Origin of the sequence: Nodosilinea sp. E11, from assembly GCF_032813545.1 — a bacterium.
In the GTDB taxonomy this organism is placed as follows: Bacteria; Cyanobacteriota; Cyanobacteriia; order Phormidesmidales; family Phormidesmidaceae; genus Nodosilinea.
Genome location: NZ_CP136520.1, coordinates 698,625 through 756,295, shown reverse-complemented (window position 1 = coordinate 756,295; position 57,671 = coordinate 698,625). Strand labels below are relative to the sequence as shown.

The window sequence follows — 57,671 nt, the reverse complement described above, 5'->3', positions numbered from 1 at the left end:
TTGACAATCACCTGGCCGTTGCCTTCGGGGTCGGTAAAGCGGGCACGGGTGCGATCGGCGCTGATGCTGACGCGCTCGATCTGGTTGTTTTGCACCGCGTCTAGAAACTGGCTATACCGCATGGTCTGGGTTTCAGGACCAGAACCGTCAAAAATGGCCGTTGCTAGCGCAATCACTACAACGACCAGCAGGGCATACAAACCTGCATTTCTCCACCGTTTATTCACCGGGGTAATGCCTCCACTAACGTCTTGGGGTGAACTGTTTCGAGTAAATCGGTTTCTGGGGCTAAAGCTTAAACAAGCCTCAAATGATTAGAAGGTTATTAACTTATGTTAACGTCATCTGTCGGAAAGGGCTAATCGAATACAAAACTTAGGTGCTATTGGGTTCAAATGCAGCCCGTAAAGCCTCTAGGGCTGGGTGCTGCGGGTTAAGTTCCAGTCTACTGCGATCGCCCAAAACTGTGTGTATCGGTACCACCTGCACTGCTGAATTGCTATAGGCCAGAGCCTCAAACCGCCGAATTATTCCTGGTGGCCAGGGTGCTCGGTTGACGCGGTCTCCCTGGTGCTCTAGATGCTCTAGCAGCAGCTGACGCCCGATGCCCGCCAGCAGGCTCGTCCCGCCGGGGGTGTGCCAGTGGCCGTTGGCCCAGCCCCAGAGGTTGCCGGTGCTGGTTTCCAGCCATTGCCCTTGGGCATCGACCAGGATGGCTTCTCTGGCCCCGTGCTGGGCGGCGGCCTGGAGCGCGAGCCACGCTCCCAGGTAGTTACCGGTTTTGTAGGCGGGCAAGGGGCGTTGATAGCGATCCCCTCGGGCGACCCAGGCCACGATGCCCTGACTCTGCATCGTGGCTAAGTCTGCGGGCAGGTCGCGACCGGTCACTAGGGCGCGACCGTCGGGGAGGCAGGTGAGCCGCAAAACGGGATAGGTCTGTAATAGGGCTTCGGCCCCTTGCCGGAGGCCATTCCAGTCGAGGCAGGGCCAGCCAAAGACTTCAAGGGCCTGGGCTAGGCGCTGCTGATGGGCCTGCCACTGGGTCAGGGGATGATCGAGGCTCTGGCCGTAGATTCGCAGGGTGGTAAACACCGTGGCGCCGTAGAGCAAAGCCGGGTCATTCACCGTCAGGGCAATCTCACTGTCTTGGCAGAGCTGCCCGTTGAACCAGTAGGCCATGGCCCTACCCCCCCTGCTGGAGGTATTGCAAAATGCCGCGAGCGATCGCCTGGGCCATGGTTTCGCGCCAGGCAGGGTCGGCCAGACGAGGGGCATCTTGAGCACCGGTAACAAAGCCGACTTCGACTAGGGCGGCGGGCATGGTGCTGGCCCGCAGTACCAAAAAGCGGGCCTGCTTAACGCCGCGATCGCGCATCCCGGTCGCCGCCAGCATACTGGCCTGGAGAGTCGCCGCCAGCCGCCGCCCACTCTCAGCTGAGAAGTAGGTCTCAATGCCGTTGACATCGGGGCGGCTCATGCTGATGGCATTGGCGTGAATGCTGACAAACACATTGGCCTGGGCGCGGTTGGCAATGGCGGCGCGGGTCTGCAAATCTACCGCCACATCCTCGCGTCGGGTCATCACCACCATGACTCCCTGGCTTTCGAGCAGCTCAGCCACCCGCAGCGAAATCGGAAAAATCACCTGTTTTTCTTGCAGACCGCCAATACCTACTGCCCCAGGGTCACGGCCACCGTGGCCGGGATCGATGGCTACCACCACTCGCCCACTGGGGGCCGAAGGTAGCCGAGGCGGTTCGACAGACCGAGTGGGGGGTGGTGTGGGGTTAGTCGGTGGCGCTTGGGCCGGAGCAGGTTGAGCCGGTGCGGGCTGGGCTGGGGCTGGCTGGGCCGGAGCTGGCTGGCTGGGAGCCGCCGCCAGCGGCGGCGGTTCATCGGACACACTGCTGATTGGCACACCGCTGGGGGGCAGCAAAATAACGCCGCTGTTGTTGCGCAAGGCCCGCCAGTCAGGGCTGGTGGGCGCTAGCTTGAGGGTGATGCGGGTAGAGGGGGGGCTGGTAGGCTGCTGGGCGACATCCCAGGTGATGATGCTGTAGCGGTAGTTGGGCAGAGCGTTGGGGTTGAGGTCGGCGGCGACGGCGGTGTTGGGCAGGTCGACAATGGCAAAGCGATTATCGGCTCCGTCGGTGGTGAACTGCACGGTGGGGGTGGGCGCTTCACCACTGAGCCGCAGTAAAAAACCGTCGCCCGTGGTGACTACCCCATTGAGAGTGGCCTGGGCGCCAGTACCTGTGTTGCCCTGTACCTGGTTGGTCGTGGCCGAGGGGGCAGGGATTGCGCCCGTGGGAGGAGCCGCCGTTTGACTGAGGGCCGGCAACTGCACCGCCCATTGGTTCGGACGAATGCCCTGAACTCGCACATCTTGAGGGTTGAGACTGTAGCCCGACGAGAGTTCGATGACGATGCGGGCGGTTTGGCTGTCGAACTGGCCAGCCCGCACCTCGCGCACGGCCCCGCCGACGGTTTGGGGGGCGCTACGGCTGCCGAGCTGCGTATTGGGCAGATCGACCACAATCCGGGTGGGGTTGACCAGCAGCTGTGCCCGAGGTTGCACCTCGCTGTCGGTGGTAAACACCAGCTGATTAGTTTGGGCGTCGAAGGCCCAGTACTGTAGCGTGGCCGCCCGGGCAGGGGCAACGGCAACCAGGGCACCTAACGTGGCGATCGCCCCGGAGGTAAGTCCCAACGTCAGCCATCTCGACTCCATAAGCACAATCAAAACACAACCACGACATAAGCCAAACGACAGTATACCGATGGCAGCCCAAGTGGCATCCGTAGGGGGAGGATCCTGGCCAAAATTTTTAGCTTGGCCTCTGTAGGTGATAGTTGGCGATCGCCGCCGGAGACCCTAGATCAGGAGCCATAACGACCTGCCCATTGGCCCAGTGCATCACCTGCTTACCCCGGCGGTACCCAATGGCAAGGTCGTCTGGGTGGGCCCTAGCGTGAGAAAACCCAGCGGAACACCCCCGCTGGGCAGAGTCAGGACTATTGCTCCAGTGCTCATGCTGGGCGCGCTTACTGGGCGCGCTTACTGGGCGCGCTTACTGGGCGCGCTTACTGGGCGCGGTTGCCGATCAGCGCCTTCGACAGACCCGACGCCCTTTCCATGGCAATCATCAGCAGAGCAGTGAGAAAGATCAACACGCCGGAGATGGCCGCCGCTCGCACGTCTAGGTCGTTCTCAATCATTGACCACATGCGGATGGGCAGCATTTCTGTTCTGGCATCAGACAAAAACAGGGTTACTGCCACATTGTCGAAGGAGGTGAGAAAAGCCATAAATGCCCCAATCAGCACCCCCGGCTTGATCAGCGGCAGGGTCACCTTAAAGAAGGTGTAGGCGGGGTTGGCCCCCAGAGCCATGGAGGCCTCCTGGAGGGAGGAACCCAGCTGGGTGAGACTGGCCAGCACGTTGCGCACCACATAGGGAGTACAGATGACGATGTGACCCACAATCAGGGTAAACAGCGACAGGCGCACCCCTGTCATCGCAAAGAACGACATCATCCCCAGGCCCAGAGCCACCCCCGGCAGCGCCAGGGGCGACATCACCAGGGCATCCATCACTGTCACCCAGCGGCCCCGGCTGCTGATCATGGCCAGGCAGGCCGCCACCCCCAGCACCACGCAGACGATAGCGGTGATCAGCGCCACCTGAAAGCTATTGAGCGCCGCTGCCCGCAGCTCAGGGAAATTAAATAAGGCCAGGTACCACTGCAAGGAGAACCCCGGCGGTGGAAATTGCAGCGTGGCCGAGGAGCTAAACGACGCCAGCAACACGATGATCGTGGGGGCGGTCAAAATCAGCAGACCCAGCCAGGCCATGATCTGCATCACCAACTGAAATGAAACGCTGTCGAGCTGGCGCAGGGAGGCCGTAGAATCCTGGGCAGGCCGGACCTTGGGCTTAACAACTGTGGATGACATGACAACTCCTAACAACGGGGCCTAAGGACTAGCGAATGTAGCGGCGACTGCGTTTGCCCAGGGCACTCAGCAGCACCACCACCGCGATCACCATGATCAGCAGCAGGGTAGAAACCGCCGCCGCAAAGGGCTGGTTGAGCAGCACAATGCCCTGCTGGTAAATCAGCGTCGGTAGGTAGATCAACTGACCGCCACCGATGATCGAGGGGGTAACGAAGGAACTCACCGTTAGAGCAAACACCAGCAGCGCCCCGGAGATCATCCCCGGCAGGGTGAGGGGGAAGGTGATCTGCCAGAAGGTGCGCCAGGCCCCACCGCCTAGGCTTTTGGAGGCCGCCGCCAACCGCGAGTCGATTTGAGAGAGGGAGGCGACGATGGGCAGCACCATCATTGGCAGCCAGATCTGGGTCAGGGCGATGAGCACGCCGTTGTGGCTAAACAGCAGCCGAATCGGCGTTTCGATAATGCCTAGATTGAGCAGGGCGGTGTTGATTAACCCCTGGCGACCGAGGATGACCACCCAGCCAAAGGTGCGCACCACCGCGCTAGTCAGCAGCGGCAGCATGATGAGAAAGGTCAGAATCCCCTTCCAGGCCGCTGGGGCGTTGACGTAGAAGTAGGCCACCGGGTAGCCGATGATCAGGCAGGCGACGGTGACTTGAACACCGAGCAAAAAGGTATCGGTGAGGGCTTTGACGTTAACGCTGCTGCCAAAAAACTTGGAGTAATTATCAAAGGAGACAGCCCCGCCGTCGCCCTGAAAACTGGTGGCAATTAGGATCACCAGGGGCACCACGTAAAACAGCTGAAGGAAGATGGCCAACGGTAGGGCCAGTTGGCCCGGTTGGGGCTTCAAGAGTTGACTGATATTCATGGGTTCCGGAGGTCGGGGTGGAGATGGTGCAGTCAGTAAAACAGGCCAGACAGCGAGGCCTGACGGAGCGCAACTTAGATTTGAATGGCGCGATCGAAACGCTCGATCCATTCGGCCCGTTGGGGGTTAATTTGCGACCAGTCCAAAAACACCAAAGTGCTGAGGGCGTCGTCGAGAGTAGAGCCAAATTTCTCGGCTAAAACCCCCGATAGCTCGACGTTGCGGTTGACCGGCAGAAAATTGTAGGGGGCCTGAGCCATAGCCGTTTGCACTTCTAGACTTAGGCTGGCATCGATAAAGGCGGCAGCGCTAGCGAGGTCGGCGGTGGTGTTGGCCACAATTTGCTGGGAGGGCCGCATGGCGATCGCTCCCTCCTGGGGAGCCACCCACTCAATCTCTACCCCGCGCGCCTGGAGAGCCATCACGTTGTTGAGGTCATGGGGAGCCAGGGCAATTTCCCCCTGCTGAAAGAGGGTGGCCAACGCTCCCGAATTTGCCGCTAGCCCCGCCAAGTTGGGCCGCAGCTCTTGCTCTAGGGCTTGAAAGGCCGGTTCGATGTCAGACTCGCTGCCGCCCCGCAGTTTGGCTAGCTGCACCATCACAGAGGTGCCCTGGGTGGTCTGCATGCCCTGCATCGACACCCGGCCCCGGTACTGCGGGTCGTAGAGATCTTCCCAGGATGTGGGCGGGGTAGACACCTCGTTGGGGTTGTAGGCCAGCCCAATTACCTGAATGCCCGTGGTGGGTGCCCAACCGTCGGTGCTCTGGAGTTCTGGGGCCACTTGGTCGTAGTTGCTCAGCAGCTCTGAGGGCACGGGCACAAATAAATCCTTGGAGGCCGCATTGAAGGGGCCTTCGTCGATCAGGGCGATATCGAAGGGGGGGCTCTGGGGGGCTGCCGTTAGCTGGGCCACCTGCTCTAGAGAGACCATCGTCACCAGGTTGGCGCTGCCCCCCGCCGTCGCCTGGTAGGCCGGAACAATCACATCTCGGTAGAGCTGCTCCCAACTGCCAGCGAAGGTGGTCACCACCAGGTCGGATCGGCCACCGCCGCCACTCGTATCGTCACCACCCGCCCCACCGCCATTGGAGGCTGTGGGCGTAGCATCGCAGGCTTTAATCAGCAGACTGGTACCCGCAAAGAGACCGGCCCCCAGCAATGTACGGCGGCTGAGGTGGAAGGTCTGATGTTTGGCCATAGTATTCCTTCAACGACGGTAGATAGCTTGGATGGCGCTGATCTGAGCGGCCTAGGCTGGGAAAACGGCGCAGGCGCTGGGTGAAACTAGATCGAGGTGGATGCGATCGCCCGCTACCAGCGGCTGACTGCCCAGGGTACGGGTCTGGGTGAGTTTGATGTGTAGGTCATCCGCCAGGGTGACGTCGTAGGTCATCACCGCCCCCAGGGGCAGACACATAGCCACGGTGCCGGTGAGGGTGTGGCGGTGGGGCTGGGTCTGCACCCGCAGGTTTTCGGGCCGCACCGCGAGGGTGACTTTGCTGCGGGGGGCCAGGGGCTGGTCGGTGGTTACCTCTAGCTCACCGTCGAGAACCCGTACCAAGTAGCCCGCCTCAGAACGACCCAGCACCTCGCCGGGAAGGTGGTTGCAGACCCCCACAAAGGAGCTGACAAAGTGGGTGGCGGGGCGATCGTAAAGGTTAGTGGGGGTATCGAACTGGTGAATTTCGCCGCCGGAGAGCACCGCGATGCGATCGGACATGCTCATCGCCTCTTCCTGATCGTGGGTGACCAGAATAGCGGTAATGCCGCGATCGCCCAGGATGCGGCGAATCTCGATCTGCATGTCAAGGCGCAGGCTCTTGTCGAGGGCACTAAAGGGTTCATCGAGCAGCATGATGCGGGGTTCTACGGCCAGGGCGCGGGCGATCGCCACCCGCTGCTGCTGCCCGCCAGACAGTTCGCTGGGCACCCGCTTGGCCATCGGGCTCAACTGCACCATATCGAGCATTTCGCCCACCCGGTTGGCAATCTGGCCGCGCGATAGCTTGCCCCCGGCCCGCAGCCCGTAGGCGACGTTGTCCCACACAGTCATGTGGGGAAACAGGGCGTAGTTCTGAAACACAATGCCCGTGCCCCGCTGGCTGGGAGACAGTCCCCTCACCGACTGGCCATCGATCAGCACGTTGCCTGCGGTGGGGTCGAGAAAGCCCGAGATAATTCGCAGCAGGGTGGTTTTGCCGCAGCCGCTCGGCCCCAGCAGCGACACAAACTCCCCGGGCCGAATGGAGAGGTTAATGTCTTTGAGTGCCATAAAGGAGCCAAACTGGTGCATCACCTGGGAGAGGGAGAGGCTGTGTGAGTCGACCCCGACCTCTGGTGCGATCGCATCAGAGGCGGTAGTGTGGCTGGTTTGAACCGATTGCATTAGATCTCTCTCCAAAGGGAAATTTCATCATTCCGGCAAACAACGGCAGCAGGGTTAAACTGGCTTAACTCAGACCGTCAGATCCTGCTCTCAACAACCTGTGATCTCAACCTGTGATCTCAAAATTTTCATGCCAAGCTTTTAGGCGTTTGCAAACGAATTAATTCGCCAATTTTGGTGTATTCCACTGGCCCTCCCAACCGGGTCACCGGCTGCATCTGCACCGTATCCACTAACCCCAGATCGCTTCTGTATAAATCTTTGCGAATGTGAAACCGCAGCACCTCACCCAGCACCATCACATTGGTGGCCCCCACTACCGGCACAATTTGCGTCACCCGACATTCCATCGCTACCGATGCCGCTTCCAGTCGGGGGGGACGAACCTCGGTGGCGGGTACAGTTTTGAGCCCTACGGCATCAAATTCACTGGTGCCGTAGGGCAGATCCACGGCTGTTTTGACCATCGCCTCGGCCAGCGATTCATCGACCACGTGACACACAAACTCCCCAATTTCCTTAACGTTGATCAGCGTGTCTTTTTCTTTGGGTTCGCTGCGCCGGTAGGCCACCGAAAACATAATCGTGGGAGGAAACCCGGCCACCGCATTAAAAAATGAGTAGGGGGCCAAATTGGGCACCCCCGCCGCGCTGATGGTAGACACCCAGGCAATTGGCCGGGGAGCCACCACACTGGTGAGCAGGTGATAGGGAGCGGGGTTCTCCATCTCTGCCGTCACCAGGGTGAGCATGTCTGGGGTGCCTGAGATTACCATTGCTTTAGGCCTGCACGGTCTGGTTAAAGCGCTCGATCCAGTCGGCCCGCTGGGGGTTAATGGTGGCCCAGTCGAGGTTGTGGGCCAGGGAGATAAAGTCATCCACCGACGAAATCCCCATGGTCTCTGTGAGCTCGGGGGGAAAGGGCACCGTGGTGTTGGAGGGAATGTAGAAATAGGGTTCACCCACTACCTGAGACTGGGCCTCGGGGCTGAGCATGGCATTCACGTAGGCCACGGCTCGATCTAGCCCAGCAGACGGGTTTTTGACGATGTTGAGACTGTAGCGGGCGGCGGCGATGCCCGTTTCTAAGTTGGCGATCGCCAGGGGTATACCCCGCTCTATCAGATTGAGCACATCGTTGTGCCACATCGGCGCTACATCCACTTCGCCCTGCTGGAAGAGGGTCAGCAGCGCCCCTGGGTTGGCGGCTACTCCATTCACCCGAGGTAGCATTTCCGCTACCGCCTCAAAGGCGGGCTCAATGTTAGACTCGCTGCCCCCGCGCGCCTTGGCCATTTCCACCATGAAGGAGGTGCCCAAGATGCTATTGAGGCTGACTAAACCCAGTTGGGCATTGAGGTTGGGGTCAAGCATCACCTCCCAAGACGTGGGTGGGGTCTGTACCCGCTCGGTGTTGTAGGCCAGCACAATGCCCTGGGCATAGAAGATCGGGGCCAGGCCCTGATCGCTTAGAAAACCGGATGCTACATCACTGCTGTTGGGGCTTTGGTCGACGGGGAAGGGCTGAACTAGATCTTCCGCCAGGGCGATCGCATTCTGACCGTCATCCAAAATCAAGACATCAAAGGGAGGATTGTTGGGGGAGGCTTTAACCCGAGCGATCTGCTCAAAGGCCAAGAGGGGTTGGGCGCTGATTCTTACCCCGGTTTGGTCTGCAACTACGGGGGCTAAGCCCTCCCGAAACAGACTGTCGGTCGTCCCTGGAAAGGAGGCCACCACCAGTTCTCCGCCCACCGATTCGCCGCCATTGGCGTCTGTAGCGGCGGGGCCTTGGTTGACCGAAGCTTCACAGCCTTTTAGCGCCCAGCTGGCCCCTAAAAACAGTCCTGCCCCTAGCACAGACCGACGCGATACCCGATTGATCAAGCGTTGATTCACTCTGCCACCACTCCTAGAAGACTCGAAAAGCCGGACAATAGACAGCAAAAAGAACAGGGCCTAAGCAGTTGTGAAACCCTGCTACAACCTGGTTGACACCTGCAAACCACAGGTGAAACGTTTAGACCTAAATGACTGATGTAGTCCCATCTAAATCCGAATATGTATTCTGTATACAAAGAGTTTCGCTGGTCTTCTGTATATGAGATCACATTTCTAAGCAGGAAGGTCGTCAAAGTCTAGACGTTTGCTCATTGAGTGTTAATTCAAAGTGGACTTTAAGGGGCCTAAAGAGCCTCTTTTATAGAGATCTCTGGACCTTCTTTGATCTCTGGAAAAGCAGATGCCCCGATGCAGGGACGCGCTAGTGACAGACATTTCCCCAAGGTGATAAATCATGCAAACTAGGCATCGCCGTAAGTAAGCCGTTACACAGAATTTTAAAAGCCGCAGTTCTTTCAAGAACTGCGGCTTTGGAGTTACTGAGACAGGGATTGCTAGCCTATTGCTGGTGCATCGCTAACCCTCCGTAAACGATGGGTCAGCGTCGAGAATTAGCGCTGAGCATAGAGATGGTCGAGCCAGGTGCGCAGGGCTTGATCAGAGGCACCGCGAATGGTTTGCCCGGTGATCGGGTCAATGGCATGCCACTGGGGTTGCCCTTCAGGGTCAGAGGTGGCCCAGGCGTAGGGTTCGTTCGAAGCCCCTAGGCGACCGGCCACGGTGCGGTACAAGGTTTTAATGACTTCGCCCAGCGCTTGTAGAGTGTAGTCTGACCCGTTTGAGACATAGAAGCGAGGGTAGACTTGAGCGGTGTAGGTGGGCTTCATCGGTAAACTCCTGTTGTGGCTACACTGTCAGCCTAATTCTTCTGTATCTAAAACTACAAAGCATGATTTTCATGTAGCCATGAGCAGCTTCGATAGATAAGGCTGACTTACGGGGGTTGTCAGTTTGACAGAGTTGCGCCGTCGAGGATGCTAAGAAGGCAGCTTTAGCACCTAGAGGCACTGGATACCGATGAAAATTAGCGTGATCAACCCAAACACCACGGCGACCATGACCGAGAAGATTGGTGTGGCCGCTCGCCAGGTGGCCGCACCCACTACCGAAATTTTGGCCTGCAACCCGACCATGGGGCCGGTTTCGATTGAGGGGCACTACGATGAAGCCCTGAGTGTAATTGGCGTGCTCGATGAGATCCGGCGGGGGGAAGCGGCTGGCATGGATGGCTATGTGATTGCCTGTTTTGGCGATCCGGGGCTGGGGGCGGCCCGAGAGCTAGCTCGGGGACCGGTGATTGGCATTGCCGAGGCGGCGATGCATGTGGCTAGTCTGGTAGCCCCCCGGTTCTCGATTGTTACCACCCTGGGGCGCACCAAGGGCATTGCCCAGCACCTAGTCACGAGCTACGGTATGACCGCCCACTGCGCCGGCATTCGCGCTGCCGAGGTGGCGGTGCTGGCCCTAGAAGAGTCGGGCAGCACTGCCTACGACCAGATCTTGCAGGAGTGCCGCCTGGCTCTAGTTGAGGACGAAGCCGAGGCCATTGTGCTCGGCTGTGGTGGCATGGCGGACCTGGCCGCTGAGTTAGCCGCCAATTTGGGGGTGCCCGTGATTGAAGGGGTGACTGCCGGGGTAAAGCTGGTGGAGGCCGTGGTCGCGCTGGGGTTGGGCACCAGCAAGGTGCGCGACTACGCCTACCCGATCGCTAAGCCCTGTCTGGGTCTGCTAGACAAGTTTGCCCTGCCGTCTTAGCGCTGAGGTCTCTCTGCCGGCTTGGGTCTCATGCTGAATCCTATCGGGCTACGCCCCTACGGGGGGCCTGATTATGAACCGGGGTTTACCTCGGATGTGGTACCACCCCGGTTTCATCGCTGGATTTTGCTTTAGTATGGGTGTACCAAAGGAGTGCTGCCATGCTTGACCTGATGAAGCTGGCCCGGCAGATGCAGGGCATTAGCCAGCACCTGAGTCTGGAGGCGGCTGCCGCTCAGGATCGAGTGGTGGCGGCCCGAGGGCTGCTGACGATCGCATCCACTCGCCAAGCCGACCTAGTCTCTCAGGCAGAAACCTGGGGCGATCGCGCCCCTTTTACCGCCGCCCAGCCGACCGAACCCCTCACCACCCGCATTGCCGTCGCTGTCGCCCCCGAAGCCCACACGGTGATCGCCACCGATGGGTCGCAGATCTCCCCCAGCCACCACGAGATTGCCTACTGCTATTTGATCAACACCGGTCGAGTGGTGCTGCACTACGGCCAGGGCCGATTTCCATTGCTCGATAGCCTGCCTGAGGTGGTGTACCGGGCCGAAGACCTCTACCAGTCACGGCAGTGGGGCATCAGCACCGAAGAGTGGATGGGCCACCGCCGCACCGTCGCCGAAGCGGTGGTGCTGGCGGAGCTGGGAGAAGCGGTACAGTCAAGTTTGGGGGAAGACAGTTCCCTGGCTGATCGGGTGCCGGTGCTGGCCCTGGTGGATGGGTCGCTGATCTACTGGTTTCTGGAGGCGCTGCCGGGGGAAGCCCGCGATCGCATTCTGCCCCCCATCCTCGACGCCTGGGATCGGCTGCGACGGCAAAACATTCCCTTGGTGGGCTACCTCAGCGCCAGCCGCAGCGGTGAAGCAATGAACTTTTTGCGGTTTGCCGCCTGCCCGTTTCTGCAACCTGATTGCCAGACCCACTGTAGTGGCGACGGGGACAGCGACGGGGCCAACAGCGGCGGTAGCCGGGTCGACCGCGCCCCCTGCGGTCGGTTTTTGCCCCTGCGGGACGCCACCTTTTGGGCCACTGAGCTAGCCCCAGGCGAGCGCAGCCCCTTCTGGCGCAGCACCGCTAGCATTCTTGACCTCTACGGCAACCACCGGGTGTATTTTTGCTACCTCAACGTTGGCCCCGAGGTGGCGCGGGTGGAAGTGCCCCAGTGGGTGATGGCCGACGCCGCCCTGTGCGAGGTCGCCCTGAGCATGGTGCTGACCCAAGTGCAAAAAGGCTACGGCTATCCGGTGACGCTGGCCGAGGCCCACAACCAGGCGGTGGTCAAAGGGGGCGATCGCAGCCGGTTTTTTGCCTTACTAGAGCAAGAAATGATTCGGGCTGGGCTCAAGAATGTAGGCACCTCCTATAAAGAGGCCCGTAAACGGGGCAGCATTGCCTGAGATGGGCAGGGCAAGATTACATAAATTATCAAGGTATAGTCAACTTACCTATAACCTGGTAACCTGGCCGCCCCTCACATTTCGGAATAGGATGCTGGCAGGGTGTAGTGCACGGTGGATTGATCAGACTAGCCTCAGTTTGTCCAATTGACCGTGACCAACGACCGATAGTAGCCATGTCGATCCGTACCCTTACCATGCCCCCCGAATCTTTACCCCAGGGCGATCCGGCCGATGAGTCTTCTGCCTTTGAACTGGTGGATATGGCCACCGCCTCAACTCGGACTGCTGCTGCTAAACCCGCTGCCGACGCCAGTGCTCTATTCCGCCCGGCCCGGTGGGCCTGTGCCGCTGTGCTCACGGGCCACAGCAGCTGGGTGCGATCGGTGGCTGTCAGCGCCTGCGGCAACTTTATCATCAGCGGCAGTGGTGACAAAACCGTGCGGGTCTGGAATCTCTCGACGGGCCATACCATGCAGATTATCGAGGGGCATCGGGCCTGGGTACGGGCGGTAGCTGTCAGCCCCGATCGCACTTGCTGTGCCAGCGTCAGCAATGACAGCACCATTCAGCTGTGGGATTTCGCCACTGGTCGTGTCTTGGGGCAGCTCGGCGGCCACAGTAGCTGGGTGCGGGCGGTGGCCTTTAGCCCCAGCGGCAAGTACTTGTTTAGCGGTGGTCAAGACTACACCATCTGCGTCTGGCGGTTGAGTGATCAAACCCTGATTCATCAGTTTAATGGCCATACTCACTGGGTCCGTGCGATCGCGGTCAGCTATGACGGCACCACTTTGATCAGTGGTAGCCAAGACAAGACCATTCGGCTCTATCGCCTCAAGGGCCGGGGCAGCAATCATGTGCTGAGCGGTCACACTGGCGAGGTCTTGGCGGTAGATGCCAGCCCCAACAACTGGCTATTAGCCAGCTCTAGCGCCGACTGCACCGTGCGGTTTTGGAAGCTCAATAGCGGTCGCGAGACTACCTGCTTTAAAGCCCACTCGGCTCCGGTCAATGCCATCAAATTTAGCCCCGACGGCAAACTGCTGGCCACTGCTAGTAACGACAGCACCATTCGTCTGTGGGATATGGAGCAGGGTCGCCTGATCAACATTCTGCAGGGCCACGAAGGCTGGGTGTGGGGAGTCGATTTTGCCCCGGACGGGAAAACGCTGGTCAGTGCGGGCTGGGATGGCACCATTCGGATCTGGCGGGAGCAGTAGCGATCGCCCTTGCCTCAGCGGCCTGACCCGGCTGGCGTAAATGCTATAGCCCGGTCATCGCCCGCAGATATTCGCGGCGCATGGTGGCGATCGCATCGATCGAGATGCCCTTGGGGCACACCGCCTGACATTCGCCGTGGTTTGAGCAGTCGCCAAAGCCCTCCGCTGCCATTTGATCGCCCATAGCCAAGACCCGCCGCTGGCGTTCGGGGTGGCCCTGGGGCAGCAGGGCCAGGTGGGCTACTTTGGCTGCCGTAAACAGGCTGGCCGAAGCGTTGGGGCAGGCCGCTACGCAGGCCCCGCAGCCAATGCAGGCGGCATAGTCAAAGGCGGCATCGGCGTTGACCTTGGCGATGGGGATGGCGTTGGCCTCGGGGGCAGAGCCAGTTTTGACCGAAATATAGCCCCCGGCCATAATGATGCGATCGAACGCCGCTCGATCAACCACCAGATCTTTGATCACCGGAAACCCTTTGGCTCGCCAGGGCTCGATCGTAATTTCGTCGCCATCTTTGAAGTGGCGCAGGTAGAGCTGGCAGGTAGCGGTCTGGGGCAGCCCGCCGTGGGCCTTGCCGTTGATCATCACCCCGCAGGTGCCGCAGATACCCTCGCGACAGTCGTGGTCAAACTCTACCGGCTCAGCCCCCGCGTGAATCAGCTGCTCATTGAGCACATCCAGCAGCTCTAGAAACGACATATCGGGATGAGCATCGGCTACGGTATGGTTTTCAAACTGGCCGGGAGCATGGGCGTGGGCCTGTCGCCAGACCTTAAGGTGAAGTTGCATAGGGGTGGGTAGACGGGGGTGTATTTAGTGTAGCGAGTCCGGGGGGGGACACGGTGTCGGGTGTTGGGTGTCGGGTTTAAGCGTATGGATGGGAACTGCCGCCAACCTCGAAACTCGAAACTCGAACCTACCCCCCCCACCACACCTCAACCCGCCCCCCCGATCCTCGCCCCCATCCCAAATGCTATAAATGCAGGCAGTCTACTGAATGGCTATGGCTAAGGGTAAATCGAGTTCTAAGGGTAATGCTGGGGGTGGCGATGCTGGGGGAGCCTCCCAGAAGGGAGAACGCCACGTCTACCGTGAGTTTGGCTCTGCGGCTGACCCGATGGCACGGGGGGTGCCTGATCGCCCGCCGAATCAGCAAACTGTGCGGGTACAGGTGAGCCGTAAGGGGCGGGGTGGCAAAACCGTGACGGTGATCACGGGCTTTCAGCATACGCCCGCCTCGCTGACGGCCCTGGCTAAGCAGCTCAAGGCCCAGTGTGGTACAGGGGGCACGGCCAAAGACAATGTGATTGAAATTCAGGGCGACCATGCCCAAAAACTAGTCGAACTTCTGGTGGCCAAGGGCTACCAGGCTAAACGGAGCGGAGGTTGAGGCGGATGAAGGGAATGGCTAAACGGTTTCTGGGTAGATGGCCGGGTAAAGGGTGGCTGCGATCGCTGGTGTGTTTTGCCACGGCGCTGCTGCTGGCGCTGGCTGGGCCGGGAGTGCTGCCGCTGCTGGCGTTGACTCCCCCGGCCTTGGCCCCTGCCGCTCCCAAGCAGTTTCCGGCCCGTGAGCAGGAGGGGCCTGTTCTGCCGCTACCGGTCATTCCTACCGATATTCAAACCCATTGGGCCAAAGATTGCATTACTGCCCTGGCCCAGGCGCGAATGGTTACCCCCGATCGCAACGGGCTGTTTTACCCCAATGACCCCATTCTCTGGGGTGACTATGTGGCGTTGCTCAACCAAATTAGTCCTCCGGCCCAGCCGGGGAACTGGGCCAATCCGCTAGAGCGGGCGCTGGGCATCGCCACGGCCCCGTCGGTGGCGGCCCACTACCCCGACCAGTACTTTCAGCGCGATCGCCCCCTGGTGCGGGCCGAGGGCATTATGGCCCTGGCCACTAAGCTGGGCGGCACCTATCAAATTGCGGCTAACACCCTGATTAACGCCAGTTTAGAAGATGGTCGTCGGGTGCCTGAGTACGCCCGCGAGGGGGTAGCCGCTGCCCTGGCCCTGGGCGTGGTGGTCAACTATCCCCAGGCCAACCGCATTTACCCAACCCAGCGGCTGACGCGGGGAGAAGCGGCGGCGCTGGTGTGCCGGGCGGCCCCCAATCCAGCGTTGCGACGGTGGATCGATCCGGCCTGGGTGGCCGAGGCCCAGACCCCTGCCGTGGCATCGCCTCTCCGCGAAACTCGTGGCGTTTGGCTGACCAACATCGATAGCCAGGTGCTGTTTTCGACGGAGGCGCTGCAAACGGCGGTGAACCGTTTGGCCGACCTCAATTTCAACACCCTCTACCCCGTCGTGTGGAACTACGGTCACACCCTCTACCCCAGCGCCACCGCCAAGCGCGAACTGGGGGTGAGCCAGCACTTAATGGGCGACCTGCGTGCCCCTGGGCCAGCTTCCGAGAGCGATCGCGACATGATGCAGGAGGCAATCGAGTTTGGCCACGCCCGAGGCATGGCGGTGGTGCCCTGGTTTGAGTTTGGCTTTATGGCCCCAGCCAACTATGAGCTTTACCGTCGCCACCCCGACTGGTTTACCCAAAAACAGCTAGAACCTTTGACTCCCAGTCGATCTAGCCAACCAAAAGTCGGCCCCCAGCTAGCCGCTGCCCCCGATCTGACAAAAGCCAGCGATCTGGCGCGGGAAAAACACCGAGCCGAGCAGTGGGTCGCCCAGGCCGATCTGGAGTTTCCCCCTGGCGATTTCCCTGAGGATGTGCCGGTAACCGACCCCGGTATCTGGATGGAGGGCAACGTGATTCCGCGCCGCTGGATGAACCCCTTTCACCCCCAGGTACAGAAGTTTCAGCTGGAGCTGATCAACGATCTAGTCAGCAACTACGAGGTGGATGGCTTTCAGTTTGACGACCACCTGGGTCTGCCGGTGGACTTTGGCTACGATCCCTACACCATCAACCTCTATCGGGCCGAGCACGGTGGGCGTGCTCCCTCGAACAACCCCCAAGACCCTGAGTGGATGGCCTGGCGGGCCAACAAAATCTCTGACTTTCTCGATGAAGTCTATAAGCTGGTGAAGGCGCGGCGACCCAACGCAGTGGTGTCGATTTCGCCCAACCCCTACCCCTTTGCCTACACCAACTACCTGCAAGACTGGCCTACCTGGGTGAACCGAGGCCTGGTTGACGAGCTGATAGTGCAGGTCTATCGCAGTGACCAAAACCGCTTTATGTGGGAGATGAACAAGCCATCGATTCAGGCGGCGCGGCGCAGAATTCCGGTTAGCATCGGCATTCTCAGCGGGCTGCGGGCGGCTCCGGTGCGGATGGACTTCATTGCGGATCAGATGGCGGCGGTGCGCGATCGCGCCTACGCTGGCATGTCGTTCTTCTTCTACGAATCGCTGTGGATTGCACCACCGCCTGAGACCGCCAGCCAGCGGGTAGAAAAGCTTCAGCAGACCTTTGCCAGCCGGGCGGGCAGGCCTAGTCGTTAAGGTACGGTGGCTAAGCATCCCATGCTTCTGCTGGTTGGAGTCGTGGCGGGTCGCTGGGGGCTGGGCTGGTTCTCTGGCGTTGGCGGGCACCCTCGCTCGGGTAACAGCCTGTAGGATGACAGTATGTCGTCCTTGAATGCCTGCCCGCCCATGCCTCCCGACTATAGCCACCCCGACCAGCTGCCCGACCAGCCGCCGCCGGGCATGAACCCCGAAAAATATGCTCGCCTTAGGGCTGAGGCCAAAGCCCCCTACAAGGGGCTGCGCAAGTTTGTCTATGGGGCCGTGGGGGCCTCGGGGGCGATCGGTGCGTTTGTTTTTTTCACCCAGCTGCTGGCCGGGCGCGATGTCAGCGGGGCCTTACCTAACCTGGGTGTGCAGCTAGCGGTGATCGCCGTGGTGATTCTGTTATTTCGGCTAGAGAAAAAAGACTAAACCGCGACCCCCAGACTAGCCACACAGCTCTGGCACGCTGAGGCGATAGCCCATGCCGTAGACGGTTTCAATCCAGGTGTCGATGCCCAGGGTTTCGAGCCGCAACCGCAGCCGCCGCACCAGCTTGGAGAGGGCGTTGCTCTCGGGTTCGGTGCCTAGCGCCCAGAGCGCCTGCTCTAGCTGAGTGTGGGTCAGCACCTGGTGGGGATGGCGCAGCAGATAGTCTAAAAGCTGAAACTCCCGTTTTGAGAGCTTGACCCGTTTACCCGATCGCTCGAGCTCCAGGCTGCTGACGTAGAGGCTGACATCGGCCAGGGTAACCACATCGCCCTGCCACTGGGGCAGGCGTCGGCCCAAGGCCCGCACTCGGGCCAGCAGTTCGAGCAGGCTAACGGGCTTGACCAGGTAGTCGTCGGCCCCAGAGTCTAGCCCCGTCACCCGGTCTTTGAGGCTGCCCCGCGCCGTCAAGATTAAGACCGGTGCTTTGCCGCCGCTTTGGCGATATTGCCGGCACAGATCTAAGCCGCTCATCCCCGGCAGCATCCAGTCGAGAATCAACAGGTCGTAGGTGTGAGCGACCAGCATTTCGGCGGCGATGGTGCCATCCTCCGCCGGATCGACAATGTGATGCTCGCGCTCTAAGGCGGTTTGCATGGGTTCTAGCTGGTCGGGGTTATCTTCGGCCAGTAAAATTCTCATCGCCCCTGGTGCTCCGGCTAAGTCACCTCTAGTTTACTAAAGTGAAGTAGGCGGAAGTAATCCCCATTGCCCATGCCCTCGTCACCTCTCTTGCTTATCGCTATAGCCAATCCGGTTAGGGCAGAGCCGTCATTCCTGCGGAGGCGGGAATCCACTAGCCCGCCATATCCTTGAATGGATTCCCGTGGAAACGGGAATGACAGCCAGGGATTGTTGTAAGCAAAACGTCCTAATGGTGTCAGCTATAGCGATACCTCTCGCTGGCATTCCCCTCGGCATAGTTTATGCTCAAACGTCTGATTGCTCGTTCTGGCCTAGAGTTTTGGCTGCCCCTGGGGTTGCTGGGAGTAGCCTTGTGGCTGGCGGGTCTGGGCTGGTCGCAGCACTACTTGGCGGTGTCTGGTCGCCCCATTCAGCCGCTGGTGCTGGCTCCCAATGCCGCCGTTCGAGAGACAGGCATTTTGAGCATTAATGCGACGATCAACCGCGATCGCCCCTTTACCCGAGTTGAGGTCACGGTGGTGCAGCCGGTGCCTCGCACCCTCGACTTCTACTTGCCCTTACAGACCCCCTCTACCATTGAGGCCGAGATGGCGCGGCGGCTCAAGGTATCTGAGGCAAGTATTCGCCAGTTGATTCACTATGAAAATATTCGTCCCTAGTGTTTGTTTGTCCCTAGGGTTGGTTCGTCCCTAAGCTTTACTTGCGCCCCCATGCCATTAATTACCGTGCGCCCCGAGGGGCTCTACTGCGAAACCGGTGACTTTTTTATTGACCCCTGGCGAGGGGTGTCAACGGCGTTGATTACCCACGCCCATAGCGACCATGCCCGGGCTGGCTCTACCCAGTACATTGCCACTGGCCAGTCAGAGGGCATTTTGCGCCGCCGGCTGGGCGAAGACATTCGGCTTCAGGGGGTAGAGTATGGCGATCGCCTCAAGCTGGGCGACACCTGGGTATCGTTTCACCCGGCGGGGCATGTGCTGGGGTCGGCCCAAATTCGGGTAGAACACCGGGATGAGGTTTGGGTGGTATCGGGCGACTACAAGCGCTGTGCCGATCCCTCCTGCACCCCCTTCGAGGTGGTGCCCTGCGACACGTTTATTACCGAGGCTACCTTCGGGCTGCCGATCTATCGATGGGAGAGCGGTGCGACCACTACCCGCCGCATCTACGACTGGTGGCAGAGTGATTTAGAGCGCCCCTCAATTTTGTTTTGCTATGCCTTTGGCAAGGCCCAGCGAGTGCTGAGTGAGCTGGCGAAAATTACCGATCAGACGGTCTACGTGCACGGTGCCATTCATGCCCTAACCGAGATCTACCGGGAGCAAGGGGTCAAAATGGTGCCGACGATCTGCACCTCAGAGATGCCTCGCACCCACAGCTACCAGGGCGACCTGGTGCTGGCCCCGCCCTCGGGCCACCGCTCTAGCTGGATGAAACGCTTTAAGCACCCTCAGACCGCCTTTGCCTCGGGATGGATGGCGGTGCGGGGAGCGCGGCGGCGGCGGGGCTACGAGCGGGGTTTTGTGCTCTCTGACCATGCCGACTGGCCCGGCTTGATTCAAACTGTGCAAGATACGGGCGCTAAGACGGTCTACGTCACCCACGGCCAATCTGACGTGGTGTCGCGCTATCTGCAAGAATCATTGAACCTAGCGGCCATGCCCCTAGACACATTGTTTGAAGGAGAGGGAGATATCTAATGGACGCAACCCCCTGGCTAGACGGGCTGATGGGCGGGCTAGCCCTACTGATTTTGCTGGGGGGGCTGTGGATGCTCTTGAGCGGTGTGGGCGACATGGACCGCTGAGCTAGTGGTGTTGGGGGTCGCCCCAGGGCCGAGGGCGGCGGTGGCGTAAGCCAAGAGTTTGCTGCCGCCGTAGACTAGGGTGATGGCAAACAGGCCCCCCGCCACCCAGCCTTGGGCGCGTTGGGCAATCCATAGCACCGCCAGCGCTAGGGCGATCGCATCTAAGATCAGCACCTCAAGGCGCGATCGCCAGCCCGCCGCTTGAATGGGTTGGCGACTGGCCGGCTCTAGGCGAATGGTCGCCGCCAGGTTAAATCCCAGCACACTGACCAAAATCAACCCCAGCCCCCAGCCCAGATGGCCTAGGGCCGCCACTGAGAAACCGGCCACCTGACCGGCGATGGTTAGCATCACCACGCGCCTAAAATGGTTCAGTCGGGCATCGGGCGATCGCAGCCCCACCCCATCGACATTGCGCAGGTCAACCCTGGCCATATGGGCTTGCTCTAGGCTCATCAACATCAGCGATAGGGCTAGCAGACGGTAGGGCCACGGGTTAGGCTGCACGGTCTGGTAGAGCAGCCCCACCGTAGCCGGAACAAACAAAGCTGCCGCTAAAGCCGGAGAAAAGGTCATAAACAACTCAATCGGGGCTGGAATAGCTCAACCCGACGGACTAAGCATACCGCCAGAGCCCGCCTTTCGGCCCACGCCGCTGGGCCAATTCTCGGTGCGGCGGGGCGGGGCAACTACAGCGATCGCCATGGCGCTCAGGGCATCAACCCTTGCATAGTTAAAAACTGGGACAGCGCCACGGCATATAGCGATCGCGTCAAGCCTCTAATCCTGCAATGCGCCTTGGCTCCCCCTGGTGAGGATGGGCAAACACCGTTTGCCCCTACCAGAACTAACTGCTGGTTAGCCCAGTTCGCTTAAAAGATGATTACAACTGTGGTGTACCTCAGCAGCTACCCCCTAAGCTGAAGAGGTCAAGTTAGTCTTTGCCATGACTCAGCCCGCCACCGATATAGCCACCGCTACCGATCTGTTACGTGCCTACGCCAATGGGCAGCGCGACTTTGCCAACGTTATTTTGTCAGAGGTTGACCTGGCCGGAGCCGACCTCAAAGGGGCCGACCTCAGCTATACCGACCTCAGCGGTAGCGATCTGAGTAGCGCTAACTTGCGAGGAGCCGATCTGAGCTATGCCAACCTGGCCGAAGCCAACCTTGCTAGCGCCGATCTGCGAGGGGCTATGCTGATTGGCACTAATCTGATGACCGCTAACTTGGGCGGTACCCTGCTAGCCGCCGCTGACTACGATCCTCAGGAGACCCATTTTCCCCAGGGGTTTGACCCGGTGGCCCAAGGGCTGAAGAGCGATCGCTAGCGACCAGCCTAAACCAGATATATAACAAAGCCGGGGTGTGCGACTGCACACCCCGGCTCAGAAAGATTTACACCAAATGGCCTACATCAGACCGATCTGAGCCAAAATGCCCTGGCCGGTCACCAGCTCGGTCGCGACCCCAATCACGAAGCCCAGCATTGCCAGACGACCATTCCAGGTTTCGGCAAAGTTAACAAACCCAAACTTGCTTTCGGTGCTTTCCATAATCGTCAATCTCCGAATGTGTAAAAGCTTTAATCGTTCAAGCTTATGTTACAAATCTTAACACAGCTTCTGGCCTATGTTAGTGCTTGATATAACAATTTGGCTTTAAGTGGTGGAGGCATTGCTGTTCTGCCTGTGCTCTTGGCCCAGGGTGACAATGCTGGCAATCACCAACACAATGCCCAGCGTCTGCCGGATCTGAAGGCTTTCTTGCAAAACGACCCAGGCGATCGCGACGGTCAAGACCGGATTGCTGACCGCCACAATCGACATGGAGGCGGCCCGCACCAGGTGAATGCCAATGTTGTAGCAAAGCTGACCGAGCAAGGTTAGGCCCGCTGTGATTAGGCTCAGCCACCACAGTGCACCCCATTGGTCGGCGGGCACCTCAATTTGAATCACCCCCAGGCTCAGGGTCGACAGGATCGCCATGACGCCAAAGTTGATGAGGGTAAAGGGCACGGGATGAATATGGCGAAAGCAAATTTGAGCTTGAATGCCCTGCACGGCATAGGCAACGCTGGCCCCCAGGGCAGCGCCTACTCCCAGCCCCAGGGAACTGCCTGGGGCATCAACAAAACTAGGCACCACCAAAACACTGCCCAGCAGCACGCCGAGGGTCACCCCCATCCGCAGACGGCTAGGCCGATGGCCAAAGACCTTCCAGGCCAGCAGTCCAGTGATGATCGGGTGCATAAAAAATAGCACAGTGGCCACCCCAGCCGGAATGCTAGCGATCGCAATAAACAATAGAGCCAGGGCCAGATACAAAAAGCTGCTGCTGCTGATCGCCAGCCCCAGAGTAGACCGCTGCTGGGGCTGCAATAACTGCCGCAGGGCCTGGGTGGTAGCAGGATACAGCCGGTAGGAGAGCACCGCTATCGCCGGTAAAATCAGCAGCGTTCTCATGTGCAAGACTAACAGGGAGTTAGAGAGGGTCGGTGGAATTAACCCACCCCAGCTGATTTGCCCCAGAATGGTGCTTTCAGAAAAAATGACCCGCAAAACCACATTTTGCAGAGCCAGGCACAGCGACCCCAAAACCACGATCAAAAATCCCTGCACAGTCTGCTCCTAGATGCGTCGCCACCCCAGACTATACCGGCTGCAAACCAAGGCGCAGGGGCCTAAACATCACCAAATCATGACCGCTCGTGGGGCAGCCGAGGAGACTTCTGAAAAAGAGCTTCCCTAATGGTGGGCAGTGCCCAACTTACAGCGGCTACAGTCGCTGGATTGAAGCTGGTATCTTTTTCCCTGAAAATCTTATACCGAATCCGAATTCCATACCCCAGTTCCCAACGGGCCAACCCGTAGGGGCAAACGGTTGTTTGCCCTCAACCAATCGGGGGTAGCCATGCCGGATTTCGTATTAGTTGTTGTAAGCCGTGGCGTGCAGCAGCTAGAGGAGTATGTGCCGATCGCCGACTTCGGTGGTTTACTCCCAGCAGACTACCCGGTTGCGGCCCTCTTGTTTCGCCCGGTAGAGGGCCTGGTCGGCGGCAGAAATTAGGGTTTGAAGCGACGTGTCGCGGCTGGGAATTTGGCAGGCTACACCCAAGCTGATCGTGACATAAACCGTCTCAGTGGCCGTTTTGAAATTCACAATGTTGAGGTCGCGAATGCGGCTACGAATGGTTTCGGCCAGGGTAATTGCCCCGGCGAGGTCGGTGTGGGGCAAAATCACCGCAAATTCTTCACCGCCGTAGCGGGCGACGATATCGGGCGGGCGATTGACCACTTGCTGACTGGCTTGAGCAACCTCGATTAAGCAGCGATCGCCAGCGGGGTGACCGTGGCAGTCGTTGAACTGCTTGAAGTGATCGACATCAAACATAATCAGCGACAGGGGCGCTCGGCTGCGACCCAAACGCTTCCATTCGCGCTGAAGGGCCGCATCAAAATGGCGACGGTTGGCAATCTGGGTAAGCTCATCGCGGTGGCTGAGGTCGTTGAGGCGCTGGTTGGCCTGCTCTAGGGCCTGGTTGGCTTCGGCTAGGCGCTGGGCCTGGCTCTGCACCTGGGCCAAGAGATCAGCCTGCTGCACCGCGATCGCCAGTTGGTCGGCCACCTGTTCTAGCAACTCGGCTTCGCCGGGCTCCCACTGGCGGTAGTCGGCACAGGTTTGCACAATCAAGAACCCCCAGAAATGGCTGCTCTGTTCGGGCTGGGGTTGCAGAATCGGAACAATGATCGCTGACTTAGCCGCCATCGGCTTGATCCAAGGATTGAGGCACAAATCCTCTAACTCGGTGCTCAGATCGGGGATGGCCCAGGCAGAACCCTGGCCATAGCGATCGCGGCAGAGGTGCCGTAGCCTATCCGCCTGCCACTGTTGAATGGCAGAGGGTACAGGGCAGGTGGGCTGGGTCGTAACCTGAATAATTTCTCCCGTGTGGTCGGAGGTGAACTGAAAAATGAAGGTGCGATCGACCTGTAGGTAGCGCTGTACTTCCTCAGTGGCGGTGGCTAGAATGCTCTGTAGATCTAAGGTTTGCCGAATGCGCTGGGTGATTTGCCAAAGGGTTTGCTCTCGCTCGGCTTTGCGTTGAAGGGCCAGTTCTGCCGCTTTGCGATCGCTGAGGTCTTGAATCAAGGCAAAATATCCCTGCACCCCCCCCTCAGTGCTGTGGTCGGGTACCAGGGTGCCCTGCACGTAACGGCTGCCCCCAACCTTGTAGGGCATGACGCTTTCATAGACTACCCGCTCCCCCGCCAGGGCGCGATCGACATGGGCTTTGAGCAGTTGATAGGCGGCTGGCCCAATCACTGACTCTAAGGGGTGACCATAGATGTCTTCGGGGTTGACGCCAAACCAGGCTTGATAGGTGCTATTGGCATACTGATAACAGCGATTTTTGTCTATGTAGGACACACAGACCGGCAGCGAATCCATCAGCTGCTGCAGCAGGTACAGTTGGGCATAAACCTGAATCTGCTTGTTAACGGTAGCCTCATGCCGCCAGGCGGTGGAGGGTAGATTTTTCTCTACAGATTCTGGCGTAATTTCGTTCCAAAATCGGGGAGTATTGTGTTTATCTCGTGGCACCTTGGCCATGGAGAAAGCCTTCGAAATTGGATGAATGGGTTAATATACCAGCAAAACCGAGTTTTTGGGGAGAAGCCGTCGTTGCATCAAGGGGCCAACTAAAGCTGATCCAGACGATAACTCGATCTAACTCTAAATAGATGTATTACCTGCCAAAAACCCAATCCAATCTATCCTTGCAAACAAACCCCAAAATCATATCCGTCCTAAGGATTAGAAGAGAGCAGAGCTGGGTGACTCCCAGTTGTGTAACCCTCACCCTAAACTCCTCTACCTGAAGGCTCTCGTGTATACACAACTGTGTCCCGGCAAAATTGCCCTCGTTCCTCAGCCATCCAACTCTGTAGATTAGGGTGAGCTGGGATCGCCTCCGTTTGCCACCACTTCTACCGTGCCGCGCACCATATTCATGCCGCAGGCAAACTCGTAGCGGCCCGGCTGCGTTGGCGTAAACTCGATCGCCGTCGTTTGATTTACCGGCAGCCCCTGGGCAATGCGAAAGGCCGGGAAACGCACCTCTGCTAAGCAACTGCTGGGGTCTTTGCGGTAGAAGTTGAGTCGCACCGGCTGCCCTGCCTGCACGACAATATGGTTGGGGTCGTAGCCCCCATCGACAGTCACCGTCACCTCTTGCCGGTCGCCCGTGACGCTGGCCTGGCGCGACTTCGGCTTGCTCAGTAAAAACCACCACAGCTCAAGGCCGATGAGGCCTAAGCCCGCCCCGGTCACCGCCACTTTCAGCCCCAAGGGTTGATCAACCCGCTGAAACTGCCCCGTTCGCTCCATCGTGGGATCATTTCCCATGCTGTGATTGAGCTGGGCTGGGGTGGCGGTAGCGGTAGCGAGGGCCAGGCCAAGGCTGGCGAGCGTCGTCAGGTAGAGGGTGGTCATTGGGGTGCTCCTTGAGGAGGGAGGGTGAGAGGGTAGATGGGTGGATGAGTGGATGGGTGGGGAGGGAAGGGGTGAAGGGGTGAAGGAGTGAAGGGGTGAAGGAGAGAGGGGGTGAAGGAGAGAGGGGGTGAAGGAGGGAAGGGGTGAAGGAGGGAAGGGGTGAAGGAGGGAAGGGATGAGTAGATGAGAGGGCGAGAATCCACCTGCCCACCTGCCCACCTGCCCACCTACCCGCCTACCCGCCTACCCTCCCACCCATCTACCCTCCCACCTACCCCAACCTGGGGCGAAAGTTCCGCAGCCGCAGCGCGTTGGTCACTACTGACACCGAGCTAAAGGCCATGGCTGCTCCGGCGATGATCGGGTTGAGCAGCCAGCCAAAGACGGGGTAGAGAATGCCGGCGGCGATCGGGATGCCCGCGACGTTGTAGATGAAGGCAAAGAATAGGTTTTGGCGAATGTTGGCCATGGTGGCGCGGGAGAGCTGGATGGCGGTGACAATGCCGTGCAGGTCGCCGGAGATTAGGGTGATGTCGCTGGCGGCGATCGCCACATCGGTGCCTGTACCAATCGCCATGCCCACATCGGCCTGGGCCAGGGCTGGGGCATCGTTGATGCCGTCGCCCACCATGGCCACGACCTTGCCTTCCCGCTGGAGGCTTTCAACCTGGGCGGCTTTTTGATCGGGGCGCACTTCGGCAAAGATGCGGGTGATGCCGACTTCGCGGGCTATCGCTTCGGCGGTGCGGCGGTTGTCGCCGGTCAGCATCACCACCTCTAGGCCCATGCGTTGCAGGATGGCAATCGCCTGAATGGAGGAGGGTTTGACCGCGTCGGCGATCGCCAAGAGAGCTTCTACCTGGCTGTCTACCGCCAACCACACCACGGTACGACCTAGCGATTCGAGCTGGTCCCACTGGGTTTGCAGGCGATCGGTGGCGATGCCCAGTTCCTGCATCCAGCGGTGGGTGCCGATCTGCACAGATTGCCCGGCGACGACCCCCTGCACGCCGCTGCCCGCCACGGCTTCAAACTGTTGGGCCTCCTCTAGGCTCACCCCTTGGGCCTGGGCGTAGTTGACCACCGCCTCGGCCAGGGGATGCTCGGAGTTGCGCTCTAGGGTTGCTGCCAGTTTCAGCAGGTGCAGTTCGGTGGCAGTGCCGTTGACCGTCAGGTAGTCGGTCACGGTGGGCTGGCCCTGGGTGATGGTGCCGGTCTTGTCTAGCACAAGGGTTTGAATCTTGTGGGCTAGCTCTAGGCTGTCGGCCCCTTTCACCAAAATGCCGTGCTCGGCTCCCTTGCCTGTGCCGACCATAATCGAGGTTGGTGTTGCCAGGCCTAGGGCACAGGGGCAGGCCAAAATCAGCACCCCAACGGTGGTGATCAGCGCCATGCTGAGGTTGCCCATGACATTGAACCAGACCACAAAGGTGAGAATGGCCACGGCAATTACCGCCGGTACAAACCAGCCGGTCACCCGGTCGGCCAGCTGCTGAATCGGGGCCTTTGACCCCTGGGCCTGCTGCACCAGCTTGACGATCTGAGCTAAAAACGTGTCTTTGCCGACGCGGGTGGTCCGAAATTTGAAGCTGCCGGTCTTGTTCAGGGTTGCGCCGATCACCTCATCGCCCACCGTCTTCTGCACAGGGACGCTTTCGCCGGTCACCATGGCCTCATCAAGAGTAGATGCGCCGTCGATGATCTCGCCATCCACCGGAATTTTTTCGCCGGGGCGCACCAAAATCACGTCGCCCACCACCACCTCGGCGATGGGCAAGTCAAACGCCTGGCCATCGCGAATCACCCGTGCCGTTTTGGCCTGTAACCCCATGAGCTGGCGAATGGCCTCGGAGGTCTGGCCCTTGGCCCGGTTTTCGAGCAGGTTGCCCAGCAAAATTAGGGCGATGATGATGGCAGAAATCTCAAAGTACACATCGGGGCTGAGCCCCTGGGCGAGGAACCACTGGGGATACAGCGTTGGGAACAGGGAGTATAGGTAGGCGGTGCCGGTGCCCACGGCCACCAGTGTGTCCATGGTGGCGGTGCGGCGCTTAAACGACTTCCAGGCGTTGACAAAAAAGTGGCTGCCGGCCCACAGCATTACCGGCAGCGTCACCACCAGCTGAAACCAGGGGTTGTGCAGCCACATTGGAATAAACGGCATGGGGATGCCGGTCATCATCGGCAGACCACCCACCATCAGCACGCCGCCAATGGCCAGGCTGACGATCACCTTGCGGGTGAGTTCGCGGTGTTTGGCGGCGCGATCGCGGCGTTCGGCATCGTCCTCGGCGGCTAGGGGGTCATCGCTGATCGGCTGAGCCCCATAGCCCGCGTCATCCACCGCCGCCTGAATGTGGGTGAGGTTGGTCTGGCGGGGGTCGTAGGTGATGGCGGCCTGCTCCGCGCCAAAGTTGACGCTGCACGTAGCTACACCGGGCACCTCCCGAATCGCTGTTTCGATGTTGCTGGCGCAGGCCGCACAGCTCATGCCCTGCAGTTTAAGGATTTGATGTTTCATCGGTTTCCGCCTCCAAGGGTGAGTGGTCTGTGGGGTTAGGCCACGGTGTAACCGGCGGTGGTAATGGCTTGTTTGATCGCGGTTTCGGAGGCGGCGGTGGTCACATTGACCAGTTTGGTTTTGGGGTCGGCGGCCACCTGGGCGTCGGCGTCAACGGCCTGAATGGCTTTGGTGACGGTTTCGACACAGGCGGAGCAGGCCAGGTTAGGCACCGTTAGTTGAATCGTCATGGGAACCTCTTCGTTTGTGATAGTGAATGGGTAAGTCACTCTATCTTGAAGCCTCTAGTGAACTGTAGAGTCAAGGGGTAGGCCCAATCGATTTTCTGGCTGCCCCAACCCAACAGCCCTAACCCGGATTATTCATGATCGATCAAAAGAGAGGTAATGGCATGATCCACCGCAGACCAAAAAGGTCTTTTCTGCTGTTGTTGGTCGTGGGGTGGGGTAGTGCGATCGCCGCCTGTACCCCCACCCTAGATCGACCGACGACCAACGCTGGGGACACGGTCTCGGCTCCCCCGGAGCGATCGCAACCGTCCCTTCAAGTGGAGGGGTTCACCCTCGACGAACTGTTTGCCCAGGGTAGCGGTGGCTGCGGCATGACCCTCTGGCACCAAGCCGATGGCCAGCAGCCAACGGAATTCTTATTTTTTAACGGGTTACCCGACGCTGCTGGCCACCAGGGTGCCCTGATGAAGCTCGATGGCGAGTTTGTTCGCCTCCGCCGCACCGCCGCAGCGGGGGAAGAGTTTTACGGCCAGCAGCGATCGCAAACCTTTGCCAGCCCAGACAATGCCCTGCAGGTTCAAGTCGAGACCACCCTCGGCGAACCAGGAGAAATTGAGTCGGTCGCGGTGGAGGGTACTCTGCAACTTCAGCACAACGGTACGACGCTAGACCTGCCGGTGCAAGGCGACGCCGGTTGTTAACAATGTGAGCGGTGGGCTAGCCCCTTGAGGTCTAGCCCACCGCCCTGTAGGGGCGAACAGCGGTTCGCCCAGTGGACTTGGGGGTAGCTCAGTTCATCAGCGGCTGGGTCAAGTCGCTCCATGCTTCCACGATCGCCTGGAGGGCAGGCGGGGCATCGTCTAGGGCCAGATCGATGTATTCGGTTTGGAGATAGCCAGCGGAGAGCCGCACAGTGGGGTAGTCGGCAAAGGCGGCGTCGGTAATGTAGCGCATACGATGCAGGTTGGGAAACCGCTGCTGGCTCAGCATTTGCTCAAAATCGGCCACCTGCTCTGGGGAGAGGCGCGTCTCGGCTACTACGGTATCGTTGGTTTGGTGCACCAGTCGCCCGTCGCTAAACAGCACCACCTCGCGCTGCCCGCCCGCCAAACTGCCCGACTCTACCGAGCGAAAAACCACGCCCTCAGGAGTGGGCTCTGGGTCAAGGGTAGGAATCAAATCGACAATCAGGCCGTTGCGACTGCCGCTGGCGGTGGGGTTTTGAACGACATTCTCACCATTTTGCTGGGTGTGGTAGACCCAGCTCTGGTCGCCATCGGTGACAACCACCCGCAGGCCAAAGATCGCGATCATGGTACACATTTGGTCGGGGACGTAGACGCCCATGCAGCCATCCCAGGTGGTGGTTTCGGCGTCGGCAATGCGCAAAGCGGCGGCGGGGCGATTAACCTCGGCAGCCACGGTTTGCAGAATGCGATCGCGCACCGCCGGAGTGAGTACAGCGTCTACCTCCGCCTGGTCTCCGTCGACGGGCAAGGGTTGGGGCTCGGGGCTGGGCGTGACGATATCGCCATTGCCGTCGGCAGCGGGGGGAGGGCTGGGCTGACAGGCCACTGCTAGCTGTGAACCAACCACCAGGCCAAGCACCCATAGACCGGCGATCGCAGGCAGCATTTTAGGTTTAGTAACGGGATAACGGGGCATAGGAGACACCACACTAACGTTGATACCTCTACCCTAAGCAGTCTGGGCAGGCCGACGGCGCTGGTTACAGATTTAGTTACGGGTTAGGCGTGCAGAGGGCGGGGTGATTGGGTCAACAGCTCACACACTTCTGCATCGGTCAGTTGGGCAAAATCGGCGTACCACAGGCTAATGGCATGGAGGTCGTCAGGCAGGGCCAAGCACACCACCTCATCGACCTCCGCCTGAAGCGTGCGGTAGGTCTCAGGTGGGGCCACAGGGACGGCCACAATCAGGCGGGCGGGCTGCTGAGGTTTGAGCACGGCGATCGCAGCTCGCATGGTCAGCCCTGTGGCAATGCCGTCATCAACCAGAATTAGGGTGCGATCGCGCAGGGTCGGCTGAGGCCGCTCGCCCCGGTAGACGCGATCGCGGCGCTGCAATTCTTGCAGCTCGGTGGCAGTCACGGCAGACACCGTAGAGGGCGCAATCTGTAATCGGTTTAAAACCTCGTCATTGAGCACCTGCACGCCGCTCGATGCGATCGCCCCCATGGCCAGTTCCCGGTGGTCGGGCACCCCCAGTTTGCGCACCAGGCAAATATCCCAGGGCAACCCCAAAGCCTGGGCCACCTCATAGGCAATGGGCACACCGCCTCGGGGCAGCCCCAACACCAGCCCGCCAGGGTGGTGGGCGTAGGGTTTGAGCAGTGCCGCTAGCTGCCGTCCAGCATCGGTGCGATTTTGGAATTGAGCGGGGGAGGTGGCCATGGGGGCATTGGGGGTGCAGGGTGGTTGGCAACTAAAACGGCAAACGTCACCGGCACAGAGGGAGTTGAAAGATCGCGCAGGGGCTAACGTTTGTGGCAGTAGTCTGGGGTGATAGTGTGTGGCGATAGACTATGTCCCACTGCACCTGATCATAGATCACTTGCGCCAGACTGGTGCTAATCGGCGGAAGGCTAACAAGGAAGTAGCCAGAGACTAGTTGTCTGCCAAGCTAAAGGTGACAGGTTAGTGGGTTTAAGGCTCATGGCAGAGATTAAATCTTGAACCCTGCACCTGAAACCCTCAACGTTTAAAACCTGTCGCAATCAGCTTGGTCAAGTACTAGTGGCCAGAGAGGATTCCTAAATTCCAGTCCCATAATCCTGACGCTTCCTGCTGTAGCTACCTATGGCCTGGCTGGGGGCATGGGGATAGGCTCCAGCGACCCCTTGCCTAGAGTTCCGTAGAATTACGGTCTTATAACTTAACCACCTAAGTAATTTTCAGCAACTTGAATTTGACTGAACTTCCGAATAAATCCGTTTATCAAACCATCAATTTTTTTCTAAGGTGAGATAAACAAACCTAGTTGAGGCAATGACGTTTACGCATAGTTTTCTGCTAGCTCTACTGCCAGCTTTGCTCAGCCTAGATCTAGACCCTGGGTCCCGCCACCAGCAAACATTTATGCTTGGCTCGGCTGGATTTATCTGACTCAAGACCGTTTTAATGTCACCGCTGAACAGCGACCCCAGCCGTGCCATTACCCCTGGTTAGGGTATTGCAACAGCCCCCTAGGATGACGTCATCACGGGGGGCGATCGCAACGGTTTTAGCCGCATCAATTACCCCGTTGGCACTGTACAACACCATGGATACGCTACTGATTGCAGAAGACCAAATTAGGCCCTTTAAGTTTTGGCACAACCAACAGATCGCCACCGGCATGAGTTTCCGCAATGAGCTATTTGCCCAGCTATTTAGTACTTCGCTCAAAAGTCGACAGCAGTTTTTTCAGCGTCTTGACCAAGAGTATGCGACGACGACGGGGCTGCTGCTGACGGTCTCAAAACAGCAGTACACGGCTTGGGTCAACCTGCGATCGCCGCTGGCCCAAAGCCTCTATGGTGTCCCAGAGCCAGAGCTAGAACTAGAGCCAAAACCAGAACTAGAACTGCTACCCACCGTAAACCGCCAACCCGACCGCTTGCAGCCCCTACACCTGCAAGTCGCCTAGGCCATTTGACTTGTCCTTGCCAATCTTGAGCCCATGCGTTGTTCCCTTCGCGATCCAAACGGTGAACCCTCTTCTAGCCCTAGCCTCAACGAGAATGCAGGTGGTGTCGGTCAGGTTACCCACGCTGTTGGTGCACAACCGGCCCATAGCAGCAGCGCTTCCCAAGCCTATCTGGGCGATCGCCTCACCCCTACGGCCCAACCCCGACCCGCTACGTATTCTTGCCGGTAAAAGTGCTCTCGCCTCGTCCTTCACCGACCTCGTCAACCCAGCCCGCCCAAACCTTAGAAACCACTACTCCCGCACTCTGGGCAGAGTTGGTTTTATTGCTCTATCTAACCGTCACCGCCCATGAAACCAACCCAGCTTAGCGAACTACCCACGAGCGCTTACGATCTTGAGGGCAATCTGTCCTCATTACTAGGCTTGGCCGACACCCCTGGCGGCACCGGAGAGCCCCACTGCGCGCTGATCGTCAAGCAGGCTACCGGGGTGAAAACTTACCCGATCGCAGGTGAACGCAGCTGTCTAGGGCGTCATGCCAGCAACGACATCATTATTTATGCCAGAGGCGTATCGCGGCACCACGCTGTGCTCTACCGCTTGGGGGCAAATTATTACATCACCGATGGTGATGGCAAATCCCGCAAAAGCATCAACGGTTTGTACGTCAACCGGCAGGCATGCAGTCACCAGCGGCTGCAATCGGGGGATGTGATTACTTTCTGCCAGGGGGTATACGCCTTTTTTGTGGTTTTGCCCACTGCTTCGGCGGCGGCCTGGAGCTTTACCCTAGTCGAAAAGCTGGTGAATTTTTGCGATACCTCGGCCTACCTCGAAACACTCCTCGAAAAAAATAGAGATCCTCGGCCCTACAACAGCGTCACGCTCTGTCTGAGCGAGACTGGGCAGATCCAAGCCATGAAAGAAGTGGTGGAGTTGCAAAATCAGAGTCTATATCCTTTGCTGAAAGGCTTTATTCACCAGAGCCTAACGGCTATCGTTTTACCCGACGACATGCCTAAGGTGACGGAGGCTATTTATCAGGTACTGCGATCGCAGCAGCCCCACACCCTAATTAGCGAACTCAATCTTGAGAAAGAGGGTATCTTTTGTGAAATCGAAATTTTTTTGAGTGCCCAGGGAGGGTTAATAGCCCGGATCGAACCGATTGTTCGGCAAAGCTCTCTAGAGGCAAAGCTGCTGCACGAGGTGCGTCACGATGCGTTAACCCAGTTGCCCAACCGCACTCTGTTTAAAAATAGAGTTTCCCGGCTGATTCAGCAATTTAGTAATCAAAATTATGCAGCCAAATATGCCGTTCTGTTTGTCGATTTAGATCGCTTTAAGCTAGTTAACGACAGTTTTGGACATTTAATTGGCGATCGGTTTTTAGTTCAGATCGCCCAGCGCCTTCAAGTCAGTGTGCGCCCCCACGATTTGATTGCCCGCCTCGGTGGCGATGAATTTGCCATTTTGTTAGAAGAGATTAACCACCTAGACGAAGCCATTGAAGTGGCCAAGCGGCTGCAGGCAGAAATCGAAAAACCGCTGGTGCTCAACGGTTATGAGCTCTTTCCCAGCGCCAGCATTGGGGTTGCCACCAGCGATCTGGGCTACCAGAGCGTAGACGAGATTCTGCGGGATGCCGATACCGCGATGTACCAGGCAAAGCTCTCCGGACGGGCTCAGTTTGCCGTGTTTAACGATCACATGCGCAATCAAGCTAAGGACAACCTCAAGCTAAACGGCGATCTCAAGCGCGCCATTCAAAAGCAAGAATTTAGACTGATGTATCAACCCATCGTCAATCTCAAGCGCCAGAAGTTAGTCGGGTTTGAGGCGCTCATTCGCTGGCTGCATCCCGATCGAGGTCTACTGGGGCCGCACGATTTTATTCCTCAATCAGAAGAAAATGGCCTGATCACTGAAATTGGCTATTGGGCGCTACAGTCAGCGTGTCAGCAGCTTGCCACCTGGAATCATCACTTCAAACTAGAGCCGGGTTTTGCGATAAATATTAATATTTCTGCTAAGCAGTTGGCTGATCCTAGCCTGGTCGATAACATTGAGGTGTTGTTGATGCGATACGGACTCAATCCCTGTCAAATTAAGCTCGAAATCACAGAAAGCATTGTGATGGAAAATAGCGAGTCGGCGATCGCTATCTTTAACCAGCTTAGAACCCTAGGAGTGCAGGTCTGTATTGACGATTTTGGCACTGGCTATTCTTCCCTGAGTTATCTCAACCGCTTTCCCATTGATGCCCTCAAAATCGATCGCTCCTTTGTCACAGGCATGGGCAGTGCCAACGAAACTACCGGACTCAGTATCGTGCAATCTATTATTGGTCTCGCCCACAATCTGGGGGTTAAGGTAGTGGCCGAAGGCATTGAAACTGGCCAACATCTGCTGCTTTTGCAAGCATCAAGGTGCGATTTTGGTCAGGGATATCTCTTTGCCAAACCCCTGGCGATCGATTGTGCTACCGCCATGCTTAACGATCAAGATCTCTGTCAGTGGCACTATGGCCGCCCAGTGGATTGATCATCACTGCTCAGCGATGCGCCGTAGTTCCGCAGGATTTTTGCCACGCTTTTGCCACGCTTTTGGAGCGATCTGGGCATTCGTCGAGCTACCTAGGCGGTAACCAAGCGGGCTTGGGTAGCGGCTTTGGGCCTGGCCGCAAAGTTCACAAATCACGACAGAACCTTCAAACTCTCAAAAACAGCAGATAAGCTTGAAAAGTTCAGTGCTTCGAGCGCTGGGGTTTACTTAGCTAACGCGCCTGATTCGTCCTGTCATGGTTACAAGCACACCTATGCTGCCTTCCCTCAGTGCTTCTGGTGTTCAAGGGACGGGCTCTGCCCTCACCGATGCCATTCTCCCGAACCCAGTTATCTTTGGTCCTGAAGCACCGCTGATGGAGGTGATAGCCGGCATTGGCCAGGCTCAGCATAGTGCCTGCTCGATCGCCGATGGGTCTGGTCAGATTACCGCTGCGACCGCAGAAAGCTGTGCGATCGTCATGGCTGAGGGTCAGGTAGTCGGCATTTGTACCGAACGTGACTTGGTGCGGTTGGCAGCCCAGGGGCGCTCGGCACAAGGCCTGACGGTGGCTGATGTGATGACGACCCCAGTCATTACCTGGGGCCTAGAGCAATTGACGGATGTTTTCCCGACCCTGCAATTTATGCAGCGCCATCACATTCGCCATTTGCCCATTGTCGATCGGCAAGGGGGCGATCCGCAGGGGAAACTGCTGGGGGTGGTGACGCCCCAGAGTTTGCGGCAGCTGCTTAAGCTGCTCGATCTGCTGCGCCTGCGGCAGATTGAAGAAGTGATGCAGCCGCAGGTGGTGCAGGCGCAACCCACCACCTCTGTTTTAGAGATTGCTCGCCAGATGGCCAATGGCCGCGTTAGCTGCGTCGTCATTGTGGCTCCGCATCCTGCTGGCGGGGCACCCCAACCCATCGGTATTGTTACTGAGCGCGACATCGTTCAATTTCAGTGTTTAGGTCTCAACCTGGCGACGCTATCGGCAGCAACGGTGATGAGTGCACCCCTATGCTGCCTGTATCCCCAAGACAGCCTGTGGATGGCTCATCAGCTCATGCAGGAAAAGCGGATTCGGCGGCTGGTGATTACCGATCGCGAGGGACATCTGACTGGGTTGATCACCCAAACCAGCATGTTGAATATTTTTAGCGCTGGCGAAATCTACGAAACCCTCGAGATTTTGCAAGAGCGCGTTCACCAGCTCGAAGCCGAAAAGTTAGAGCTGCTCCACAGTCGCAACCAGACCCTAGAGCAGCAGGTAGTTGAGCGCACGGCTGAGCTCAAGAAACGCGCCGATCGCGAAGAATTTCTCGCCAGCTTTGCCCGCCAGATCAGCCAGGCGCTTGATCTCAGCCCTATTTTGACTTCGTCAGTGCAGGAGGTAAAGCGATTTTTAGAATGCGATCGCGTTGTGATCTACAAGTTTGACAACGAGCGGCAGGGCACCGTTACCGCCGAAGCCGTAGATCCCCCCTGGCGCCCTACCCTGGGGAGCCACTGCCGCGATGTTTGCTTTCTCCAATGGGTAGAGACCGACTCCCTCGGGCATCGCCAGCAGATTGTCGATGACATCTATCAGGCCAATCTCAGCCCCGATCACCTTGCAGTTTTAGAGTCGCTACAGATTAAGGGATATTTGATTGTCCCCATCGTGATTAACAATCAGTTGTGGGGCCTGCTAGAGGCCCACCAATGCGCGGCGGCCAAGGCGTGGGAGTACCACAACCTCGACCTACTCGATCGCCTCAGCACCCAGCTAGCCATTGCCATTCAGCAAAGCCAGCTCTACCAGCAGGCCCAAGCCGAGATTCAAGAACGACGGCAGGCCGAACAGGAACTCAAACAGGAGCGTAACTTTGCCAGTGCGATTTTGCACGCTGCCGGAGCCCTGGTTGTCGTCTCTGACCACCAGGGGCAGATTGTGCAGTTTAACCATACCTGCCAGCAGCTGACCGGATATTGCTTAGCCGAGGTACAAGGCCGACGGGTCTCAGAGTTTTTGGTTGCGCCCGAAGACCGTGACCCTATCCAAAATCTGATTGACGATGTCTTGTCCAACCGCTCCCGAGGGGTGTCAGAACATTACTGGCTGACCAAAACCGGCGATCGCCGCCTGATCGCCTGGACCCACTCCACCCTGCTCGATGACCAGGGCCAGGTCGACTATATCATCGGCACCGGCATTGATATCACCGAAACCCGCCAGGCCGAAGCGGCCCTGCGCAAGAGCGAAGATACCAATCGAGCGCTCCTCGATACCATTCCTGACCTGATGATTCGGATTAAAGGGGATGGCACCTACCTCGACTTTTTACCCTCCTACGGGTTTAAAGTGATTCAACCCTTCACCACTATGGTGGGCCGAAGCATCTATCAAGCCCTACCCGAAAGCCTCGCCCAAGAGCGGATGGGCTATATCCAGCAGGCTCTAGCCACTGGGCAAACCCAGGTTTATGAGTATGAGTATGAGGACGAGACAGACGGCAAGACGCTCTACGAAGAAGCCCGGATCGCCGTCTCCGGCCCCAATGAAGTGCTCTGCATTGTGCGCGATATCAGCGAACGCAAGCGGCTAGAATATGCCGAGAAACAGGCCACCGCCGCGCTTCAAAGCCTGGTAGAAGGCACTGCCTCTGTCACCGGAGAACACTTCTTCGAAGCTCTGGTCGAACACCTAGCCACCGCTCTAAATGTGCGGCACGCCCTGGTGACCACCTGTGACCGTGACCAGGGGCAAACCCTCGCTCTATACTCCCAGAACCAGCTGCGGCCCAATATCAGCTTTGATCTCACCCATCTTCCCTGCAAACTCACCCTCCAGCAGCAGGTCTACTGCTGCTCCAGCCACCTATCAGACCATTTCGCCAATGAGCAAATTGCATTTCTAGGGGCCGAGAGCTACTGTGGCGTTGCCCTGCTCAACACCCAGGGCCAGCCCATTGGCACCCTGTGCATCTTAGACGACAAGCCTATCGACAACATGCCCCACGTCGAAGGCATCTTGAGAATCTTTGCCGCCCGTGCCGCCGCCGAACTTGAGCGTCAGCAATCCATTGATGCTCTCTATCAGCTTAACCAAGACTTAGAGGCACGGGTTGAGGCCCGCACTAGCGAACTCTCCGCTAGCAATACCGCTCTCCTGGCGAGCAACGCCGCCCTGCTCAGGAGTCAGGAACAGCTACGGCACAGCGAAGAGCTACTGCGCCTAACCATCGACAGTGCCCCCATTGGTATCACCACCACCGATCTCACGGGTAAGTTTCTCACGGTCAATCAAGCCCTCTGCACCATGCTGGGCTATACCCCGGCAGAGCTAACCGCGCAGGCTTTCAACAGCCTTACCCATCCCGACGATCGCGCGGCTAGCCAGCAGGCTATGGAGCAGCTGGCCGCAGGCAAAATCCAAACCTTCGAACTCGAAAAGCGCTACCTTCACAAAGATGGCACCACGATTGATGCGATTGTGCGCGTGAGTACCGTTCGCGATCGGGAGGCGCAACCCTTACATTTCGTCGCTGAAATTGAAGATATTACTATCCGCAAACGGGCAGAAGCAGAACGCACCCGCCTCCTCAGCATTCTAGAAGCCAGCCTGAATGAAATCTACATCTTTGACGCCGACACCCTGCGATTTAGCTATGTCAACTATGGAGCCCTAGACAACCTGGGGTACTCCCTAGAACATATGCAGCAGATGACGCTGTTCGACATTGAGCCTCAGCTCTCCGAAACCGAGTTTGCGGCTCTGAGCGCTCCCCTCCGCCGCCACGAAACTGAGAAACTCAGCTTTGAGATGGTTCATCAGCGCGCTGACGGCAGCTGTTACCCTGTGGATGTACACCTACAGCTAATTGAACGCGAAGCCGAGAAAATATTTTTGGCGGTGATCTCCGATGTCACCTACCGCAAGCAGGCCGAAGAACAAATTAGCCGTCAGTTACTCGCCATTGAAACCGCCATCGACGGCATCGCTGTTCTGCGAGAAGGCCAGTATCAGTACCTTAACCAGGCCCATGTCGGTCTATTTGGCTATGACTCGGTCGAGGAACTGCTGGGGCAGTCCTGGCAGATACTCTATTCTGAAGCCGAAATTAATCGCTTTGCCGCCGAGGTCTTTCCTGCGCTGGCAGCCCAGGGGCACTGGCGAGGCGAGGCCGTAGCTACTCGTAAAGATGGCACTACCTTTTATGAAGATGTTTCGCTCACCCTGAGCGCCAATGGTGACCTGATTTGCGTCTGTCGCGACATCAACGCCCGCAAGCTGGCGGAGGTGGCCCTGCGGGAGAGTAAAGAACTCCTCCAAGACTTTTTTGACAATGCCAGTGACCTGATCCAGAGCATCTCTATGGCCGATGGTCGTCTGCTGTTTGTCAACCAGGCCTGGCTAAATACGTTGGGATATACCCAGGCTGAGATTGAGGGATACACCATTTTTGATGTGCTGAGTCCTAGCTGTATTCCGCACTATCAGCAGCTTTTTCAAACCCTTTTGCAGGGTGACTGTACCGCCATCGACCCTGTGGAAATGGCCCTGATGACGAAGACAGGCGAAGAAATTTTGCTGCAAGGCAGTGTTAATGTGCGCATTGAGAATGGAGTCCGGGTGGCCACTCGGGGCATTTTTCGCAACGTTACCGAGCGCCAGCGAGCCGAACAGTCGATGCAGCAGCAGCTTGCTGCCATTGAGGCCGCTAGCGATGGCATCGCTATTTTAGATAGCCAGGGCAGCTACATCTTTGTGAATACGGCTCACTGTAGGCTGTTTGGCCTTGAACCCGGCGATCTGCTGGGGCAAAGTTGGCACTGCCTCTACTCTGACGCCGAAATTAATCGCTTTGAGCAAGCGGTATTTCCCTACTTGGCCGAGCATCACCACTGGCGCGGAGAGGCGATCGCCTCGCGCCGCGACGGTTCTACTTTTCCTCAAGAGGTGTCTTTAACCCAAATTGATGGCGTCGGGCTGGTTTGCGTTTGTCAAGATATTAGCGATAAGGCCCAGCTAGAAACCGAGCGCAAGCAGGCCGAGGCTGAGATGCGCAGAGCCCTGGAAACCGAGCGGGAGCTTAACGACCTCAAATCGCGCTTTGTCTCGATGACCTCCCATGAGTTCCGCACGCCCCTGGGGGTGATTGCCTCTTCGGCGGGCATCTTGCAAGACTATGGCGATCGCCTTGATACAGCCAAACAGCACAAGCACCTTGCCCGTATCCAAGACTCTGTGGTCCATATGACCCAGCTGTTAGAAGATGTGCTCATGCTCAGCCGGGTGGAGGCGGGCAAGCTTCAGCTCAAGTTAGTGCCTGTGGCAATTGACGATTTCTGCCAAGATCTAATTGACGATCTCAACCTCAGCGACGGCAATTCTCGCATTGGCCTGGAGGTCGATCTCGCCGGCTCAAGGCTGCTGATGTTTGACCAACGGTTGCTGCGTCAAATACTCACCAACCTGCTCTCCAACGCGCTCAAATATTCCTACCCCGATAGCGAGGTAGACCTGCGCATTGCCTATCAAGGCGATCGCATCACTATCGAAATCCAAGATCGAGGGATTGGCATTCCTCCCGAAGACCTTAAGCATCTGTTTCAGTCCTTCCACCGCGCCCGCAATGTTGGCAATATCCCTGGCACCGGTCTGGGGCTTTCTATTGTCAAAAAGCTGGTTGAGCTACACCAGGGCGACATTATCTGTCATAGCTCTGTTGACGTGGGCACTACCTTCACCCTGGGGTTTCCTCGTTGGTTACTAGAGTCATCGACCCTATCCCAATAACGGCGGATGAAGCCCACCTTGAGCGGTTATCTAGCTCGCTCGGTGAGGATGGTTATCTGTATGAAAGAACAGATTGATGAAGGCATCGCGTCCAAACCCTCAAAATTGGGCAAACTCAGAAGAGTATTTAGGCTTAGCTGCCCCTAAGGATATCGCCATGACCAAAATTCTGATTATCGAAGACGAGCCGTCGGTACTCGATAACCTACAGGATATTTTGACCCTTGAGAACTACGCGGTGGTCATCGCCCACAATGGTCGCCAGGGGGTTGAAGCAGCCCTAGAGCATCGGCCCGATCTCATTCTCTGCGACGTGATGATGCCAGAGATGGATGGATTTGAAGTTGTTAAGGTGCTACGGGAAACCCCAACGACCCAAACCATTCCGTTTATCTTTTTGACGGCCAAAGCCGACCGTCTTGACCAGCGCGAGGGGATGGATCTTGGGGCCGATGACTACCTGACTAAACCCTTTCGCCCCCAGGAAGTGCTGCGGGCGATTCGCACCCGGCTAGAGCGCAATGCTGCTCTAATGCAGCCCTACCGAGATGAAGCCGAACGCGCTAAAACCCTAACCCAGCAACTGCATGACAACACCGAACTGGCCACCATGCAAGAAAACTTGCTGAGCAAGCTCTCCGAAGATCTGCGCGAACCCCTAGGCAATGTCAACCTGGCTTTGCACATGCTGGGCCAAGCCAAAACCGAAGCTGATCGCGATCGCTACATCAATGTGTTGAAGCAGGAGTATGCCCGCGAAATTCGCCTGCTAAAAGATGTGGCTAACCTGCAAGAAATGTTGACCCCCGACAACCTGAAGGTGCTACGCCAGTTCAACTTGCTGCAAAATAACGGCTAGCCTGCTGGGTGCCCCATCTTTACCGGCCCAATGTTAACCCTCTGGCTAAACTAGGGACCCCATCTGAAATTGCACCTTCAAGCGGAGTGTACAGCTGAACTGCTGGCCCAAATTAGGGGGAAATACCGGTGGTTTGAGGTCTACACTAGGCTAGCCAAAGTTATACGTGCAGGAGTAAGAGAGTCATGCAACGGCGAAAACTACTGGGTTATGCAGGGGCGGGCCTAGGGGCTAGTCTGGGAATTGGGCTAGTCGGCCCAGCCGCCCAGGCCCAAGCCGCAGGGGTTACTGTGCGCAGCCTTGGCCATACGTCTTTTCTATTTACTGGTGGCGGACGACGTATTTTGGTGAACCCTTTCCGCCGCCTTGGCTGTACAGCTGGCTTCCCTTCTCCGGCTGTGCCCGCTGATATTGTCATGATCAGCAGCCGCCTGTTTGACGAGGGCTATCTCAACGAGTTGACCGGTGAGCCCCGTGTACTGACTGATCCAGGGGTATATGATTTTGACAACCTGCGGGTGCAGGGCATTCTTACCCCTCACGATCGCCAAGGGGGCCGTCGCTTTGGCACTAATACCATTTGGAAATGGACCCAAGGGGGCGTCACTATTGTCCATATGGGCGGAGCCGCTGCACCGCTAGGGGTAGAACAGCAGATTTTGCTAGGTCGCCCTGATATTATGCTGGTGCCTGTCGGGGGTGGGCCGAAGGCCTACACGGCGGCTGAAGCTGTACAGGCGGTGCAGGTTCTTAGACCTAAGATTGTGATTCCGACCCATTACTCGTCTTCGGTAGCCGGTGAAAGCTGCGATCTTGACCCCGTTGATAACTTTTTGGCCCTCATGCCGGGCACCCCGGTGACCCGAGCCGCCAGTGGTTCTCTAGGCGTGCGCCCCAATGATTTGCCTAGTGAGGGTATGCGCATTCAGGTTTACCAGTACCCCAGGGCCTAGGGGCAACGGTTAAGGCCCCAGATCAGACCCCACGGGTGGGGGAAGGGGCGGCCAGTGCTTTGCCAAGGATGGTAAAACAGGTAATACTTGCTTAAATGCACTTGTTTATAGCCATCCTAGGGCGTTCTGCTGGGTCACTGATCTTGGGGTTTAAGCTGTTGTGATGACCAATGTGTATAGCCAACGTCGCCAGCGGGTGATGGATTTGATTGGCGGTAGTACCGCTGTGTTCGCCAGCGCTCCCCCAGCGGTGATGCACAACGATGTGGATTATCCCTTTCGTCAAGACAGCAACTTTTACTACTTGACGGGGTTTAACGAGCCGGGGGCAGTGGCGGTGCTGGCCCCCCACCACGAGGAGCACAAATTTGTGCTGTTTGTTCGACCTAAGGATCCAGAAAAAGAAACCTGGTCGGGCTACCGGGTTGGGGTTGAGCAGGCCAAAGCGCAGTTTGGGGCCGATGCGGCCTACCCGATCGCCGAACTGGATGAGCACCTGCCCAAGTATTTAGACAAAGCCGATCGCCTCTATTACCACCTTGGTTACGATGAGGCTATGAACCAGCGCATGCTGCGCCACTGGCAGCGGTTGCTGGCTACCTACTACAAGCGTGGCACTGGCCCGGTGGCGCTCGAAGATGCCGGTCTGATGATGCAAAGCCTGCGGCGGGTGAAGTCCGTTGAGGAGATTGATCGGCTAAAAAGGGCGATCGCGATCGCGGCTAAGGCCCACAATCACGCCCTTGAGATCGCTCGCCCCGGTCGCTTCGAGTACGAAATTCAGGCGGAGATGGAGCATATCTTTCGCCTAGAAGGGGCGATGGGGCCAGCCTATACTTCGATTGTGGCTGCCGGTGCCAACGCCTGCATTCTGCACTACGTTGAGAACAACTGCCAGATGCAGGACGGCGACCTGCTGCTGATCGATGCAGGCTGCGCCTACGACTACTACAACGCCGACATCACTCGCACCTTCCCGGTGGGGGGGCGCTTCAGCGATGAGCAGCGGATTTTGTACGAGCTGGTGCTGGAGGCGCAGCTGCGGGCCATTGAGGCTGTCAGGCCCGGTGCCCCCTTCAACCAGTTCCACGATGCTGCTACCCGCACTATCACCGAAGGGCTAGTGGAACTGGGTTTGCTGGCGGGCAGCGTAGACACTCTGATCGAAGAGAAAAAGCACAAAGCTTTCTTCATGCACGGCACCGGCCACTTTTTGGGCCTAGACGTTCACGATGCGGGCATTCTACGCAACCCCGACAAAACTTGGAAACCTTTTGAGGTGGGCAACGTGGTCACGGTGGAGCCAGGCATCTACATCTCACCCACCTACGAGCCGGTCGAAGGCCAGCCCCAGATCGACGATCGCTGGCGAGGCATTGGCATCCGCATTGAAGACGATGTGCTGGTGACCGAGGGCGGCTGCGAAGTGCTCACCGCTGCGGTACCTAAGGCCCTAGAAGATATGGAACGTTAGGGGATTTGAATCTCTATGATTGGCAGCCAATCAACGGCAAAAACTGTGTTTCTTTTAGTCTCTATGGTGGGGTGGCTGCTGGTGGGTGCGGCCATGATGTATCTCTTTCCTGCGATCGCCGATGGGCTGGTGGGCAGCGATCTCACGCACCTATGGATGACTAACCTGGCCCGTAGCGGCTACAACCCCACCCTCGGCTGGCTGGGCGGTGGCATCGTTTTGGCGGTGACGACCGCAGGTAATTGGGTCTGGTATCACTATTTTGACGACCAATACTAAGGCTCCGCTGCAGAGACCCAGTTGCTCTTTCAAGTGCTGGGTAGTTTTTTGGAAAATTGATTGAAACGGTGCCTATCCTCTGATAAGATATAAAACTGCAAATGCAGCACGGGCGATTAGCTCAGTTGGTAGAGCGCCTGCCTTACAAGCAGGATGTCACTGGTTCGAGTCCAGTATCGCCCATACAGTTTTGTACGGTGACAGATAGTAAGTCACCTTACTCCTTTCTAAGTCAACCGCATTATCGTACTTGCCGGAGGCGTTAGCCGTTGGGGATCTGTTCTCGAACTGTCCCAGCCCTGAACAGCTGTAAAGGGTCTTGAGTTAGATCGAGTTTAGCTGAGGAAAATTTACTGTCTGAGAACGGCTGTGCACGACGGTTAGAAAATTTTAGATGGTGGGTTAAGGGTAGCGGAGCGGAAGGGGTGGAGTACCAGAGGGTTGGCGTGACGATCGCAAATTGTTCAAATAGCTCGTCTATCAAGCTCTGGCCCATGGCTTTACGTAATTCGTCGCTGACCCAGTCGAGCACATGGGGCACAACTACCCATACACCACACTCGTTCTGGTGGACATCAATCCACCACGAATCAATAAATTCAACAACAGGTTCTTCAATAAAAAAGACCCGCTGCTCTTGAGCGTAATCACCTAGAATTTGCTGCGATCGCTGTTCTAGAAGCTCCCACCGCAAGTGGGAAAAACAAACCAGATCAGAAGCGTTAGATAGGCGATTTTCAATGCTTGCCATTGATGGGCTATGGAGGGTTGAGGGGCTCATTTTTATGGTCATTTATTTCTTTTGTATTTTTTAAAGTGGTATTTTTGAGAATAGCGTCCTTTGCCCTTTAATGGCGACTGCTTTAAGAGGTATAGACCATATCCCCAATGGCAAGAAAAAGTCGGGTGTTCTACTGTTCCTAGAATTTGTTTTGACGAAATAATTTATCACCCAAAATCTTAAGGTTTTGAGTGATAGGAAAAAGACTATTTCTACACACAAACCCGATCGCAATCATGCAAATATTGAGCGATCGCCCGGTCGAGGTTGGGCAGCAACACTCCCCGCTCGCTGCTGAGCACGCTGTAGGCGGGGCGAGATGCCGCATAGCCGAAGCTCTGGGTGGAGCAAGATTGAATAGCGGAGGCATCTAACCCGGCCAGTTGCGCCGTCTGACGAGCCAGGTCAGCCCAGGCGATCGCCCCTGGATTGGCCAGGTGCCAGAGGCCGTACTCGCCATCGATCAGCAGGTCGAGGCTGGCATGCACTAGATCGGGAACATAGGTGGGAGAGACGATCGCATCTGCCGCCGCCAAAAACGGCTGTCCTGCCCTCAGGGTGCGTAGGGCAACTGTCAAGAAGTTGTAGTCATCCCAAGGGCCAAAAAACGCACTGGTACGAATGACTAAAGAATCGGGATAGTGATGTAACACCCGTCGTTCTGCTTGGGCTTTGCTATGGCCGTAGACATTTAAGGGAGCGACTGAATCACTCTCTAAGTAAGGCTGATGGCGATCGCCATCAAACACCAGATCCGAGGAAAAGGTGATCAGCCCAATATTGCGTTGGGCACAATTCTCCGCCAAAATAGCGGCCCCATCCGCATTAATGCTCAGGCATAGGTCAGCCTCTTGCTCCGCATCATCGACGCGTACATATCCCGCTGCGTTAATTACCGCCCATGGCCGCATGTCATCTAGCACCTGCTCAACCATGGTGGGATGGGTAATATCCATCTCCTGGCGGCTCAGTAGGCGGTAAGGAATGCCCCGCACGTCACAGATGCGAGCAAAGGCTTGACCAAGGGTGCCGGTCGCTCCGGTAATCAGGAGGGGGGACGGGTGGATGGGTGGGTGGGTAGATGGGTGGGCGAGTGGGCGGGTGGATGGGAAATCGGCAGACTCTTCTGGAGTGTGAGAAGCAGTATGACCGCAAGCAACGGGCGGATAAAGCAGGCGATCGCTGCGGTTCCACCAGCCGGGGACTTCTAGCAGGGGGTGATTGTAAGGTTTGCCTTGAGATAGGTGGCGGAGCATGGTGGCGATCGCGGTGGGGCGGGGTGAGGGCGATCGCAAAATGCTGCTGCATGGGGGCCGCAGGTCAAACACGCCCGGTTCATAAAAGCACTCGTTGCGGGTCACCAGGCTATTCCAGTCGTAGGCTCCGAGCAGCGACCAGGCGGTGACGGCCCGCAGGTCTACCCCCTCCTGGCGCAGGTGCTGGACGGCCTCCCAAATTTCCTTGAACCAGCGCAGTTGCTCCTCGCGGGTGCAGCCCAGGTGCACTTCGGTAATGGCGATCGGGCGGTGGTAGCGTTCCCAGACTTCCTTCAGCAGGGTCTCGGCGGGGCAAATGCCATCGGCGCAAACCCGCACCGCTTCTACATCGGCGTATTGGTGCTGGCCGTTGCTGCCGTGGGTGTGGGGTGGGTAGCGATCGAGCCGTTCATCTAGGAAGCGATCGCTGGTCAAATAGCGGTTAATGCCAACAATATCGGGCGGGCAGGGATGATCGAGAAACCAGGCGAGGTCAGATTCCTCCACACCGACGTAGCGCAAATAGCCCCACAGCTCGTGGTGCTGGTCTACCCGACCGCAGAGCAGGTCAAAGGATAACCATCGCCGCGCATTTTCAAAGGCCACCTGGTAGTCTAACAGCGGCGTGCCAAATACCTTGCCCAGATCCTCGGTCTGCACCAGCTTGGCCGCCGGATTGATGCGGCGAATGGCCTGCATGGATAGCGCCACCCCCCGGCACTGATTCAGCAGGGCTCGAATAAAGCTCTGGTCGTCTTGGGCATGGGGGTACCAGTGGCCGTACAACCCGCTGAAGCGGGCGGTGGTCAGGGGCTCATTGACCGGGGTGTAGTATTCCAGCCAAGGGTAGCGGCGGGCCACGGCCTCGGCAAACTGAGCTAGCCCGGTGGCAAACTCTGGGTCTAACAGGCTGGTATGGGGCGGGCCGCTGCCGTGGTGGATCAGACCCACAATTGGACGCACACCGATATCCTTCAGGTAGCTCAACCGCTCGTCGGCCCAGCGCCAATCGGCCTGCTCGGGGCCGTTGGGGGCGGTGCGTTCCCACAGAATGGGATAGCGGATCGCCTGAATGCCCAGGTCGGCAAAGCAATCGAGGTCTTCGATGCGGGTATCGTGACCGTTGCGCTGGAGCTGGTCAAAGTAGCGATCGCCCACCCGGTTCACGGTACATTCAACGCCACCCCACAGTTCTAGCTGGGGTGAAACCTGGTTTGCACTCATCACATACTCACTCGGTTCAATAGGCAATTTGCTCAACGGGATTTGCCATTTTGTTCGGCTTTACCTGCCGCTACAGGAGTAGCAGAACGGCTGGAGCCATTGCTGGAAGGAGACTTAAAGGTGCCGTTACCGTTGCCATTGGTCGTGGGGGCGGCTGATTTCTTCGCAGGCAGGCTTTCTGCTCTGGGGTGCCAGGTAGAGCGGTCCGACAGTTGGGCGTGGAGTGCTAAGGCCTGAGCCACCACCTGATCCATGTTGTAATACTTGTAGGTGGCCAGCCGTCCCACAAAGTGAACCCCCGGTTCGGCCTCGGCTAGGGCTTTGTACTGCTTGTAGAGCTCGGCATTTTCGGGGCGCGGCACAGGATAGTAGGGATCGCCCTCCGCCTGGGGATATTCGTAGACAATACTGGTTTTGAGGTGTTCTTGCCCGGTCAAATATTTGAACTCGGTCACCCGGGTATAGAGGTGTTCGTTGGGGTAGTTGACTACGGCCTGGGGCTGATGCACCTCCTCGTTCAATGTTTCATGTTTGAATTCGAGGGATCGATAGGGCAGCTTGCCGTAGCAATAATCAAAGAAGCCATCCACCGGGCCGGTGTAAATCATTTCTCTGTAGGGAATGATGTCTTGAATTTCCCGATAATCGGTGTTGAGCATGATTTTGATGTTGGGGTGGGTCAACATCTGCTCGAACATACGGGTGTAGCCGTGGAGCGGCATGGCCTGGTAGGTATCGGTGAAGTAGCGATCGTCCCGGTTGGTACGGGTGGGGACACGGGCGGTCACCGATTTATCTAGCTCCGAGGGATCAATGCCCCACTGTTTGCGGGTGTAGTTGCGGAAGAATTTTTCGTACAGTTCTCGCCCGACTTTGCTCACCACCACATCTTCAGAGGTGCGAATGTACTCCTTAGGTTCGGCTAGAGAATCTAGAAATTCCTGCACCTCAAAGGCGGTTAGCTTCAATCCGTACAGCTTGTTAATGGTGTCGAGATTAATGGGGATTGGCACCAATTGACCATCCACACTGGCGAGAACACGGTGCTCGTAACGTCGCCACTGGGTAAAGGTAGACAAATATTCGAACACATCTCGGGAATTGGTATGAAAGATGTGGGGGCCGTATTTGTGAACTAAAATTCCATCTTCGTTGTAGTGATCGTAGGCATTACCACCAATGTGGTTGCGGGTGTCTACAATCAAAATTTTCTTATCCTGCTGACTGGCTAAGCGCTCTGCTAAAACACTGCCAGCAAATCCAGCACCAACAATTAAATAGTCGAACATGGGGGCTACTCCCTGCGGTGAACATTAGATCGCTAGCTGGTCAAGATCGGCGGCGATCGCCGTCGGATATTGGGTCTTGGATTGAGTGGTCTTGGATGGGGCGGTCTTAGATCGAAGGGGCTGGCGAGCATTGGCGGCGATCGCTGCCTCAATTCGCTCATTCATGGCTTCCCAGGTCAGATCCCAGGAGGTTTGGGCGAGAAACTCATCCACCCGGTCGAGCCAATCGGCAGGGGTTTGCTGGGGATCAAGAGCGGTGGCGATCGCCTCCACAAATTCCGGTACCGTATCGGCAATGTGCACCAATTTCTCATCGCCGTAGGGCCGCACCACATCCCGAATCGAGGTAGACACCACGGGTTTGCCAGCGGCCAGGTACTCCGGCGTTTTGGTCGGGCTGATGAACCGGGTCGATTCATTGCGGGCAAAGGGCAGCAGAGCCACATCCCAACCGGCTAGATAGCTGGGCAATTCTGGATAGGACTTGCCCCCGAGATAGTGAATGTTGGGACGCTGGGGGAGGGAAGCCTCGTCAATTTTGGCGATCGGGCCAACCATGACCAAATGCCAGTCGGGCCGCGCCTGGGCAATGCCATCCAGCAATTCCAGATCCATCCGTTCGTCGATCACCCCATAAAATCCCAACCGGGGATGAGGAATATGGGCTTGATCGGGGGGCTCTGGTAGGGGCTGGCGAGCTTGGGCAAAGTGGACCGCTTCAATGCTGCTGGGGAAGGCATGGACGCTGGTATGTTGGTGCCGCTTGGCCTCGTAGAGGCTATGGCCCCCCGTAAAGACGAGATCCGCCAGCTTAAATAATTGGGCTTCCCAGGCTTGCAGTTGGGGATGGGCTCCCCTGAAAGCAGAAAGCTCGTCCATACAGTCGTACACCACAGCGGAAGACGGCAAATGTTGGGTAAACGGCACCGCCATGGGTGTGTAATACCAGTGGATCGGCTGTTGCATTTGAGCCTCGGCCAACAGGGTGCTCAACAACTGTTGCAAGGAGAGGATAAAAGCCTCGTCGCTGAGGCTTTCGGACATATGGGGAACAACGATCCATACACCACTCTCACGCTGACTCAGGTCGAGCCAGGAGGTTTCGTCAGGAACAGCGATCGCCTCCTCCACAATAAAAACCCGGCGAGCCTGGGCACAGCGGTTAAGCAAATGTTGGGGTCGCTGGTAAACAAAATCCCACCGGAGATGAGAGAAGCAAATCAAATCTGGTATTTCAGGCACTGGGGGGTCTAGCTTTGTACCTTCAGGCCACCGTAAACCAAGAGATGTGGTAATTTTCTCTGAATGAGACTGATCTTCTAGCGAATTTTTTTCAGGAAATCTTCTATTTAAAGAGCTTTCTGAAACGTAGTGGGTTGACATTTTCACCTCTCAGTCCAAAAGTTTGGCAAACTAATGCTCTTAAAATTGTGGCTTTTGCTTAGAGCTAGTGCCGGTAAGATTTAAGGCGAAACTCTATGGATTGCATAGCTTTTTGCTAAAACAACAATCGATTTTCAGTTTTGAAAAGTATTCAATCTCATCCGCCACTTCAGGCATCGCTAAAGATCGCTAGTGGGGCTGACACCTTTAGAGTAGGAGGTTTGTTTTGATTGGAAACATCTCTTTTGGTAGAAGTTTAAACAACCAAAGGTCATGTATTTATAAGACTCGAATGACCGTTTTTTGTGAACTGGGCCTCCGACTCGTCTGCTTACCACCGAACGGTAACTACTACAGAATCTTTTTCTGCCCACCAGCAATGGGCTACACCAGGAAGCCAGAGGACATAGTCTCCCTGAGCGGCCAGCAAGATGTCGCCCTCGGGGAACTGTAGGCAAAAGCGACCGCTAACCAGGATAGAGAGGGTCGTGGTGTCGGCGGGTTCTGTCCATTCAGAACGGCGATCGCCCGCTTGATGAACGCCCCATTTAACTTCCAGTGCGGCGGTCGAGCGGGGACTGTCAGATGGGGTGATAAACGAGCCTACAAACCAGCCTCGCCGGTTTGCTCCATCGCTATAGGCATTACCCGTGGTGATGTTGGATGGCATTCCAATACCCTGTTTCGAAGCCAACTAAAACGCTTGGGGGGTCCAGGTTGGCCCTTTACATCGAGGGCCTGCCTCTGTCCACAGCAGTCGATCGATACAGAGCCGTCGTGCGGTCATTGCTGGATCCCAGGCATGGTAAACCAAGTACTCGGATTGGTTGTCAGGATGTAGGGCGATCGAGTTGTGGCCGGGGCCGAGCACAGAACCGGGCCGCGATCGCAGCACCCGTGGCCCTTGCTCATTCCCACTGTCTGAGTATGGCCCCAGAACGTGATCGGCCACACCGTAGTCAACGCCGTAGCTGTCCGTTTCCCACCGTCCACCGCTATAGAAGCAGTAGTAGCGATCGCCCTGCTTTCGCACGCAGGGGCCTTCTAAGGTATGCCAATCGTAGGTGCCGCCGTACATGGGGCGATCGGCCAAAAACCGCTGCCAGTCGTGCCGTGCCCGCAGCACGACTCTGGGTTCTGCGGCGAGGGTGGTCATGGTTGAGAGGCGATCGACCACCAGGGCCGTGCCCGCCCGCACCCCCTGCACCGTATCCAAAAAATCCTGGGCGTAGAAGAGATACCACTGCCCATCGTCGTCCTGAAAAGGGCTGGGATCAATGGCAAAGGCACAGGTTTTTGGATCGATTAACGACTCGCCGACATCCTGATAAGGCCCCAGCGGGTCGGCGCTGGTGGCCACCCGTAGCTGGTGGTTTTTATCGCCATGGCCAACCGAATAGTAGAGGTAGAAAGTGCCCTCATGGTGCGCTACTTCTGGTGCCCAAAAGTTGTCTCCCAAGGTTGGATCGGGCCGCAGCAAAGCATTCCCGGCAGGTTGCCACTGCACCAAGTCCTCGGATTGCAGCAGGGGAAAAACCCGCTGTTGATGAAGCTCATCCACCTCTCCAGCGGCTTCCGCTGGCCCTGTACCGATCGCATAGTAAATCCCCTGGTGTTGCCACACAAACGGGTCGGCAAAATACTTGGGGTAAACCGGATTGATATAGGTTTGCGTAGCCATGGTTTGACCCAATTGATTAGTCTGTCAAACTAAAGGTGACAGGTGGGTGGGGTTGGAGGCTTAAAGTTCAGGGTTCAAGGTTCGAGGGAATCCTTGAACCCTGAACCGCCTAATATTCGAACTTTACATAGGTTTCTGTGGCGTTGTCGGATAGCTGCTCGACGGTGTTACACCGCAGCAACTGCTGGTGTTCTGGCGATAGCCCATTGTAGTAGGCTTGCTCTAGGGTTAAATCTACCTTGTGGGTATGAAGCCAGTGCATGACGTACCCCATCACCACCATCGGGCGGGGTTCAGGAGTGCGGTTGGGGGTGCCCCGGTGGAGGGCCAGGGGCGATCGCACCATCACATCTCCCGGCTGCATATAAAACTGCTCCATCGCAATTTCGCCCGCTTGAATTTTGACTAGGCCTGCTTCGCGAGACATGACATGGGTGCCCCGCGCCATCTCAAAGGGGCCGTTGTCGGCGGTGACTTCGACCAGGGGAAAGTTGACCGCCAGGGCATAGAGCGGCGTCACGATCTGGTCAGAAAAGAGGGGGCGAAAGTCGCGGTGAATATCCTGATACTCTGACCCCTGCATGGGAACATCAGCGGCCAACTGTACCAGCTTATATTCCTGATAAAAGACGCGATCGAGAATACCTAGAATAGTCGGGTTGGCGAAGACGCCCGGATTGGCAAATGGGGTAACCCAGGGCAGAGTAACGTAGCCGCGAGCGGTGCCTCGGGGGGCAACACCACCGGGTTGTTGCTGCCGCTGATGAAATAGGGCATCAAAGGCAGCTTTCCAGTCGTCAATTAGGGTACGATCAAATAATCCACGAATGATGCAAATTCCATCGCGATTTAAGTCTGCTGCAAGTTGATCTAAATCGGTTGAATTAAATGTTGTTGTGGGAATGCTTTGAATCATTTTGCAAGGCGCTAAAGGGAGAGTTAGGGATGACATCCTGCTGCTGAGATTCAGTGAGCAGAACAAAATGTACCCTTAGCTATATTTCTATTCTCCCCATTAGCAGAGTCGGAATGCCTATGATTCTGTGGATTCTTCAAAAATCTCAATTTCTTTTGGTGGATGGCTATGCTGGAGGAGTTGTACCATCTCCGAATCCCATAACCCCGATGCTCAATGGGCTGATTGCGTAGGGGCAAATGGTGTTTGCCTGGCCCAGCCGGGGCTAGCCAAGTCGGATTCGGGATTAGAGCCAGTCGGTCGAAAATCGGTCGTCTTCGAGGGGCGATGGTGGCTCGTCGGATCGCACAATTTTGGTTTCGGCTGGAGCCGTGAAGAACCCCAGTTTAACTTGATTTTCTAGGGACGAAAGCAGTAGATGGGCCGCTTCGATCGCCTCTGCAATGGCCCCTTCGATATCTTCCTCAGCGGAAGGAGACAGGGTTTTCAAGTGGGTTTGGGGTGGTTTGCTGTTCATGGCGGTTTAGCTAACGAGGATGTGTCCGTGGTTGCCGGTGCGGTTGTACTGGTCAAGGGTGGATTGGGCGATCGCCTCCCCTCTGCCCTCGGTCACCAGGGCTACACAGGCTCCGCCAAATCCAGCTCCAGTGAGGCGGGCACCCAAGACATCGGGGGTAGTTTGAAGGATGTCTACCAGGGTGTCGAGGGCGGGGACAGAGACTTCGTAGTCGTCGCGCAGGCTGGCGTGGGAATCGTTCATTAGCTTCCCGAAGGCGGCGGCGGTAATGCCCTCTAGGGCTTTCAGTACCCGGTTATTTTCGGTGATCACATGGCGGGCACGCTGGCGGAGAGGTTCAGGCAATGGCTCGGCCTGCTGGGGGTCGGTGATGTCGCGCAGGGCTTTGACGCCGAGTTGGTCGGCGGCGGCTTCGCATTCGGCCCGGCGCTGGTTGTAGCCGCTGGTGGCCAGCGATCGCGCCACGCCACTGTCGATCACGACAATCTCTGCGCCTGGGGGGAAGGGCAAAATTTGGCGATCGAGGGTGCGGGTATCGAGAAACAGCATGTGATCGGTATCGGCCAGGCTGGAGGCCATCTGGTCGAGAATGCCGCAGCTCACCCCGGCATACTGGATTTCGGCCTGCTGACCGAGCTGGGCGATCTCCACATCGTCTAAGGGGAGGTGGAGGAGCGATCGCAATCCCCTTAGGGTGGCCACCTCCAGCGCTGCACTACTGGATAGCCCAGAACCGATGGGAACGGACGACGTGACGAAGATATTTAAAGGCGGAATTTTGTGCCCGGCGGCTGCCAAAACGCGAATGCAGCCGTCAATGTAGCGGGCAAAGCCCTCGGGAGAAGCACCTGCGGGGTCGAAGTCCACCCGTTCCTCTAATTCAGCAGAGTAAAAATGGTGGCGATCGTCGGGGCTGAAACCAATGGCAACGGTGGTGTGCTGGGGAATGGCGGTGGGCAGCACAAACCCATCGTTGTAGTCGGTGTGTTCGCCCAGCAGGTTCACCCGTCCGGGGGCGAGGGCTTCTACGGCGGGGGCGGCGTTGAAAATCTGGGTATAGTTCATCAGGCGCGCTCCAGGGGCATCGATCGCAGCCGTCCGGCAATCTCCTGGTGGGGAAACTGGGGGTCAAAACTCAGGTTTTCCAAGCGGTTATCGGCGTGCAAAACAAAGGTGTCCTCAACCTTGGCCCCTGGAATGCTGGGGTTCCAGGCCAGGATCATGGCAGCAGCGAGGCGATCGCCCGTCTCTGCGGTCGCGATCACTTCCCGCGCCCCATAGCCAGCGGTGCCCCCCTGGTGGTGTTCCCGAATCGCGTTAGGGAACCCGTGCTGTTCGTAGGCCGTGGCCAATGTCTGATGGATCTCATTCAGCGGCGCATCCACCTGGGAGTGAGCCAGGGCAACGGCTTCAATCTCAGCGATCGTGCGATGGCGTTGCCGGTCCGCCTCCGATAATTTCTCGAAGAACACAAAGCGGGTCAGGCTGACAATCAGCCCATGCCCTCGCGCACAAAACACCAGCATCGCCTGGCGACCCAGGGTTTCGCCGCTGGGTAGGGGGTGGCGGTAGAGGGGAAGGCGGCGATCGCCCGCAGCTAGCGTCAGCACCGGATGTAGCCCCCTAGACCACATCGCTTCTGCCCCCGCTCCCGCCAATTGGTCTTCTGTCCAGGTCGGTTGGGCTCGGGTTAACACCTCGGTCATCGCTTCGCTGGCCAGCCGTCCCACCTGGCGATAGCGATCGAGTTCGCTGGGCAACATCACCCTGCGGTGGTGAATGAGGGATGCGGGTAGGGCAGCTTCAGAGGATTGTTTTGGCTTGTCACTCAGCACCTGGCCGCCCCCCGTCGCCTCCCGCACAAAGGCTTCCCGCGCAGAGTCTTCTGCCCAGGGGTTGACCTGAAGCTGGTAGGGAGACCCCTCGGGTAGTTCCTCATCTTTCAGCCGCTGGGCCTCGATTTCATCGGTCAGCACCCAGGCATTGGTGGGCGTTACCAGTACCTCCGCCACCCCCGTTTCAGCGGCCAACAGCACCGTGTTGGAACCTCCAGCCGTCGCCCAGGCAAACCAATCGGTGCCCCGCAAACGAATTCCGGCGGCGTCCGTTTGCTGGAGCGTATGCCGCAGCACGGCCAATTTTTCAGAAATTTCTTCTAACCGATTCATGGCATAAATTGCTCTGCTCAGTGGTTAATGATGACTCATTGCTCAGGCGACTTCTGAAAAACAGTTTCCCTAATGGTGGGCAGTGCCCACCCTACAGCGGCTGCTTCGTTTAGCCAAAGTAAAGACCTCCCTTAATACGAAATCTGCCATGAGAAACCCCGATTTAAAACAGGCACCCCGTAGGGGCATTGCACTGCAATGCCCCTACTAATCGGGCGTAGCCAGGTAGGACTCAACATTAAACACGCGTGACTTCTTCCAGCTCAACCTTAACGGCCTGCAATTCCTTGGCTTTTTCTTCCGGCAGCGCATCATTGGCAAACATGCCCGCCGCCAGTTCGGTTCCGGCTAAATACTTGAGCCGGTCAGAGGTGCGATAGGGGGGATAAAATTGAGCGTGAAGGTGCCATTCTGGGTGGGCTTCTCCATTCACGGGTGCTTGAAACCAGGCCATCAGGTAGGGAAATGGGCGCTGCCACAGGCCGTCGTATTTTAGGGTCACGGTCTTTAGCGCTCGGGCTAAGCCCGTCCGTTGATTGGGCGTTAGAGCCTGAAAGGTGGCCACGGGTTGAATTGGGGCAATCCAGACTTCATAGGGATAGCGGGCGCATACGGGAACAAAGGCGATCGCCCACTCATCCCGATACAAAATCCGCTGATCATCCTCAATCTCCGCCTGAATCAAATCCTCTAACAATCCTCGCTGGTGCTGCTGATAATGCTCCTGCTGACACGCTCCCATGCGAGCTGGCACTGGCGGCACAAAGGGATAGGCGTAAATTTGCCCGTGGGGATGGTGCAGCGTCACCCCCACTTCGACCCCTTTATTCTCAAAGGGGAGGACGTACTGAATGTGGGAATGCTGGCTGATGGCCTGGGTGCGATCGCCCCACACCTGAAACAGCAGCTCAATATGGTCTAGCGGTAGCGAACTCAGGGCCGCCTGGGGGTCTTGGGTAAACACCACCACCTCACAGGCACCGTTGGCGGGCACCGTGTCCACAATTTCATGCGGCGCATCCGTCGCTGACGAAATCAGCGACGGAAAGCGATTGTCAAATACCGCAATATCGTAGTTGCCCTGGGGTAGCTCTGTAGGGAACTGCGGGTCTTTGGTAGGAGCCAGCGGGTTGTACTCGGGGGGCGGCATGAAGGTGCGCCCCTGGCGATGGCTGGCATAGGCCACCCATTCCCCCCGCAGCGGGTGCCAGCGGAGGTGGGGATTGGCCTGAACGGGTTCACTACTCGGACTAGGCGCGATTATTCCCGCCGCAATGGGTGAGCGGCTGTACAGGGTGAGGTTGCGCCCATCTGGCTTCAAAAGCGTCTGGGAATGCATGTTCCATTTGGGCCTGTGCTACTTTTGCAGACTCTTGCAGCATAGACGGAGCATCCTCCCCCATCCCCCTACCCAAAGTGGCAGATGCGATCGCCTCGATAGGGAATTTTGGCGTGCGATCGATGTATAACAGCCCGTTGGCCTCCTGAAAGGTATCGGTCAGTTGGGTGTAGCAGAAACCACTAAACATTTCCACCCGATTCACCGTTTGCAGCAGCGCCGCATACTGCCGCTGAAACTCCAGGGCATTGTCGGAGCGGGCATAGCCCCAGGTGCTGTTCTGTTCTTCGGGTTTGGTACAGGCAATGCCGCCAAACTCGGTCAGCATAATCGGCTGTCCTTGGTGGGGGTAGCCGTCTAGGGTCAGCACCCGACCGCCGGGACGCTGCCGATCGAACAGATCCGTCAGCTTTACCTCAGGCCCGTAGCGTTTTGCCACGCTGTGGGGTTGGGTGTCGTAGTCGTGGATCGCCAGAATATCGGTGGCCGTACTTTCCCAGCCATCGTTGCCGATTACCGGGCGGGTGGGGTCGAGGGTTTTGGTCAGGTGGTACAGTGCCTGAACACAGTGACGATGGGCCGGGGTTGCCGTCAGGTCGGGCACACCCCAGGACTCGTTGAACGGCACCCAGACCACAATGCAGGGATGACTGGCATCGCGCTCAATCACCTCTGTCCATTCCTTCGTCAGCCGTTCCACCGCCTTGGGGGTAAAGCGGTAGGCACTGGGCATTTCTTCCCAGACCATTAGCCCCAGCACATCGGCCCAGTACAGAAAGCGGGGGTCTTCAATTTTCTGGTGCTTACGCACGCCGTTGAAGCCCATTTGCTTAACCAGTTCCACATCGCGGCGCAGGGCGTCATCGGAAGGGGCGGTCATCAGGGTGTCTTCCCAGTAGCCCTGGTCGAGCACCAGCCGCAGATAGTAGGGATGGCCGTTGAGCATAAAGCGATCGCGCTGAATGCTCACCGTCCGCATGGCGGTATACGATCGCACCTCATCTACCATCTGCCCCTCGCACCACAGTTGAATCTGGGCATCGATCAGCGTTGGCTTCTCAGGGCTCCACAGCAACTCATTGCGATAGTCATCAATACCGGGGTCGGAGAGGGCGATGCGGCGGTGAATTTCGCCATTCAGCACCTCATACATATCGTTGACCAGGAGTTGTTTGCCCACGGTCAACCGCACCTTTAAGTGCATTTCCTTTTGTGAGTCGCCAGAAACAAAGCCCTCAAAGCCAATTTCCCAGCGCTCGAAATGAGGAGTCCACTTGATGCGATCGATATAGGTAGCCGGAACTTCTTCTAGCCACACCGTTTGCCAAATGCCGCTGGTGCGGGGATACCAGATGCTGTGAGGGTTCTGCTGCCAGTCTTGCTTACCTCGGGGTTTGGCCAAGTCGTGGGGGTCGTCT

Annotated in this window: 51 protein-coding genes and 1 tRNA gene (2 of these 52 cut by a window edge); 19 read left to right on the top strand and 33 right to left on the bottom strand. The window is 57.6% G+C overall.

Features of this window, described 5'->3' with window-relative positions:
- The 10 genes from ftsH3 to RRF56_RS05790 all read right to left on the bottom strand — a co-directional run.
- Nucleotides 1-227, bottom strand: partial view of an ATP-dependent zinc metalloprotease FtsH3 gene (gene ftsH3, locus RRF56_RS05835; RefSeq protein ID WP_317036695.1) — the 5' portion only. 1,615 nt of this gene lie to the left of the window's left edge; the window shows 227 of its 1,842 coding nt (coding positions 1-227); the start codon lies at nt 225-227; its stop codon lies beyond the left edge, outside the window.
- Nucleotides 228-375: 148 nt separating this feature from the next.
- Nucleotides 376-1,179, bottom strand: a complete 804-nt coding sequence (locus RRF56_RS05830; protein ID WP_317036694.1) for an aminotransferase class IV — start codon at nt 1,177-1,179, stop codon at nt 376-378.
- 4 nt (nt 1,180-1,183) lie between these two features.
- Nucleotides 1,184-2,731: an N-acetylmuramoyl-L-alanine amidase gene (locus RRF56_RS05825; RefSeq protein ID WP_317036693.1), complete on the bottom strand. Its 1,548-nt coding sequence runs from the start codon at nt 2,729-2,731 to the stop codon at nt 1,184-1,186.
- A gap of 353 nt (nt 2,732-3,084) precedes the next feature.
- Nucleotides 3,085-3,957 carry an ABC transporter permease gene (locus tag RRF56_RS05820; RefSeq protein WP_317036692.1) on the bottom strand — a complete coding sequence of 291 codons (873 nt, stop codon included), beginning with the start codon at nt 3,955-3,957 and terminating at the stop codon, nt 3,085-3,087.
- A 28-nt stretch (nt 3,958-3,985) separates the two neighbouring features.
- Nucleotides 3,986-4,831: an ABC transporter permease gene (locus tag RRF56_RS05815; RefSeq protein WP_317036691.1), complete on the bottom strand. Its 846-nt coding sequence runs from the start codon at nt 4,829-4,831 to the stop codon at nt 3,986-3,988.
- A 74-nt stretch (nt 4,832-4,905) separates the two neighbouring features.
- Entirely contained in the window at nt 4,906-6,030 is a 1,125-nt protein-coding gene (locus tag RRF56_RS05810) for an extracellular solute-binding protein (protein ID WP_317036690.1), read from the bottom strand.
- Between the two features lie 51 nt (nt 6,031-6,081).
- Nucleotides 6,082-7,218 (bottom strand): ABC transporter ATP-binding protein, encoded by a 1,137-nt coding sequence (locus RRF56_RS05805; RefSeq protein ID WP_317036689.1) that lies wholly within the window; start codon nt 7,216-7,218, stop codon nt 6,082-6,084.
- 128 nt (nt 7,219-7,346) lie between these two features.
- Nucleotides 7,347-7,994, bottom strand: coding sequence for a flavin reductase family protein (locus tag RRF56_RS05800; RefSeq protein WP_317036688.1), 648 nt, complete (start codon nt 7,992-7,994; stop codon nt 7,347-7,349).
- A 4-nt stretch (nt 7,995-7,998) separates the two neighbouring features.
- Nucleotides 7,999-9,117 carry an extracellular solute-binding protein gene (locus tag RRF56_RS05795; protein ID WP_317036687.1) on the bottom strand — a complete coding sequence of 373 codons (1,119 nt, stop codon included), beginning with the start codon at nt 9,115-9,117 and terminating at the stop codon, nt 7,999-8,001.
- Between the two features lie 554 nt (nt 9,118-9,671).
- Nucleotides 9,672-9,947: a hypothetical protein gene (locus RRF56_RS05790; RefSeq protein ID WP_317036686.1), complete on the bottom strand. Its 276-nt coding sequence runs from the start codon at nt 9,945-9,947 to the stop codon at nt 9,672-9,674.
- Nucleotides 9,948-10,137: 190 nt separating this feature from the next.
- On the opposite strand from RRF56_RS05790, the gene RRF56_RS05785 reads away from it, so the two are divergent.
- The 3 genes from RRF56_RS05785 to RRF56_RS05775 all read left to right on the top strand — a co-directional run bounded on the left by RRF56_RS05785 (nt 10,138) and on the right by RRF56_RS05775 (nt 13,498).
- The gene (locus RRF56_RS05785) at nt 10,138-10,875 is read left to right on the top strand and encodes an aspartate/glutamate racemase family protein (RefSeq protein WP_317036685.1); all 738 of its coding nucleotides are present in this window, start codon (nt 10,138-10,140) and stop codon (nt 10,873-10,875) included.
- Nucleotides 10,876-11,036: 161 nt separating this feature from the next.
- Nucleotides 11,037-12,278, top strand: a complete 1,242-nt coding sequence (locus RRF56_RS05780) for a DNA double-strand break repair nuclease NurA (protein ID WP_317036684.1) — start codon at nt 11,037-11,039, stop codon at nt 12,276-12,278.
- A 176-nt stretch (nt 12,279-12,454) separates the two neighbouring features.
- Nucleotides 12,455-13,498: a WD40 repeat domain-containing protein gene (locus RRF56_RS05775; protein ID WP_317036683.1), complete on the top strand. Its 1,044-nt coding sequence runs from the start codon at nt 12,455-12,457 to the stop codon at nt 13,496-13,498.
- Nucleotides 13,499-13,541: 43 nt separating this feature from the next.
- Here RRF56_RS05775 and RRF56_RS05770 read toward each other — a convergent pair whose 3' ends face one another.
- Entirely contained in the window at nt 13,542-14,285 is a 744-nt protein-coding gene (locus RRF56_RS05770) for a succinate dehydrogenase/fumarate reductase iron-sulfur subunit (RefSeq protein WP_317036682.1), read from the bottom strand.
- Between the two features lie 214 nt (nt 14,286-14,499).
- Here RRF56_RS05770 and RRF56_RS05765 point away from each other — a divergent pair, with 214 nt between their 5' ends.
- The 3 genes from RRF56_RS05765 to RRF56_RS05755 all read left to right on the top strand — a co-directional run bounded on the left by RRF56_RS05765 (nt 14,500) and on the right by RRF56_RS05755 (nt 17,399).
- Nucleotides 14,500-14,886: a translation initiation factor gene (locus tag RRF56_RS05765; protein ID WP_317036681.1), complete on the top strand. Its 387-nt coding sequence runs from the start codon at nt 14,500-14,502 to the stop codon at nt 14,884-14,886.
- Between the two features lie 14 nt (nt 14,887-14,900).
- A complete protein-coding gene (locus RRF56_RS05760; protein ID WP_317036680.1) occupies nt 14,901-16,964 on the top strand; it encodes a glycoside hydrolase family 10 protein in 2,064 nt (687 codons plus the stop codon).
- A gap of 150 nt (nt 16,965-17,114) precedes the next feature.
- Nucleotides 17,115-17,399 carry a DUF3493 domain-containing protein gene (locus tag RRF56_RS05755; RefSeq protein WP_410510573.1) on the top strand — a complete coding sequence of 95 codons (285 nt, stop codon included), beginning with the start codon at nt 17,115-17,117 and terminating at the stop codon, nt 17,397-17,399.
- Between the two features lie 15 nt (nt 17,400-17,414).
- On the opposite strand, the gene RRF56_RS05750 is transcribed toward RRF56_RS05755, so the two are convergent.
- A complete protein-coding gene (locus RRF56_RS05750; RefSeq protein ID WP_317036678.1) occupies nt 17,415-18,098 on the bottom strand; it encodes a response regulator transcription factor in 684 nt (227 codons plus the stop codon).
- Between the two features lie 284 nt (nt 18,099-18,382).
- On the opposite strand from RRF56_RS05750, the gene RRF56_RS05745 reads away from it, so the two are divergent.
- Together RRF56_RS05745 and RRF56_RS05740 are read left to right on the top strand one after the other, a co-directional pair.
- Nucleotides 18,383-18,760 (top strand): hypothetical protein, encoded by a 378-nt coding sequence (locus tag RRF56_RS05745; RefSeq protein ID WP_317036677.1) that lies wholly within the window; start codon nt 18,383-18,385, stop codon nt 18,758-18,760.
- 51 nt (nt 18,761-18,811) lie between these two features.
- Complete coding sequence (locus RRF56_RS05740; RefSeq protein ID WP_317036676.1) at nt 18,812-19,804, top strand: ligase-associated DNA damage response exonuclease; 993 nt, start codon at nt 18,812-18,814, stop codon at nt 19,802-19,804.
- 44 nt (nt 19,805-19,848) lie between these two features.
- On the opposite strand, the gene RRF56_RS05735 is transcribed toward RRF56_RS05740, so the two are convergent.
- Nucleotides 19,849-20,487 carry a hypothetical protein gene (locus RRF56_RS05735; RefSeq protein ID WP_317036675.1) on the bottom strand — a complete coding sequence of 213 codons (639 nt, stop codon included), beginning with the start codon at nt 20,485-20,487 and terminating at the stop codon, nt 19,849-19,851.
- Between the two features lie 370 nt (nt 20,488-20,857).
- Here RRF56_RS05735 and RRF56_RS05730 point away from each other — a divergent pair, with 370 nt between their 5' ends.
- On the top strand, nt 20,858-21,241 hold the full coding sequence (locus RRF56_RS05730; protein WP_317036674.1) for a pentapeptide repeat-containing protein: 384 nt from the start codon (nt 20,858-20,860) through the stop codon (nt 21,239-21,241).
- An 81-nt stretch (nt 21,242-21,322) separates the two neighbouring features.
- On the opposite strand, the gene RRF56_RS05725 is transcribed toward RRF56_RS05730, so the two are convergent.
- From RRF56_RS05725 to RRF56_RS05700, 6 genes are all read right to left on the bottom strand, one after another.
- Nucleotides 21,323-21,466, bottom strand: a complete 144-nt coding sequence (locus RRF56_RS05725; RefSeq protein WP_317036673.1) for a chlorophyll a/b-binding protein — start codon at nt 21,464-21,466, stop codon at nt 21,323-21,325.
- A 105-nt stretch (nt 21,467-21,571) separates the two neighbouring features.
- Complete coding sequence (locus RRF56_RS05720; protein WP_317036672.1) at nt 21,572-22,531, bottom strand: DMT family transporter; 960 nt, start codon at nt 22,529-22,531, stop codon at nt 21,572-21,574.
- Nucleotides 22,532-22,904: 373 nt separating this feature from the next.
- Complete coding sequence (locus tag RRF56_RS05715; RefSeq protein ID WP_317036671.1) at nt 22,905-24,524, bottom strand: diguanylate cyclase; 1,620 nt, start codon at nt 24,522-24,524, stop codon at nt 22,905-22,907.
- A 339-nt stretch (nt 24,525-24,863) separates the two neighbouring features.
- Nucleotides 24,864-25,406 (bottom strand): cupredoxin domain-containing protein, encoded by a 543-nt coding sequence (locus RRF56_RS05710; RefSeq protein WP_317036670.1) that lies wholly within the window; start codon nt 25,404-25,406, stop codon nt 24,864-24,866.
- 271 nt (nt 25,407-25,677) lie between these two features.
- Nucleotides 25,678-27,927 (bottom strand): heavy metal translocating P-type ATPase, encoded by a 2,250-nt coding sequence (locus RRF56_RS05705; protein ID WP_317036669.1) that lies wholly within the window; start codon nt 27,925-27,927, stop codon nt 25,678-25,680.
- 35 nt (nt 27,928-27,962) lie between these two features.
- On the bottom strand, nt 27,963-28,157 hold the full coding sequence (locus tag RRF56_RS05700; RefSeq protein WP_317036668.1) for a heavy-metal-associated domain-containing protein: 195 nt from the start codon (nt 28,155-28,157) through the stop codon (nt 27,963-27,965).
- Nucleotides 28,158-28,318: 161 nt separating this feature from the next.
- Here RRF56_RS05700 and RRF56_RS05695 point away from each other — a divergent pair, with 161 nt between their 5' ends.
- A complete protein-coding gene (locus tag RRF56_RS05695) occupies nt 28,319-28,858 on the top strand; it encodes a hypothetical protein (protein WP_317036667.1) in 540 nt (179 codons plus the stop codon).
- Nucleotides 28,859-28,946: 88 nt separating this feature from the next.
- Here the strand turns inward: RRF56_RS05695 and RRF56_RS05690 are convergent, their stop codons facing one another.
- Nucleotides 28,947-29,822: a hypothetical protein gene (locus tag RRF56_RS05690; protein ID WP_317036666.1), complete on the bottom strand. Its 876-nt coding sequence runs from the start codon at nt 29,820-29,822 to the stop codon at nt 28,947-28,949.
- An 83-nt stretch (nt 29,823-29,905) separates the two neighbouring features.
- Nucleotides 29,906-30,571: a phosphoribosyltransferase gene (locus RRF56_RS05685; protein ID WP_317036665.1), complete on the bottom strand. Its 666-nt coding sequence runs from the start codon at nt 30,569-30,571 to the stop codon at nt 29,906-29,908.
- 796 nt (nt 30,572-31,367) lie between these two features.
- On the opposite strand from RRF56_RS05685, the gene RRF56_RS05680 reads away from it, so the two are divergent.
- The 9 genes from RRF56_RS05680 (at nt 31,368) to RRF56_RS05640 (ending at nt 43,882) form a co-directional block, all read left to right on the top strand.
- The gene (locus tag RRF56_RS05680) at nt 31,368-31,805 is read left to right on the top strand and encodes a hypothetical protein (RefSeq protein WP_317036664.1); all 438 of its coding nucleotides are present in this window, start codon (nt 31,368-31,370) and stop codon (nt 31,803-31,805) included.
- Nucleotides 31,806-31,866: 61 nt separating this feature from the next.
- Entirely contained in the window at nt 31,867-32,160 is a 294-nt protein-coding gene (locus RRF56_RS05675) for a hypothetical protein (protein WP_317036663.1), read from the top strand.
- Nucleotides 32,157-34,352: an EAL domain-containing protein gene (locus RRF56_RS05670; RefSeq protein WP_317036662.1), complete on the top strand. Its 2,196-nt coding sequence runs from the start codon at nt 32,157-32,159 to the stop codon at nt 34,350-34,352. Before RRF56_RS05675 ends, RRF56_RS05670 begins: the two co-directional genes overlap by 4 nt.
- A 256-nt stretch (nt 34,353-34,608) precedes the next feature.
- Complete coding sequence (locus RRF56_RS05665; protein ID WP_317036661.1) at nt 34,609-40,134, top strand: PAS domain S-box protein; 5,526 nt, start codon at nt 34,609-34,611, stop codon at nt 40,132-40,134.
- Nucleotides 40,135-40,291: 157 nt separating this feature from the next.
- The gene (locus RRF56_RS05660; RefSeq protein ID WP_317036660.1) at nt 40,292-40,993 is read left to right on the top strand and encodes a response regulator; all 702 of its coding nucleotides are present in this window, start codon (nt 40,292-40,294) and stop codon (nt 40,991-40,993) included.
- A gap of 185 nt (nt 40,994-41,178) precedes the next feature.
- The gene (locus tag RRF56_RS05655; protein WP_317036659.1) at nt 41,179-41,946 is read left to right on the top strand and encodes an MBL fold metallo-hydrolase; all 768 of its coding nucleotides are present in this window, start codon (nt 41,179-41,181) and stop codon (nt 41,944-41,946) included.
- Nucleotides 41,947-42,109: 163 nt separating this feature from the next.
- Nucleotides 42,110-43,420, top strand: coding sequence for an aminopeptidase P N-terminal domain-containing protein (locus tag RRF56_RS05650; protein WP_317036658.1), 1,311 nt, complete (start codon nt 42,110-42,112; stop codon nt 43,418-43,420).
- A 15-nt stretch (nt 43,421-43,435) separates the two neighbouring features.
- Complete coding sequence (locus tag RRF56_RS05645) at nt 43,436-43,699, top strand: hypothetical protein (protein ID WP_317036657.1); 264 nt, start codon at nt 43,436-43,438, stop codon at nt 43,697-43,699.
- Nucleotides 43,700-43,809: 110 nt separating this feature from the next.
- Nucleotides 43,810-43,882 (top strand) — tRNA-Val (locus tag RRF56_RS05640).
- Between the two features lie 79 nt (nt 43,883-43,961).
- Here RRF56_RS05640 and RRF56_RS05635 read toward each other — a convergent pair.
- The 12 genes from RRF56_RS05635 to RRF56_RS05580 form a co-directional block, all read right to left on the bottom strand.
- Nucleotides 43,962-44,450 carry a hypothetical protein gene (locus tag RRF56_RS05635; RefSeq protein WP_317036656.1) on the bottom strand — a complete coding sequence of 163 codons (489 nt, stop codon included), beginning with the start codon at nt 44,448-44,450 and terminating at the stop codon, nt 43,962-43,964.
- A 242-nt stretch (nt 44,451-44,692) separates the two neighbouring features.
- Nucleotides 44,693-46,960 carry a family 1 glycosylhydrolase gene (locus RRF56_RS05630; protein WP_317036655.1) on the bottom strand — a complete coding sequence of 756 codons (2,268 nt, stop codon included), beginning with the start codon at nt 46,958-46,960 and terminating at the stop codon, nt 44,693-44,695.
- A 32-nt stretch (nt 46,961-46,992) separates the two neighbouring features.
- Nucleotides 46,993-48,249 (bottom strand): UDP-galactopyranose mutase, encoded by a 1,257-nt coding sequence (gene glf, locus RRF56_RS05625; protein ID WP_317036654.1) that lies wholly within the window; start codon nt 48,247-48,249, stop codon nt 46,993-46,995.
- A 24-nt stretch (nt 48,250-48,273) separates the two neighbouring features.
- Nucleotides 48,274-49,491 carry a glycosyltransferase family 1 protein gene (locus RRF56_RS05620; protein ID WP_317036653.1) on the bottom strand — a complete coding sequence of 406 codons (1,218 nt, stop codon included), beginning with the start codon at nt 49,489-49,491 and terminating at the stop codon, nt 48,274-48,276.
- Between the two features lie 472 nt (nt 49,492-49,963).
- Complete coding sequence (locus RRF56_RS05615) at nt 49,964-50,302, bottom strand: hypothetical protein (RefSeq protein WP_317036652.1); 339 nt, start codon at nt 50,300-50,302, stop codon at nt 49,964-49,966.
- Nucleotides 50,303-50,326: 24 nt separating this feature from the next.
- A complete protein-coding gene (locus RRF56_RS05610) occupies nt 50,327-51,313 on the bottom strand; it encodes a glycoside hydrolase family 43 protein (protein ID WP_317036651.1) in 987 nt (328 codons plus the stop codon).
- Between the two features lie 109 nt (nt 51,314-51,422).
- On the bottom strand, nt 51,423-52,229 hold the full coding sequence (locus RRF56_RS05605; protein ID WP_317036650.1) for a phytanoyl-CoA dioxygenase family protein: 807 nt from the start codon (nt 52,227-52,229) through the stop codon (nt 51,423-51,425).
- 286 nt (nt 52,230-52,515) lie between these two features.
- The gene (locus RRF56_RS05600) at nt 52,516-52,746 is read right to left on the bottom strand and encodes a hypothetical protein (protein ID WP_317036649.1); all 231 of its coding nucleotides are present in this window, start codon (nt 52,744-52,746) and stop codon (nt 52,516-52,518) included.
- A gap of 6 nt (nt 52,747-52,752) precedes the next feature.
- Nucleotides 52,753-53,811, bottom strand: a complete 1,059-nt coding sequence (gene galK / locus RRF56_RS05595; RefSeq protein ID WP_317036648.1) for a galactokinase — start codon at nt 53,809-53,811, stop codon at nt 52,753-52,755.
- Complete coding sequence (locus tag RRF56_RS05590; protein WP_317036647.1) at nt 53,811-54,914, bottom strand: M24 family metallopeptidase; 1,104 nt, start codon at nt 54,912-54,914, stop codon at nt 53,811-53,813. The genes galK and RRF56_RS05590 overlap by 1 nt, the downstream gene beginning before the upstream one ends.
- Before the next feature lie 238 nt (nt 54,915-55,152).
- Nucleotides 55,153-56,253 (bottom strand): galactose-1-phosphate uridylyltransferase, encoded by a 1,101-nt coding sequence (gene galT, locus RRF56_RS05585; protein WP_410510539.1) that lies wholly within the window; start codon nt 56,251-56,253, stop codon nt 55,153-55,155.
- Nucleotides 56,165-57,671: the 3' portion of a glycoside hydrolase family 2 protein gene (locus tag RRF56_RS05580; RefSeq protein WP_317036645.1), read on the bottom strand. The gene runs 491 nt beyond the window's last position; the window shows 1,507 of its 1,998 coding nt (coding positions 492-1,998); the start codon falls outside the window, past its right edge — the gene reads right to left on this strand; its stop codon occupies nt 56,165-56,167. Before RRF56_RS05580 ends, galT begins: the two co-directional genes overlap by 89 nt.

Bases quoted from the DNA above. Each gene is read 5' to 3' on its own strand.
- RRF56_RS05660 (WP_317036660.1), top strand. From the start codon at position 40,292: ATGACCAAAATTCTGATTATCGAAGACGAGCCGTCGGTACTCGATAAC.
- RRF56_RS05715 (WP_317036671.1), bottom strand. From the start codon at position 24,524: ATGGCCAAGGTGCCACGAGATAAACACAATACTCCCCGATTTTGGAAC.
- RRF56_RS05685 (WP_317036665.1), bottom strand. From the start codon at position 30,571: ATGGCCACCTCCCCCGCTCAATTCCAAAATCGCACCGATGCTGGACGG.
- RRF56_RS05815 (WP_317036691.1), bottom strand. From the start codon at position 4,831: ATGAATATCAGTCAACTCTTGAAGCCCCAACCGGGCCAACTGGCCCTA.
- RRF56_RS05645 (WP_317036657.1), top strand. From the start codon at position 43,436: ATGATTGGCAGCCAATCAACGGCAAAAACTGTGTTTCTTTTAGTCTCT.
- RRF56_RS05605 (WP_317036650.1), bottom strand. From the start codon at position 52,229: ATGATTCAAAGCATTCCCACAACAACATTTAATTCAACCGATTTAGAT.
- RRF56_RS05665 (WP_317036661.1), top strand. From the start codon at position 34,609: ATGGTTACAAGCACACCTATGCTGCCTTCCCTCAGTGCTTCTGGTGTT.
- RRF56_RS05770 (WP_317036682.1), bottom strand. From the start codon at position 14,285: ATGCAACTTCACCTTAAGGTCTGGCGACAGGCCCACGCCCATGCTCCC.
- RRF56_RS05805 (WP_317036689.1), bottom strand. From the start codon at position 7,218: ATGCAATCGGTTCAAACCAGCCACACTACCGCCTCTGATGCGATCGCA.
- RRF56_RS05600 (WP_317036649.1), bottom strand. From the start codon at position 52,746: ATGAACAGCAAACCACCCCAAACCCACTTGAAAACCCTGTCTCCTTCC.
- RRF56_RS05730 (WP_317036674.1), top strand. From the start codon at position 20,858: ATGACTCAGCCCGCCACCGATATAGCCACCGCTACCGATCTGTTACGT.
- RRF56_RS05755 (WP_410510573.1), top strand. From the start codon at position 17,115: ATGCCTCCCGACTATAGCCACCCCGACCAGCTGCCCGACCAGCCGCCG.
- RRF56_RS05735 (WP_317036675.1), bottom strand. From the start codon at position 20,487: ATGACCTTTTCTCCGGCTTTAGCGGCAGCTTTGTTTGTTCCGGCTACG.
- RRF56_RS05785 (WP_317036685.1), top strand. From the start codon at position 10,138: ATGAAAATTAGCGTGATCAACCCAAACACCACGGCGACCATGACCGAG.
- RRF56_RS05655 (WP_317036659.1), top strand. From the start codon at position 41,179: ATGCAACGGCGAAAACTACTGGGTTATGCAGGGGCGGGCCTAGGGGCT.
- RRF56_RS05615 (WP_317036652.1), bottom strand. From the start codon at position 50,302: ATGCCATCCAACATCACCACGGGTAATGCCTATAGCGATGGAGCAAAC.
- galK (WP_317036648.1), bottom strand. From the start codon at position 53,811: ATGAACTATACCCAGATTTTCAACGCCGCCCCCGCCGTAGAAGCCCTC.
- RRF56_RS05670 (WP_317036662.1), top strand. From the start codon at position 32,157: ATGAAACCAACCCAGCTTAGCGAACTACCCACGAGCGCTTACGATCTT.
- RRF56_RS05825 (WP_317036693.1), bottom strand. From the start codon at position 2,731: ATGGAGTCGAGATGGCTGACGTTGGGACTTACCTCCGGGGCGATCGCC.
- RRF56_RS05780 (WP_317036684.1), top strand. From the start codon at position 11,037: ATGCTTGACCTGATGAAGCTGGCCCGGCAGATGCAGGGCATTAGCCAG.
- RRF56_RS05700 (WP_317036668.1), bottom strand. From the start codon at position 28,157: ATGACGATTCAACTAACGGTGCCTAACCTGGCCTGCTCCGCCTGTGTC.
- RRF56_RS05650 (WP_317036658.1), top strand. From the start codon at position 42,110: ATGACCAATGTGTATAGCCAACGTCGCCAGCGGGTGATGGATTTGATT.
- RRF56_RS05765 (WP_317036681.1), top strand. From the start codon at position 14,500: ATGGCTAAGGGTAAATCGAGTTCTAAGGGTAATGCTGGGGGTGGCGAT.
- RRF56_RS05800 (WP_317036688.1), bottom strand. From the start codon at position 7,994: ATGGTAATCTCAGGCACCCCAGACATGCTCACCCTGGTGACGGCAGAG.
- RRF56_RS05610 (WP_317036651.1), bottom strand. From the start codon at position 51,313: ATGGCTACGCAAACCTATATCAATCCGGTTTACCCCAAGTATTTTGCC.
- RRF56_RS05750 (WP_317036678.1), bottom strand. From the start codon at position 18,098: ATGAGAATTTTACTGGCCGAAGATAACCCCGACCAGCTAGAACCCATG.
- RRF56_RS05705 (WP_317036669.1), bottom strand. From the start codon at position 27,927: ATGAAACATCAAATCCTTAAACTGCAGGGCATGAGCTGTGCGGCCTGC.
- RRF56_RS05695 (WP_317036667.1), top strand. From the start codon at position 28,319: ATGATCCACCGCAGACCAAAAAGGTCTTTTCTGCTGTTGTTGGTCGTG.
- RRF56_RS05710 (WP_317036670.1), bottom strand. From the start codon at position 25,406: ATGACCACCCTCTACCTGACGACGCTCGCCAGCCTTGGCCTGGCCCTC.
- RRF56_RS05635 (WP_317036656.1), bottom strand. From the start codon at position 44,450: ATGGCAAGCATTGAAAATCGCCTATCTAACGCTTCTGATCTGGTTTGT.
- RRF56_RS05725 (WP_317036673.1), bottom strand. From the start codon at position 21,466: ATGGAAAGCACCGAAAGCAAGTTTGGGTTTGTTAACTTTGCCGAAACC.
- RRF56_RS05810 (WP_317036690.1), bottom strand. From the start codon at position 6,030: ATGGCCAAACATCAGACCTTCCACCTCAGCCGCCGTACATTGCTGGGG.
- RRF56_RS05680 (WP_317036664.1), top strand. From the start codon at position 31,368: ATGACGTCATCACGGGGGGCGATCGCAACGGTTTTAGCCGCATCAATT.
- galT (WP_410510539.1), bottom strand. From the start codon at position 56,253: ATGCATTCCCAGACGCTTTTGAAGCCAGATGGGCGCAACCTCACCCTG.
- RRF56_RS05690 (WP_317036666.1), bottom strand. From the start codon at position 29,822: ATGCCCCGTTATCCCGTTACTAAACCTAAAATGCTGCCTGCGATCGCC.
- RRF56_RS05740 (WP_317036676.1), top strand. From the start codon at position 18,812: ATGCCATTAATTACCGTGCGCCCCGAGGGGCTCTACTGCGAAACCGGT.
- RRF56_RS05745 (WP_317036677.1), top strand. From the start codon at position 18,383: ATGCTCAAACGTCTGATTGCTCGTTCTGGCCTAGAGTTTTGGCTGCCC.
- RRF56_RS05820 (WP_317036692.1), bottom strand. From the start codon at position 3,957: ATGTCATCCACAGTTGTTAAGCCCAAGGTCCGGCCTGCCCAGGATTCT.
- RRF56_RS05790 (WP_317036686.1), bottom strand. From the start codon at position 9,947: ATGAAGCCCACCTACACCGCTCAAGTCTACCCTCGCTTCTATGTCTCA.
- RRF56_RS05630 (WP_317036655.1), bottom strand. From the start codon at position 46,960: ATGAGTGCAAACCAGGTTTCACCCCAGCTAGAACTGTGGGGTGGCGTT.
- glf (WP_317036654.1), bottom strand. From the start codon at position 48,249: ATGTTCGACTATTTAATTGTTGGTGCTGGATTTGCTGGCAGTGTTTTA.
- RRF56_RS05775 (WP_317036683.1), top strand. From the start codon at position 12,455: ATGTCGATCCGTACCCTTACCATGCCCCCCGAATCTTTACCCCAGGGC.
- RRF56_RS05590 (WP_317036647.1), bottom strand. From the start codon at position 54,914: ATGAATCGGTTAGAAGAAATTTCTGAAAAATTGGCCGTGCTGCGGCAT.
- RRF56_RS05760 (WP_317036680.1), top strand. From the start codon at position 14,901: ATGGCTAAACGGTTTCTGGGTAGATGGCCGGGTAAAGGGTGGCTGCGA.
- RRF56_RS05830 (WP_317036694.1), bottom strand. From the start codon at position 1,179: ATGGCCTACTGGTTCAACGGGCAGCTCTGCCAAGACAGTGAGATTGCC.